This window comes from Micromonospora sp. DT53 (assembly GCF_049841535.1).
Classification (GTDB): domain Bacteria; phylum Actinomycetota; class Actinomycetes; order Mycobacteriales; family Micromonosporaceae; genus Micromonospora.
This window is the reverse complement of sequence record NZ_JBNCKM010000004.1, coordinates 156,878-213,072: the sequence shown is the minus strand read 5'-3', so window position 1 is coordinate 213,072 and position 56,195 is coordinate 156,878. Positions and strand designations below refer to the sequence as shown.

Here is a 56,195-nt window from a genome sequence, read left to right as displayed (position 1 = left end):
GAGTGGGGTGACGATCGACGGTGAGCCCTCGGCGTACGCCAGGCAGACCTCGGCGTCCGCGACCAGGCCGGCCACCAGGCGGTCGGCGAAGAGCCGGCTCACCGCGGAGAGCAGCCGGATCGACTCCAACAGGTTGCGACCCATCACGGGAAGCATCACGTTCAGCTCGAAGTCGCCCTGTGAGCCGGCGAACCCGACAGTCGCGTCGTTGCCGATCACCTGGGCGCAGACCTGCCGCATCGCCTCGGCGACCACCGGGTTGACCTTGCCCGGCATGATCGACGAGCCCGGCTGGAGGTCGGGGATGCGCAGCTCACGCAGACCGGCACGGGGGCCGGAACCCATCCAGCGGATGTCGTTGGCGATCTTGTAGAGGCCGACGGCCACGGTCCGCAACTGCCCCGAGGTCTCCACCAGCGCGTCCCGCGCGCCCTGCGCCTCGAAGTGGTTACGCGCCTCGCTCAGCGGCAACCCGGTCGACTCGCGCAGCTTGTCGATCACGGCGGCGGCGAAACCGAGCGGGGTGTTGATCCCGGTGCCGACGGCGGTGCCGCCCAACGGCAGTTCGGCCAGTCGGGGCAGCGCGCCCTCCAGCCGTTCGACGCCGTAGCGGACCTGGGCGGCATACCCGCCGAACTCCTGGCCGAGGGTGACCGGCGTGGCGTCCATCAGGTGGGTACGCCCGGCCTTGACCACCGTCTCGAACTCCGCGGCCTTCGCCTCCAGCGCGGCGGCCAGATGCGCCAGCGACGGCAGCAGGTCCTCCACGATGAACTGGGTGGCCGCCAGGTGGATGGAGGACGGGAAGACGTCGTTGCTCGACTGGGAGGCGTTGACGTGGTCGTTCGGGTGCACCGGTGAGCCCAGCTCACGGCTCGCCAGGGTGGCGATGACCTCGTTGGTGTTCATGTTCGACGACGTGCCCGAGCCGGTCTGGAACACGTCCACAGGGAACTGGTCGTCGTAACCGCCGTCGGCCACGTGCGCGGCGGCGGCGGCGATGGCGGCGGCCACGTTGGCGTCGATCACGCCCAGCTCGCCGTTGACCTCGGCGGCGGCGCCCTTGATCTGGGCGAGGGCCTTGATCTGGGCTGGTTCGAGGCCCCGGCCGGAAATCGGGAAATTCTGCACGGCACGCTGGGTCTGCGCCCGCCACAGCGCGTCGGCGGGCACTTCCACCTCGCCCATCGAGTCGCGTTCGATGCGGTAACCGGTCGCCTCTGGAGTCGTCACGCGTACCATCCTGCCGCGCCCGTGGCCGACTCGCAGATGATCCGTCAGCCCAACTCGGTGAGCAGCCGTTCCACCTCGTGCCGGTCCGGCGACTCGATCTGCCGGAACAGCGTCAGCGCCTGCTCCAGGTGCGCGCGGGCCGCCGTCGGATCCGTGGCCCGTACGCAGCGGGCGACGCCTTCCAACGCCCGAGCCCGTTCGTAGCGGGCGCCGAGCCGGCTGGCGTCGGCGAGCACCCGGCGGTGCAGGTCGAGTGCGCTTGCCACGTCCCCCTGCTCCAGGATCGCCCGGGCCAGCAGGTTGCGTGAGGCGCACTCCCCCATTCGGTCGCCGACCTCCATCATCGCTACCAGCGCGTCCCGGTGCAGGGCGGCGGCGCGTTCCGGATCTCCGGCGACGCGTTCCATCACGCCGATCTCGTTGAGCACCTCTCCCTCGCCGAAACGGTCGCCCAGCTGACGTTCGAGGGACAGCGCCACCCGCAGCATGCGGCGGGAAGGACCCGGGTGGCCCATCCGGTGCCGGATTATCCCGAGTTGCCCCAACGCCTTGTGGGTCTGCCGGAGGTCCTTCGCCTGGCGAGCCAGCAGAAGGTGTAACCGGGCGTGGCGCAGCGCCTCGTCGTACCGCCCCCACCGGATCAACGCGTAGCACAGGTTGTGCAACAGATTGGTGAGTTCATGCGCGTCGTCCAGGCTGCGGATCATGCTGAGCGCCTCGTCGAACTTCGCCTTGCCCTGCCGGAAGTCACCGTTCGCGGCATACGAGATTCCGAGGTTCCACAGCGTGCTGAGCACGTCTCCGCGCAGCCCGAGCTGGCGACGCAACCTGAGCGCCACCTCCATCGACCGGATCGCCTCCGGGAAGCGGGCCAGCCGGAAGTACGCCGACGAGAGGTAGTTCAGCATCACGGCGATGGCCGCCTCGTCGCCCAGCCGCTCGGCCACTCGAAGCCCGATCGTATGGGTCTCGATCAGCTCGTCGAGGTGCCCGCCGTCGAAGTTGAGCCGCCAGCAGGCCCGGGCCAGCTTCCAGCACTGAACCGGGAAGCTCTCCTCATCGGCCACCCGGACGAGGGCGGTGAGCCCGGCATGGTTCTCCTCGAACCACCCCCGCCCCTCGGCCACCGGCACAGCCATCAGATCCGGACGGCGGGGCGTGTCCGCGGGAATGTTGCGGCGACTGCCCGCCGCCTCGATCTTCCGGGCGATCGCCAACGTGATGGACAGATGGTGGTCCAGCAGGCGCTCCAGGGCGGCCCGGCGCTCGATCTGCCGCTCCGGCCCGGCGAGCAGCAGCCGGGCGTACTCACGGAGCAGGTCGTGTAAGCGGTACCAGCCCGGCTGCACCTCGTCCACCAGGTGCGCGTCGACCAACTCGTCCAGCAAGTCCTGGGTGTCGGTCAGGGGCAGCTCGGCGAGGGCGGCGGCCACCCGACTGTCCAGGCGTCCCCCCGGATACAGGCTGAGCAGAGGAAACAGGCGCTGCGCCGTCGGTGAAACCTGCTCGTACGACAGGGCGAACGCCTGCCCCACCGAGCGCTGCCCGGCGGTCAGCTCGGCCAGCGGACCCGCCCCGGCGACCAGCCGCTCGGCGAGGTCGGCGACCCGCCAGCGAGGCCGGTGCGCCAGCCGTGCGCCGGCCAACCGGATGGCGAGCGGCAGGTGACCGCAGCGACGCGCCACCTCGGCCGCCGCCTCCGGTTCGGCGGCGATCCGCTCCACGCCAGCAACCCGGCCGAGCAGTTCGATCGCCTCGTCGGCGTCCAGGACGGGCAGCGACGACGGCCGGCCCTCGTCGAGCCCGACCAGCCGACGACGACTGGTGATGAGGACCAGGCAGTGCGGGCCGTTGGGCAGCAGCGGGGCCACCTGGTCGGCGGTGCCGACGTTGTCCAGCACCACCAACGCCCGCCGACCGGCCAACTCGATCCGCCACAGCGCCAACCTGTCGTCCAGGTTCTCCGGCACCCGCTCCGCCGGCACGCCGAGCTGGCGCAGCAGGGCCGCCACCGCGGTTGCCGGCGTCAACGGTCGGCGTTCGCTGTGCCCGTGCAGGTCGATGAAGAGCTGGGCGTCGGGATAGCGGTCGGCGAGCGCGGTCGCAACGTGAACGGCGAGCGTGGTCTTGCCGCTGCCGGCCATGCCGTCGACCACCTGGATCCGGGTGCCGTCCTCCTCGATCTCCTTGACCAGGCGGGCCACCGTCTCCTGCCGACCGACGAAGTCCCCGATCGCCCGGGGCAGTGAACGGACCGGGCCGACGGGTTGGGCCGGTCGACCGGCCAGGGCGAGGTCACCGGCGAGTACCCGCTGGTGCAGCTCCTGCAACTCGACGCCCGGTTCGATGCCCAACTCGTCGGCGTACGTCCGCCGGCCCTCCCGATAGACGGCGAGGGCGTCCGCCTGCCGCCCGACCGACGACAGGGCCAGCATCAGTTGGCCGCGCAAGCGCTCCCGCAACGGATGCCTGTCGACGCTCTCTGCCAGTTCCTCGATCAGCTCGGCGGCCTGGCCGAGCCGCAGCTCGACGTCGACGCACTCCTCCAGCGCGGTGAGGCGTTGCTCGTCGAGCGCCTGCGCACGACGACGGACGCTGACGCTCGGGATGCCAGCGAGTGCCGGCCCTCGCCACAGCGCCAGGGCGGCGCGGAATTCGGCACGGGCGTCGACCAGGCGACCGGCCGTGCCGGCGGCGCGGGCCGCCTCCACGCCCCGGGCGAAGACCTCGGCGTCCAGGTCGTTCGGTGCGGTACGCACGCCGTACCCCGCCGGGTCGGTGACGATGAGTTCCGGTGCCAGCCCGAGTTCGGTCAACCGGCGACGCAAGCGCGACACGCAGGTCTGCAACTGTGCGCGGGCGGTGGCCGGCGGGCGTTCCTCCCACACCGCGTCGACCAGTTCCTCGACCGGCACGAGCCGGCCGGCCCGCAACAACAGCATGGCGAGCACGATCCGGTCACGTCCCGCGGTGACAGTGGACTCGCCACCGCCCACCCGCAGGGGCCCCAGGATCCCGAACCGCATCTGCTCTCCCGAGTCAATTGTGCAACTTCCAGCAGGGTAGCCCGGTGGTAACAGACCGCCTTCGTCAGGCGATAGCGATCCGATAGCGGATCGACAGCGGTGCGCAGCACACTCGCTGTGTGTTGTCGGTGACGGCATCCGACGGGGGCGGTACGCCCGTCCCACCCCCCAGCGGGGCTGGCGTACCGATGTCGGTGCATCGACGACAGAACGGGCGCCGGGCGAGTTCGCCCGGCGCCCGTTCCCATACCTGTCGGGTCAGCGGCGACCGACGGTGAGCACCGGCTTGGTGACCTCGGCGAAGAAGTCGTTGCCCTTGTCGTCGACCACGATGAAGGCGGGGAAGTCCTCGACCTCGATCTTCCAGACCGCCTCCATGCCCAGCTCCGCGTATTCGAGCACCTCGACGTGCTTGATGCAGTCCTGGGCGAGGCGGGCCGCGGGGCCGCCGATCGAGCCGAGGTAGAAGCCGCCGTGCTGCTGGCAGGAGCGGGTCACCTGACCGGACCGGTTGCCCTTGGCCAGCATCACCTGCGAACCGCCGGCGGCCTGGAACTTCTCCACGTAGGCGTCCATCCGGCCGGCCGTGGTCGGGCCGAACGAGCCGGACGCGTACCCCTCGGGGGTCTTCGCCGGGCCGGCGTAGTAGACCGCGTGGTCGCGCAGGTACTGCGGCATCGGCTCACCGGCGTCCAACCGCTCTGCGATCTTGGCGTGGGCGATGTCCCGGGCGACCACGAGCGGCCCGGAGAGCGAGAGGCGCGTCTTCACCGGGTACTTGGACAGCTCCGCACGGATCTCGTCCATCGGCCGGTTCAGGTCGACTCGGACGACCAGCTCGGCGTCGAGCGCATCGTCGGTGACGTCGGGCAGGAACCGCGCCGGGTCGGTTTCGAGGCGCTCCAGCCACACACCCGACGGGGTGATCTTGGCGACGGCCTGGCGGTCCGCCGAACAGGAGACGGCGATCGCCACCGGGCAGGACGCGCCGTGCCGGGGCAACCGGACCACCCGTACGTCGTGGCAGAAGTACCGCCCACCGAACTGCGCGCCGATGCCGAAGTTGCGGGTCAGCTCCAGCACCTCCGCCTCCAGCTCCAGGTCGCGGAAGCCGTGCGCGCTCATCGAACCCGAGGTCGGCAACGCGTCAAGGTACTTGGCGCTTGCGTACTTCGCGGTCTTCAGCGCGTACTCGGCGGAGGTGCCGCCGATGACGACGGCCAGGTGGTACGGCGGGCAGGCGGCGGTGCCGATCAGCCGCAGCTTCTCCTCCAGGAACTGCATCATCCGCGTCGGGTTGAGCAGCGCCTTCGTCTCCTGGTAGAGGTACGACTTGTTGGCCGAGCCACCGCCCTTGGCCATGAACAGGAACTTGTACGCGTCGGGGTGCCCGTCCGGGTCCTCGGCGTACAGGTCCACCTGGGCGGGCAGGTTGCTGCCGGTGTTCCGCTCGTCCCACATGGTCAGCGGGGCGAGCTGGGAGTAGCGCAGGTTGAGCTTGGTGTACGCCTGGTAGACGCCCCTGGAGATGGCCTCCGCGTCGGCGCCGTCGGTCAGCACGTGCCGACCGCGTTTACCCATCACGATGGCGGTGCCGGTGTCCTGGCACATGGGCAGGACACCGCCCGCGGCGATGTTGGCGTTGCGCAGCAGGTCCAGCGCGACGAACCTGTCGTTCGGCGAGGCGGCCGGGTCGTCGATGATCGACCGGAGCTGCGCCAGGTGCGCGGGGCGCAAAAAGTGCGCGATGTCGTGCATCGCCTCGGCGGTCAGCGCGGTGAGCGCGGCCGGCTCCACGGTGAGGAACCGGCGGCCTCCCGGGCCGTGTACGACGTCCACGCCCTCGTCGGTGACCAGGCGATAGTCCGTCTGGTCCGGGCCGGTCGGCAGCAGAGGGGAGTACGAGAATGCGGCGGCACTGCTCATGAGCGGCAAGCCTAGGGCAGACCGGTCGATCACTCCCACCCGCCGGGCGGGTCCTGGGACGCCGCTCTCATCCGTCAGGCGTGCCGGGCCCGGCCGCCGTCGGCGATCATCGGGCGAACCGCCCGCTCAGCCGTCCTTGCCGCCGCCCGGCTCGGGGCAGAGTTCACCCTTCGGCCCGCAGTCGTCGTTGTTCGGCCCGCCGGGGGTGGTGCCGCCCGGCCGGGGATTCCCACCGTCGCTGGGCGGTCGGGGGGGCGAGTTTCCGGACGCGCCGAAGCGGACGTACCCGATCTCCCGCCCCTCACCGATGATCATGCCCTGTGATCCGACGGCGAGGGCGTTCGCCGAGGTGCGCAGGGCGGCCAACTCCTTGCCGGTGCGCGGGTCCAGTGCCGCCAGCCGGGACGGCTTCTCGTCGGCCACCACCGCCGCGTACGGGGTGAGCGCGGCCCCGGCCTTGCCGCTGGCCGGTCGCGTCCAGAGCACCTTGTCGGTGCCCAGCTCACGGGCGACCACCGAGCGCTTGTCGGCGGCCCGGAACACCGCCAGACGGTCGTCCACCGCGATCAACCTGGTGCCCGACTCGCCGACCCAGAGCAGCCGTCCGTCGTACCCGTCGATGACCGCCTCGCGGCCGTCCGGAGCGACGCCGATCAGCACGTTCCGCGCACCCTGCGGGTCCTCGCGTTGCACACAGCCGGCGGAGTCGGCGGTGCGCAGGTTGACGCCGGCCCGCTGCCAGGCCTCCTGCCCGGTCGCCGAGTCCCGGGCGGAGATGGCGAAGTAACAGGTGCCGTCCTGGGAGCGGGCGGCGACCCGGAGCAGCCGGCCGCCCACCACGGACAGCCGCTCGTCCCGGCTGGGCTCGACGTTCTGCAGCACCCGGCCGGTGGCGGTGTCGACCACGTGGACCCGACCGTCGACCGGGAAGCCGAGCAGCGGCGGCGCGGCCTCCGCCCCGGCCACGCCGTCGTCGATCCGGGTGGCGGTGAGCCGGCGGGTGCCGCGCAGACCCGGGTTGTCGGCGAGCAGGCCGCTGTGCACCCCGGGCAGGAAGGCCGTCCAGAGCGGCGTGGTGCCGCGCGGGTCCCAGGCGCTCAGCGTGCAGTCGGTGGCGTCCGTGCACCGGGCGTCGAGGAGCAGGTTGCGGTACGTCCAGACGGCCACCGCGTCGTCGTCACGTCGCCGGGTCACCCCGGTCGTCGGGTCGAGCAGCTCGTACCCCTTGACCAGCAGCTTGCCCACGGCCACGACCGGGTCGCGGTCGCCGCCGGCGACGGCCGCCCAGTCCGCCTTGCGCTCCCAGAGCTGGGTGCCGGTGGCCAGGCTGCGAGCCTCGACCCGGGTGCGCTGCTCGACCACGACGGCGTCGCCGGCGATGGTCACGCTGCGCGGAGTGCCGCCGACCCGTTGCTGCCAGACCACGTCGGGCTCGGAGATGGGTTCGCTGCGGTCCACCCAGTCCCAGAGGCCGGGGAACGGGTTCCACACGCCGGTCGCGGCGAGCGCGACGACCACGGCGAGGCCGAGCAGCAGCCCACCGCGCACGCTCCCCTTCGCCACCCGCACACCGTAGCCACGATCACGGATCTTCTGTACGCCCGCGCCGCCGTGTCGCCGCGCTTTCTGGGCTTGGAGGTGTTACAGCGCCCTTCCCTCGGCCCGAACAGCGCTGCGCACCAACGGAAGCGTGCGGTAGGGAATCTGCTCGGCCAGCGCGATGATCGTCGAGGCCCGGGTGATACCGGCGGACGAGACGATCTGGTCGATGACCCGTTGCAGGTCGGTGTTGGAGCGGGCCACGATCCGGCAGAGCAGGTCGCTGGAGCCGGTGATGGTGTGCGCCTCCAGCACCTCGGGAATGGCGGCGAGGTGAGCGGTGACCGGGTCGTGGCCGTGCCGCTGGCTGATCTCCAGGGTGACGAAGCTGGTCACCCCGAAACCGATCGCGGCCGGCGCGATCTCGGGGCCGAAGCCCTCGATGACCCGCCGCTCGACCAGCTTGTCCAGCCTCGCCTGCACGGTGCCCCGCGCCACCCCGAGCCGCCGGGAGCACTCCAGCACCCCGATCCGCGGCTCCTCGGCGAGCAGTTCGATCAAGCGCACGTCGAGCGTGTCGAGCTGTACATTCTGCTCACCATTCATGAGTGATGACCATACCGAATGCGCAACCTGACCAGCATTTCCGGCAACAGTTGCCCACCCGATGCTCAGGCAGCGATCCTCGCCACAAGAACCGACCACGGCGGCCCACAAGGCCGGCCGGTACGCGAGGGAGCCCACCATGACCCAGGCGATCGACCGACCCAAGTCGACCGAGGACGTCGACGTCGACCGGCTCGTCGGTGCTGTCGACCACGACATCAGCCACGACCCGTTCCCGGTCCGGGGCCTCGACCACGTGCACTTCCTGGTCGGCAACGCCAAGCAGGCCGCCCACTACTACTCCACCGCCTTCGGCATGACCTGCGTGGCGTACCGCGGCCCCGAGCAGGGCTACCGGGACCACGCCCAGTACGTGCTGACCAGCGGCTCGGCCCGGTTCGTGCTGACCGGCGCGGTGCGCCCGGACGCCGACGGCGCCGAGCACGTGGCCCGGCACAGCGACGGCATCAGCGACATCGCGCTTGAGGTTCCCGACGTGGACGCCGCGTACGCGCACGCCATCGCGCAGGGCGCCGCCAGCATCGTCGAGCCGCACGAGGTGACCGACGAGCACGGCACCGTCCGGATGGCCGCCATCGCCGCGTACGGCGACACCCGGCACACCCTCGTCGACAGGTCCCGCTACACCGGGCCGTTCCTGCCCGGCTTCGTGGCCCGGGGCCCGATCGTGGACCGGCAGCCGATGATTGACGCCGGCATCCAGCCGAAGCGCTTCTTCCAGGCCGTCGACCACGTGGTCGGCAACGTGGAGCTGGGCCGGATGGACGAGTGGGTCGAGTTCTACAAGCGGGTCATGGGCTTCTCCAACATGGCGGAGTTCGTCGGCGACGACATCGCCACCGACTACTCGGCGCTGATGAGCAAGGTCGTGGCGAACGGCACCCGCAAGGTGAAGTTCCCGCTCAACGAGCCGGCGATCGCCCGCAAGAAGTCCCAGATCGACGAGTACCTGGAGTTCTACCAGGGCCCGGGCGCGCAGCACATCGCCGTCGCCACCAACGACATCCTGGCCAGCGTCGACGCGATGCGCGCGGCCGGTCTGGAGTTCCTGGACACCCCCGACTCGTACTACGACGACCCGGAGCTGCGCGAGCGGATCGGCAAGGTGCGGGTGCCGATCGAGGAGCTGAAGGCCCGCAAGATCCTCGTCGACCGGGACGAGGACGGCTACCTGCTCCAGATCTTCACCAAGCCGGTGCAGGACCGTCCCACGGTCTTCTTCGAGCTGATCGAGCGGCACGGCTCGCTGGGCTTCGGCAAGGGCAACTTCAAGGCGCTCTTCCAGGCGATCGAGCGGGAGCAGGAAGCCCGCGGCAACCTGTAACACTGTCGAGCGTGACGCAACCTCCGTCGTACCCGACGCCGCCGGTCGGTGGGCCTCCGCCCGCCGCCGGCGGCTTCGCGCCGCCGCCCGGCCCACATCCCCACGGGTACGCCGCGCCGCCGCAGTACGCCCCACCCGGGTACGCCGTGCCGCCGCAGTACGGCCCACCCGGGTACGCCGTGCCGCCGCAGTACGGCCCACCCGGGTACGCGGCGTCGCCGTGGTATCCCGGCCCGCCTCAGCCGATGGCCCCGCCGCCGACGGTGAGCCCGGGTGGCCAGCCACTCGCCAGCTTCACCGACCGGCTGCTGGCCTGGCTCATCGACACGGCACTGGCAACCGCCGTCTCGCTGGTGCTGTTCATGCCGGTCTTCCTGGTCCTGTGGTGGCGGATGTTCAGCGAGATGATCCGGACCAACCCGAACGGGACCCTCGCGGAACCCGACCCGGTCACCTTCTTCACCACCTTCTTCCTGCCGATGCTGCTGGCCGAGGCCGGGCTGCTGGTCGTGCTGCTCGGGCTCTACTGGCTCTACCACGTGGAGTACCTCAAGCGCGGCGGTCAGACGCTCGGCAAGAAGATGATGAAGCTCCGCGTGGTGCCCCTCGACCCGGCGCGCACGCTCGACCGGCGGATGGCCGGCCGGCGGTGGCTGGTGCAGTACCTGGCGTCCTCGCTCGTTCCGGGTCTGAGTTACGCGGACGGTTTCTGGCAGCTCTGGGACAAGCCGTGGCAGCAGTGCCTCCACGACAAGTTCGCCCAGACGGTCGTCGTTAAGGTGTCCCAGTGAGCGAGCGCAGTTACCGAACCAGCAGGCTCAGTAGCGTGGCGCCTCGCGCCGTGGCGAAGCGAAGCGGAGCGACGGCGTGAGCGTTCAGCCTGGTTGGTATGTCGACCCCGCCGACACCGAGACCCGGCGCTACTGGGACGGCGAGGGCTGGCTCGGTGCGCCCATTTCCGTCGACGCGATCCCGCCGGATGGCCCGCCGCCGCCCGAGCCACCGCCCGCGCCGGTCACTCCGGCTGCGCCCGCGACGTCGGCGATCCCCGCCTCGACGCCCCACGCGCCGGGCTGGTCACCGCAGCAGGGCCCACCTCCGGGGTACGGTCCGCCACCGGGACACGGCCCGGGCTGGGGACCACAGGCCGGCCCGCCCGGCTGGGGCCCGCAGGGCGCCCCGCCCGGCTGGGCGCCACCGGCCGGCCCTCCCGGCTGGGCGCCTGCCGCCGGTCACCAAGGCTGGCCCGGACGACCGCCGGAGCCGCGACCGCACGGCCTCCGGCTGGCCGGCTACGGCCGTAGGTTGGTCGCCCGGCTGATCGACTTCGGCCTCGTCCTCGCCCTGAACGTGGTCGTCAACGGCTGGTTCGTCTGGCGCTGGGCGCAGGAGTGGGCGCCGTACTGGCAGGAGGTCTTCCGGCGCGCCGCGCGCAGCGACACCTCCGCCGACGGCCTGCCGATGCCCGGTGAGCAGGCAGGTTCCCTGCTGGTGGCGATCCTGCTGATCGCCACCGCGCTCTGGCTGGCGTACGAGGTGCCGACCATGGCCTCCGGCGGGCAGACCATCGGCAAGCGGGTGATGCGGATCCGAGCGGTGCCGCTCGCCGCCGATCAGCCACTGGGCTTCCGCCGGGCGCTGAGCCGGTGGAGCACGCTGGGCCTGCCGACTCTGCTCTGGTACTGCGTCGGGCTCGGCCTGGTGCTGCAACTTGTCGATTCGCTCTCCCCTCTCTTCGATCACCCCCTGCGCCAAGCGCTGCACGACAAGCGCGCGCAGACGGTGGTCGTCGAAGTCCCCCTCCGCACCGAATCCGCCCCCTCGAACGACCGCGACCAGCCCTCGGGAGACACCCCATGACCGACTCCGGACGCCACCAGCCGGCGCTGCGGCTGACCCGCGCCGACCTGGACGCGCTGCCCAGCTACGTGCCGGGGCGCAGCCCCGCCGACCTGGCCCGGGAGTTGGGCCTGCCGGAGGCCATCAAGCTGGCCAGCAACGAGGTGCCGTACGGGCCACTGCCCGGCGTGGTGGAGGCGGTCACCGAGGCGATCACCACCTCGCACCGCTACCCCGACATGGGCGTGGTCGCGCTGCGCGACGCGCTGGCCCAGCAATACGGGGTGGATGCCGACCGGATCGCCACCGGCTGCGGTTCGGTGGCACTCGCCGAGCACCTGGTGCGGGCCACCTGCCTGCCCGGCGACGAGGTGCTCTACTCGTGGCGGTCCTTCGAGGCGTACCCGATCATCGTGGCGACCAGCGGCGCGACAAGCGTGCGGGTGCCCAACGACGCCGGGCACGGGCACGACCTGGCGGCGATGGCCGCGGCGGTGACCGACCGGACCCGGGTGATCTTCGTCTGCAACCCGAACAACCCCACCGGGACGGCGGTACGCCGGGCCGAGCTGGACCGGTTCCTCGACGCGGTGCCGGACGACGTGCTGGTGGTGATCGACGAGGCGTACCGGGAGTTCGTCACCGACCCGGAGGTGCCGGACGGTCTCGACTACCTGGACCGGCCGAACGTGGCGGTGCTGCGCACCCTGTCGAAGGCGTGGGGGCTCGCCGGCCTGCGAATGGGTTGGCTGGTTGCCCAGCCGGTGGTGGCCGCCGCCATCCGCAAGGTGGCGACCCCGTTCTCCAGCAGCACGGCGGCCCAGGCCGGGGCCCTCGCGGCGCTGACCCAGGTGACGGAGATGGAGCGCCGCTGCGCCCTGGTCGTCGCCGAGCGGGACCGGGTCACCGAGGCGCTGCGCAAGTTCGTGCCCGAGGTGCCGACGAGCCAGGCCAATTTCGTCTGGCTGCCGTTGGGCGAGCGGGCCGTGGCGTTCGGCAAGGCGTGCGAGGCGCGCGGGGTGATCGTGCGGCCGTTCGCCGGGGACGGGGTCCGGGTCACCATCGGCACCCCGGCCGAGAACGACGCGTTCCTGGCGGCGGCCGAGGCCGCCCTGGCCTGAGCGACGCTAGGGCGCTCCGTCGACCACCGCCAGTCGCCACCGCGCCTCACCCTCGACCCCGACGGCAAGGTCGGTCGAGACGCCCTTGTCGACGAAGACCTGCGACAGGTTGGACACCCCGTCGCAGGGATATCGCAGCGGAGCGGCGCTCTTCACGTTCAGCGCGATCCGGCCTCCCCCGGTGCAGACGAAGTACACGGTGAAGCTGGCCCCGCTGGGAACCACATCGGCGATGCTTGCTTCCTTCTGCTCGGCCAACGGGCCGGCCAGCAGCACCCGGCCGGCCGGAAACCATCCCGTCGGCACCTCCGGCGTGGGGGAAGGCCGGCTCGGCCCGGTGGGTGAGGGGGGTTCGGACGGCGCGGCCGATCGTCTCGCCGTGTCACCGGTGCAGCCGCCGACCATCAGCACGGGGACGACCATGCCGATGGCCAGGCATACGGCGGAACGACCAGCGCGCATCTCGCGTCTCCAATCCAGGCCGCACGAGCCTGCTGAACCTCACCTCGGCCACGTGCACCTGGGCCGCCTCGGAACAGAGGCGGCCCAGGTGACGTCAGGCGGCCGTTGCCGGGTGCCGTATTCGCCTCCGGTACACGTACAGCACGAGCAGGATCAGCACCAGTCCCGAGCCGACCAGACCTCCCACGCGGAGCTGGCCGGACCGGTCGCCGGTGTCGCTGACCGGGGCGGCGACAGGGCCGAAGGTGATCGTGCCGCTGGCGTCGCCCTTGGTCCAGCCGCTGGCCAGGTCGAGCTTCCCGGTCCACGGGCCGTCCGGGAGGCGACGGTCCAGGACGACCCGGACCGTTGTGGTGCCGCCCAGGGCGAGGGTCTGCGCCTCGGATCGAACCGGGCCGACCGACAGCCCGCCGGGGCCGTCGCGCAGCCGCAGCTCGCCCGCGAGGTCAAGCGCCCGCTTGCCGGTGTTGCGTACCTCCGCCGTGACGACGGGGGTGCCGTCCGGGGTCCGCGATCCGGCCAGCGGGCCGATCGTGAAACCGGAGACCGGTTCGCCGCCGGGGCCCACGGACAGGTAGACCCGGATGCCGACCCGACCGACGTTGCGGACGGTCTGCCCGCTGTCGCCGGCGGCCTCGGCCCAGATGACGGCGTACCGCTCCCGCTGTTCGGCCTTCGCCGGCACGACGATGGTCACCAGCAGTTCGGCCTCCTCGTCGGCGTCGAGCCGCAGTGCTCCCTTGTCGACGTGGATCCAACTGCTCAGCTCGTTCTCGGTCCGGTCCGGCGCGAGCACGAAACCTTCCTGCGCGACGTCGGCGGCGGCTGCGTAGACGGCGATCGCACGACGGACCTCGGACGTGTTCTGCACGATGATCCGTCGCTTGATCGTCGTGCCGGGATGCACGTGGTCGACGATGTACTTGCGCGCCCGACTGTCGGCGCGACGCTCGACCGGGGCGTCGAGGAGGCGGATCCCGACCGAGGTGGGTGGCCCGGAAGGGCCGGGGCTGGCGGCCGGGTCGGGCGAGGAGCTGCGCTCCCCGTCCGGGGCCTCCTGGTCGGCTCCGGGCAGGTCGGGTGCGTGGACGCCGGCCGGCGCGGCCGACGCGTACGGTGTGGCCAGCGCGGTCGCCCCGACCGTGACCAGGACGGTCACGGCCAGGGCGAGGGCGCGAGCCCGCTCATGCCACCGAATGGGTGACCACCGCGGTGTAGGTGCCGGAGACGGCGGCAGGCGGGATCTGGACGTTGATCGTCGGGTTCCACGTCGCCGTGTTGTTGCCGCTGCCGCTCGTCTTGCTGAAGGCCACGCGGGGAATGCTCAACGCCACCGCCTGGGCGGCGGTGAGCTGGCCGGGTACGAAGGTGCCGGTGCCGGTGGTGGCGGTCGCCGGGCCGGACCAGTAGTCGATCAGGCCGGGAATGATTGTCTCCTCCGCTCCTCCAGCACCTGTCGTGAAGGCGGTGCTGGTGACGGTGGCCGTCCAGGTGGCGGTCAGGGCCGCCCGCGCGTCGTTGACGATCACCGGGCCGATCTGGCCGGTCAGGGTGCCGCCGACGAAACCCGCGCCCAGGTTGATCGCCGGCGGAGCGGTGATGTCCAGGTTCGCGGTGCCGATGGTGAACGTCACGATGGTGTCGTCGGTGGGCGCGGCCGCAGCCGGCGCGGCGAGGGCGAGCACTGTGGCTGCCGACGCGGTCAGGGTAAGAAGTGTCTTCCGCATGAGTGAAACGCTAATCGGTCATAGGGTGTGTCAAGCCGCTTTCCGGACAAAGCACCCGCTAGGCGACAGAGTGCAACACGGTGGCCGTGTAGGTGCCGTTGACGAGGCCTGCCGGCAGGCTGATTCGCAGAGTGGGGCGCCAACTGACCGTGTTGTTGCCGTTGCCGGCGGTCTTGGTGAAGGCGACCCGACTCACGTTGAGCGGGACCGCCTGGGCGGCGGTGAGTTGGCCGGGAACGAGTGTTCCCCCGCCGGTGGCCTTGACGACCGGCCCGGACCAGTACGACACGAGCGAGTTGGCCACCGTCCGGTTGACCCCGCCCGCTCCGGTCACGAACGCGGTCGAGGTGACGGTGGCCACCCACGTTGTCGATTGGTTCCCCCGGAAGTCGGCCACCTCGACGGTTCCCAGGGCACCCGTCAGCAGACCGCCGGGGAAACCCGCGCCCAGGTTGACGGCCGGGGGCGCGGTGATGTCCAACCCCGCCGCCAGCGGAGCCGGCAGCTCCTCCACCCGGCCCGGTGAGCCGCTCGTGAGCGGTGTCGGAGCCGCGCCGGACGCCCGACCGAGATCCGGCGACGGAGACGAGGGCGGGGTGCTGCCACCTGGCGAGGGCGCGCTCGGCCGGGCGCTCAGCGAGGGCGTGCTGCTCGGCGTCAACGAGGGAGAGGCGGCGGGCGACGGTGACGCGACTGGCATCGCCGGGCCCGGACTCGGCGTGAGACCGACACTGACGCCGAGCACTGAGGACAGAAGGACGGCTAGCATGGGCATCTTACGACTATAAGTTCTAGTTGTCCTTATTGTCGGATCTCGTGGCAACTAACGGCAGCCTCGCGAACCCTCCGCGCGTCGTCAGCTCCGCCGGGACCGCCGGGCCACCAGCAGCCCGCCGATCAGCAGCAGGCCCGCACCCAGCCCGGCCAACCACCCCACGGTTCCACCGTCGTCGCCGGTGACCGGCAGGTGGCTCCTGGTGGGGTGCGGGGTGGGCTGCGTGGGGTCGGGGGTCGGTTCCGTGGGGTGCGGGGTGGGCTGCGCCGTCGGCGACGGGGTCGGAGAGGCGGTTGGCGAGGGCAGCACCTCGAAGATCACGTCGGTCCCCGCCGACGGTGCGGCCTGGGCCGCGGACACCGGGTTCAGCGCCGCGCCGTCCGGGAGGAGCACGGGCGACACCACGAGCAGCAGCCCGGCCGCCGCCGCGAGCAGTCCCCCGACGAGCCCCGACCTGCCGACGGCCTTTGCCATGACGACCCCTCTCTCCGGAGAACCTCAATCCCGAGAAAAGTACCGTTTTCGGTCATCCAGGGCGGGGGTTTGATCCCCTCGCCTGGCAACCTGACCCGATCAGGTGGCGGCCAGGATCACCGCTTCGCCCGTGTAGTAGTAGCGCCTGTCGTCGCCGGTGGGGTCGACCGGCCTTCGGAGCCGCTCGATCGCGACGAACCCGTCCTCGGCCGTCACCGCCCCGGGCGCCCAGCCGGTTCCGTCCGAGCCGACATTGAGCACGAAGCGCGACAGCTGCCTCCCGGTCACCGGATCCAACGTCACCAGATCGTTCCCCTCGGTCAGCAGGTGCACCCGGCCGGGCTGCCCGGCCAGCACCCGGGCCGCGCCCAGGCTCGCCGACCGCCACAGCTCGGTGCCCGTACGCGCCGATCGACCCACCACGACTCCGTCGAGCACGGCAACGGACTGCTCACCGACCAGCGCGGCGCCGGCCGGGTCCAACGCGGGGGCGGCGACCGGCGAACCGGCAGCGAGCAACCAACCCCGACCGCCTTCGTCACCCGGCCCGGCGGTCCGCAACCCCAGACAGTCCGATCCGCCGGTACGACAGCCGAGCGGCGTCACCACAAGCCCGTCCGGGCCGCCCGGCGGTCGCCAACGCTCCCGTACCTCGCCCGTCGCCGCGTCGCGGAACTCGACAGTGGCAGCCCCGGCGCAGGTGTCCAGACCGATCAGCAGCCCGGTGGCGCTGGTGCCGACGTCGCTGCGGCACCTGCCGGGCAGTTCGACCCGCCACAGCTCCCGACCGCCGCTCAGCTCGACCCCACGCGCCTGGTCATCCCCGGTCACCACCAGCACGACCCGCCCGTCAGGAAGGTCGCTGAGCTGGAGGCCGGGAGCGTCCCAGACGGTCGCCGCCCAGGTACGGCGCACCGGAGCCGTGCTTGCGACCGGCTTCGGGCCGTCGGCTCGCCAGAGCACCCCGCCGGTTCGGGCGTCGAGTGCGACAAGTTGCCCGTCGGACCACCGGCTGACCACCGTGCTGCCGCTGGCCACCACACCGGTCAGCTCCGCCGGCCACCGCCGGTACGACCAGTACGGGCTGGTCCGGTACCGCCCGTCGACCGGCCGGTCCGCGTAGACCTGGCGGTGTGCGGCGTACACCCGCAGTCTCCCGTCGACGATCAACGGGGCGACCGGCAACCGACCGATCACTCCGGGCGCAGGTCGGGCCGGGGCCGGGTAGTCGGCCCGCGCCACGGTGCTCACCTCTGCCGGTGCGAGGACCCGGTGGACGACCACCGCGACGGCTGCCGTCGCGAGCAGCGCCGCGACCGCGATCGCGAGCTGTCGTCGGCCTCTCGGGAACCTCATGCCGCACCTCCGCCCGGCACCCTACCCAGGGCAGCGGGACGGACCCCGTTCAGGTCACGGCGACGGCTGACCGTCTGGCGCTCAGGCGGCTTCGACGGAGCCGGCGGCACCGGCCGCGACCGCGAGGTCGGCGAGATCACGCCAGAGCGCCGCCTCGACCGCCCGCGCGGCCAGCCCACCGAGCAGCAGCGCCACCACCCGACCGTACGGAGCGGTAGGCACCGCCTCCTGGGTGACGGTGATCGCCGTGCAACCCCGACGGCGGCGGCGGACCGGCCGCAGGCTCCAGGTGATGCGGTAGTCGGCGCCGGCACCTGAGGAACAGAGCACCAGTCGCTGCGGCGCGACCGCCTCGACCACCAGGAACTCCTCGGTCAGCGTGCCGCCGCCCGGCTGGACGCGCTCCTCACGCCAGGAGGTGCCCGGCCCGAACGAACCCGGAGTGAGCACCTCGATCGGGCCGGCCGCGGTCAGCCGGGCCGCGCGGCCGGGCAGGTCGGTCAGCAGACGCCAGACGTCGACAGCGTGCGCCTCGATGATCCCGGTAATCGCCACCGTCGACATGCCACCCTCCCGTGTCCCCGACGGTACGCGGAGTGAGGGCCGGCCGTGGCCCCCGGGACGGAATTTCCACCACCCGGAGGCCACACTGTCCGATTGGGCGACCCCTCCGGCACCTGTCGTCGTCGACAGGCGCCGAAGCGCCGGTCAGCGCTCGAAGCGACCGGCCCGAATCGCGCCGATGAACGCCGTCCACCCCGGCGGGCTGACCGCGAGCGTGGGACCGGCCTGGTCCTTGGAGTCGCGGACCCCGACCAGACCATGGACATCGACCAGGTTGTCCGCCACCTCCACGCAGAGCCCCTGGTCGTTTGAGCGGCTGCTGGTACGCCAGACCGCGCCCGCAAGATCGTGCATCGTCGTTACCTCCGTGTGCGTCGGGATTGCCCCACCGCTTGCGGCCGGGCAGAGCCCGGCTCGGATTGCGCGGTGTGGCAACGGAATCCGGACGATCAACGGATCAACCAGAGCCGGCGATCGCACAGCCGGTGCGATCACAGGTCCCGTGCACGAGACGGATGGTGGGTGCCCGCTCAGCGGGCCGGACGAACCGTGCCGGAAACCTCACCGAGGGCGATGGTGGTGCCGCCCGGGCCGGGCGCGGTGGCGGTGATGATCACCGTGTCACCGTCGTCGAGGAAGGTACGACTCTCGCCGCCCACCTCCACCGGCTCGGCCCCGCCCCAGGTCAGTTCCAGGAAGGACCCGACCTGTCCTCGGTCCGGGCCGGAGACGGTCCCGGAGGCGTACAGGTCACCGGTGCGCAGCGAAGCCCCGTTGACTGTGAGGTGTGCCAACTGCTGCGCGGGGGTCCAGTACATGGTGGCGAACGGAGGCTCGCTGACCTGCTCTCCGTTCCACTCGACCGCCATACGCAGGTCCAGGCCCAGGTGCGGCACGTCCCGCAGGTAGTCCACCACCGGCGGGTCCTGGTCGGGGGCTGGCACGAAGGCGTCGGCGAGGGCGTCCAGCGGCGTCACCCAGGCCGAGACCGAGGTGGCGAACGACTTGCCGAGGAACGGGCCGAGCGGTTGGTACTCCCAGGCCTGGATGTCCCGGGCCGACCAGTCGTTGACCAGCACCACACCGAAGACGTGTTCGGCGAAGTCGTCAACGGAAACCCGATCGCCCAACGCGCTGGGTACGCCCACCACGAAGCCCACCTCGGCTTCGATGTCGAGGCGTACCGATGGGCCGGTGACCGGGCCCTCGGCGGTGGCCCGCTGCCCGGTCGGCCGGGTCACCGGCGTGCCGGAGACGACCACGGTGCCGGCCCGCCCGTGGTAGCCGATCGGCAGGTGTTTCCAGTTGGGCAGCAGCGGCGGCTGGCCGGGGCGGAAGATCTGCCCGACGTTCGACGCGTGGTGAACGGATGAGTAGAAGTCGACGTAGTCGGCCACCTCGACGGGGAGCAGCAGCTCCACGTCGTCGAGGGGCACCAGCAGCGGTTCCACAGCGGCCCGGTGCGCCGGGTCGGTCAGCAGCTCGGTGATCCGCTGCCGCACCGCCGTCCACTGCGGACGGCCCAGGGCCATGAAGTCGTTGAGCACGGGCCGGCACAGCGTGCCGGCGGCCAGCACCAGCTCGGCGGCCTCGGCCGCCGCGAGGTCGAAGACCCAGGACCCGATCCGTACGCCGATCCGCGACGGACCCCCGTTCTGCCGGAACACCCCGTACGGCAGGTTCGTCACCCCGTACGACGAACCGTCGGCGCCGGTCACCCAGGTCATGCGTCGTAGCCCCCGTTCACCAGCCCAAGCCGGATCAGATCGGTAAGTGGTTCCAGGATGCTGCACGAGCCGAAGCCCACCCACAGGGGCCGGGGCCCGTCCAGCCGTGCCGTGGTGCGCTCCACCAGGGGGCGCGGGTCGACAACTGTCAGCAGCTCGGCGACCGAGCGCACCCCGTCACCGTCGGCGGCGGCCACTGTCGCGGCCAGCACGTTGGCGTAGCCGTGGTGGGTGAACCCGGTCTCCGGGTCCAGGTGTCGGATCGCCTGGTGCAGCCCGGCGGTGAGCTTGAACGGCAGGCCCCGGTCCCGGCAGGCGCAGATCACCGTGGCCAGCTCGGTCGGGGTGGGGAAGAGTTCGGCGGCCAGGCCGCCGGTGCGGAACTTGGCCGCGATCGGCACCCCGTCGGCCCGCGCGGCGACGAGCGCGTCCAGCGCGCCCATCAGCCCAAAGGTCAGCGGCAGCTCGGCGTAGACGGTTTCCACGCCCGGTAGCGCGTCGGTCAGCCGCAGCAGCGCGGCGATGCCGGGCAGCGGGTCCTCGCCGCGCTTGGCGACCGCCACCTCGACCTGACGGGCGGTGAGGCCGTCGGGGGCGAGCAACGACAGCGCGAACGGCAGGTTCCCGATCCCGGTGTCGCCGATGACGCCGACCACCAGCCCCTCGCCCGGGTCGACGAGACCACCCAGCTCACCGGCCGCCACGTCCGAGGCGGGGATCAGCAGCGGGCCGACCAGGTCGGCGTACCAGGCGACGCGGTGCTGGCGGTGGGCGGCCAGGGCGTCGTGCAGCGCGGCGCTGCCCGGAGGGAAGACGGCGGCGTCGTCCACCAGGCCGTTCAGGAGTGCGGGCACCTGCGTTGACACGGAACAAGAATGTACGGGACGCTACGAGGAACGGACAACAGCGTCCGATTATCGGACGCCTTCGGCCGGTGAACGGGTCGTATCGGGAGGCGAGATGCCGTATTACCGCAGCGTCGGCGAGGTGCCGCGCAAGCGCCACACCCAGTTCCGGCAGCCCGACGGCAGCCTCTACGCCGAGGAGCTGATGGGCCAGGAGGGCTTCTCCTCCGACTCGTCACTGCTCTACCACCGGTACGCGCCCACCGCGATCCTGGCCGCCGACGAGTTCACCCCGCCCGCGTTCACCCGGGCGCCGAACCTGCCGCTCAAGCCCCGCCACCTGCGCACCCACAAACTGGACACCGGCGGCTCCGACCCGATCCTCGGCCGGCAGTACCTGCTCGCCAACGACGACGTACGAATCGGGTACGTCCTCGCCGACCGGCCCTCACCGCTGTTCCGCGACGCCACCGGCGACCACTGCCTCTACGTCGAGTCGGGCACCCTGCGGGTCGAGTCCCCGTTCGGAGCGCTGGACGCCGTCGCCGGCGACTACGTCGTGATCCCCACCTCGACCATCCACCGGCTGGTGCCCACCGGCGACCAGCCCGTCCGGATGCTCGCCGTCGAGGCGTCCGGGCACATCGGCCCACCCAAGCGCTACCTCTCCGTACGCGGCCAGTTCCTGGAGCACTCGCCGTACTGCGAACGGGACGTCCGCGGCCCCGACGCCCCGCTGCTCGTCGACGGCGAGGAGGTCGAGGTGCTGGTCCGGCACAGGTCCCGGGCCGCCGGCCCCGGTGGCAGCGGCACTGCTTGGACTCGTCACACATATGCGCACCATCCGTTCGATGTGGTCGGCTGGGACGGGCACCTCTACCCGTGGACGTTCTCCATCCACGACTTCGAGCCGATCACCGGCCGCATCCACCAGCCCCCACCTGTGCACCAGACCTTCCAGGGGCCCAACTTCGTCATCTGCTCGTTCGTGCCCCGCAAGGTCGACTACCACCCGCAGTCGATCCCGGTGCCGTACAACCACCACAACGTCGACTCCGACGAGATGCTCTTCTACACCGGGGGCAACTACGAGGCGCGACGCGGCTCCGGCATCGAGCAGGGGTCGATCTCCCTGCACCCGTCCGGCTTCACCCACGGCCCCCAGCCGGGCGCCGCCGAGCGTTCCATCGGCGCGGACTACTTCGACGAACTGGCCGTCATGGTCGACACCTTCCGCCCACTGGATCTCTGCGACGCCGCCAGCGCCTGCGAAGACGAGGGATACGCCTGGACCTGGGCGCGCTAGCGGATGGCGGTTCTGGTGAAGACCGCGAACTCCGCCACCGCCGTGACGGCGATGGCCAGCACCAGGGGCCACGGGGAGCCGACCACGGCGTATACCAGCAGCAGCAGCGGCGCGGCGGCCACGGCGTAGATCGCCAGGGCCATCGCGCGGTCCGCGTGCAGCAGGACGGGCAGGACGGTCCGGGTCAGTCCCGGCAGCCGGGCGGCGAGCTGCCAGACGACGATCCCGCCGGTGAGCGCGGCGAGCACGGCGAGGATGCGGGAGAACCCGTCGCTCGCCGACGCCGCGAACGCGACGAGCACCGCCGCCACCAGCGACCAGCCCGCGCCGTAGAGCACCAGGCGGTGCAGCCCGTACGCGAGGGTCCGCGGCGAGTCGATCCGGCTCGGGCTGACCGTCACCGCCTCCGCGACGTGCTCCAACGCCTCCGACCAGCGGCGCTGCTCCAGCCGCATGACACCCACGTCGTGGCCGGCCTCGGCGATCCGTGGGTCGAGCCGCAGCGCCTCCCGGTAGGCCCGCTCGGCCAGGTCGAACAGGTCCAGGCGGGCGGCGACCAGGCTGAGCACCAGGTGCGCCTGCGGCTCCTGCGGGGCCAACTCGACACCACGCCAGGCCGCGTTCAGCGCCGGCTGACCGTTGCGGGCGCCGGCCAGGATCGCCGCCGCGCTCCGCTGGGCGTACGCGTCGGTCGGGCCGAGGGTGAGGATCCGGTCGGCGGTGGCCGCCGACTCGCTGTAGCGCTCCAGGTCGGCCAGGGCCATTCCCCTCGCGACCAGGGGTGGCAGGGCCTCCGGTGCGGCGGCCACTGCCGTGTCGGCGGCGGTGAGCGCCTCGGCCGGGCGGTCGGCGGCAAGGTGCACCCGGGCCAGCGTGATGAGCGCGTCGACGTCGCCCGGCTGGAGGGCCAACCCGTACGCCAGTTCCCCGGCCGCCTCGTCGTAGCGGCCGAGCTCGGCGAGGAGTTGGGCCCGCTGGACGTAGCCGTCGGCGGCGGACTGGTCGGGGGTGGGATCGCTGGACATCGCGGCGAGCTTAGGCGGCCGGCGCGTCGTACACCAGGGCCACCGCGACCCCGGCCAACCCTTCCTCACGGCCGGCGAAGCCGAGCCCGTCGGTGGTCGCCGCCGAGACGGTGACCGGGGCGCCGACCGCGGCCGAGAGGACCTCCTGCGCCTCCGCACGACGCCGGCCGATCTTGGGGCGGTTGCCGATGACCTGCACGGACACGTTGCCGATCTCCAGGCCGGCGGCCCGCACCCGGCGGGCCGTCTCGGTCAGCAACGCCACCCCGGACGCGCCGGCCCACTCCGGCTGGCCCACCCCGAAGGCGGAACCCAGATCACCGAGACCGGCGGCGGAGAGCAGCGCGTTGCAGGCGGCGTGCGCGGCCACATCGGCGTCCGAGTGCCCGGCGAGGCCGTCCTGGTCGGGCCACAGCAACCCGGCCACCCAGCAGGGCCGGCCAGGCTCGAACGCGTGCACGTCGGTGCCGATGGCCACCCGGGGAACGATCATGATCAGAGGGTACGCGTATCGCCTATGGGGTTTCGTCCACTCCGAGTTGGACGGCCTTGTGGTCCAAGGACAGGTTCGGTAAGATCGCACCGAACGCCCCAGGTCCGCCTCTGCCTTTTGCATGCGCCTGGGGCTCTATCTTTTCCCCGAAAAGACTGTAAGACACCTCCTGTTCGTGCCAGATGCCGTCATGTTCGCGGTCTATTCTGTGCCGATGGTGCAGCACCCCTACCTGCAAACCATGCCCCGATGGATCTCCCCTGGCCGCTTCGACTCCTACCTCGCCGCCGCTGGCGGTGATCACAGCAAGGCATGCGAACTCTACGAGTGGAACGCCGCGTTGTCTGCCGCCTCCTTTGAGGCGTTTCACTACGTCGAGGTCGTCGTTCGAAATGCCATCGACGTGGCGATGCAGCGACACCTCCGCGAAGCCGATCGGGGAATCCCCTGGTTTCTGCTGCCGATCAGCAGCAACAAGACCGTCCAGGACAGCATCGACCGTAGCGTTCTCCAAGTCCGCACCCGGCTGCGCAACGAGAACAGCAGCAAGGAGAAGCGCGACCAGGTCATCGCCGGCTTGAGCTTCGGATTCTGGGTCAACCTGTTGGGGCCCAAGCATGAGCAGCTCTGGCGGGAAGCCATCCACAAGGCCTTCCCGCATTCCTCCGGAAAACGGCACGACGTCGTCACCGCCTTAGAAAGACTGCGCGTCTTCCGCAATCGGCTGGCTCATCACGACTCTCTTCTCGCCGCGGACGTGCCGTTTCGCCTGTCTCAGATGATCGACGTACTGGGTTGGGCCGACCCAGACGCCGCGAATTGGCTCGCGGACAACGAGCGGGTAACTCGGGTTCATGCGGACCGACCCTCGCCTCGACATGACACGGTCGTAGTACCGGCACGGGACGCCTGGAGCCTCTACGAGTCGGTCAGCGCCTATGTTTGCCAGGCCGGTCGCTCCTTCCAGCCAGTGGAATACCTGGCCTTCTATTCACAGCAGCAGATCCACGCCGAGGTGCCCAAGATTCTCTTCCGACTAGACAACGTCGATTGGACCGTCGGGGAGGTCAACCGACTACGCGCTACCGGCCAAGCACGGGACGCACGAGTCGCGGACATCATCGAGGCCAGCCGAAAACTTGGGTGGACTGATGGGCGATACCAGGTCTTCGGACTGACCGCGCCCGGAGCAGAGGGTCACCTCACGCTCCGACGGCCGGTTCCACACCTGGCACGGGGCAGAGGAAGCGCCTTCACGCAGGGTCAGCGTTACATCGTGCGGGACAGACTCAGACGCGCGGCCACGACGGCGGACGTCTGAGGGGTCGGCTGACGCGTCAGGCGGACGCGGCAAGCAGATGCTCCGCCAGCGCCAGGTCGAACGGACGGGTGATTTTCAGGGCGTACTCCGAGCCGGGCACGCAGCTCACCGCGACGCCCTGCTTCTCGACCAGCCCGGCGTCGTCGGTGAGGGCGTCACCGGCGGCGGCGTGTGCGGCGCTGAGCACGGAGCGCCGGAAGCCCTGCGGGGTCTGCACCGCGCGCAGGGCGGAACGGTCGACGGTGCCGAGCACCACCTCGTCGGCGCCGACTTCCTTGATCGTGTCGACGACCGGCAGGACCGGGATCACCGCGTCACGCCCGCCACGGACCGCCGCCGCTACGGATTCGATCAACTCAGGCGGGGCGAGCGCCCGGGCGGCATCGTGCACCAGGATGATTGTCGGGCCGGTGGGCACGGCGACCAGCGCGGCCGCTACCGATGCCTGTCGCTCCGCGCCGCCGGGCACCACGATCACCGGTGCGACCGGGGCCAACAGGTCGCGGACGGCCTGCACCTCGGCGGCCGGCGCGGCCACCACGATGGTGTGCACGGAGGGCGCTGCGGCCAGTCGACGCACGGCGTGCACCAACAGCGGCTCACCGGCGAGCAGGCGCAGCGCCTTCGGTCGGCCGGGGCCGAGCCGCACGCCGGCACCTGCCGCAGGCACGAGGACCGCGACGTCACCGCGCGGATTGAGCTGCGCGGTCACGTCGCGGTCCTCGGTGGTTTCTTCACTACGAAGTGGGTACGACGATGCTGTGCGGACTAGGCCTCGGTGAGGACCTTGTCGAGCAGCGTCTCCGCCTCGTCCTTGGTGCTCTTCTCGGCCAGCGCGACCTCGCCGACGAGAATGTCGCGGGCCTTGGCGAGCATCCGCTTCTCGCCCGCAGAGAGGCCCCGCTCCCGCTCCCGGCGCCACAGGTCACGCACGACCTCGGCGACCTTCAGCGGGTTGCCGGAAGCCAGCTTTTCCAGATTGGCCTTGTAACGCCGCGACCAGTTGGTCGGCTCCTCGGTGTGCGGAGCCCGCAGAACGTCGAAGACCTTACCGAGGCCCTCTTCGCCAACCACCTCGCGTACGCCCACGATCTCGGCGTTCTCGGCCGGCACCCGGACCGTCAGGTCACCCTGCGCGACCCTCAGGACGAGGTATTGCTTAGGCTCGCCCTTGATGACCCGAGTCTCGATTGCCTCGATGAGTGCGGCCCCGTGGTGGGGGTAAACAACGGTCTCGCCGACACTGAAAACCATAGGTTCGAAACCCCTTTCGCTGTGTCTAGGGTAACACGCTCAGGCACCGATGTCTCACCGATGTCCTGACCGTTGGCGCAGCTCAGGGGCCCTGTGAGAGGTCTTGCTTCAGCTTGACAGGCGGTCAAACCGATGGTTCGAACACGCTCCGTAACGCAGAAATGACTGCCCGGTACGGGTGAACAGAACGTCGAGATCAAGGGCTATGCGCTCCTCCCATGGTAGCCCGGCCAGCAGGACCGCGCCCAGATGTAGCGGGAGGAGCCCCTGGTGCGCGACCCTGGAGAGACGAGCCGCACTCCGCTCTCGAGACGCTTCCAGGGGGTCCGATGGGCAAGCCGGACGCAGAGGGTCACGGGCCAGCCGACGGTCTGCCCGGCCTGCCGCCCGAATGGGGCCGCGTGGTGATTCCCGACGACGCCTCCGCGCTGGCCGCCGAGGCCGCTCAGATCCGCCGTGAGCTGCGCCGGGCCAGCGGCCTCCCGAGCGGCTACCGGGCCCTGGGCCTGCCACTGCTGGTCCTGCTGGTGGCCGTCCTCACCACGCTGGCCGGCCTGCTGGCGGTCACCTGGCCCCGCACCAACCGCGACGCCGACCGGCCGACCCCGGCCCCCTACTCGCCCCCCGCGACCCTCACCGGTCGGGCGCTGCCCGCACTGGACCTGGTCGACGCGGACGACGCACCCGTGCCCCTGCGCGGCCTGCTACCCGCCATGATCATTCTGTTGGACGGCTGCCCCTGCCCGGACCGGGTCGCTGACGCCCTGGCAGCCGCACCCGCCGGCGTCTCCGTGGTCACCGTCACCGGCGGGCGGACGCCAGCAGCCCGGCCCACCATCGAGCGGCAGGCTCGCGCCCTGGCCGACCCCGCCGGAGGCCTGCGGTCGTTCCTGGGCCAGCCGGCCCGCCCCGGCGCCGCGACCGCCCTGCTGGTCGACCGGGCCGGCATCGTGACCCGGGTCCTGCCCGACCTGGGCACCCCCGAGTCGTACCGGAACGACCTGACCGCTCTCGCCGCCTGAGTGGCCCTGCTAGCGAGGGGGCAGCGCGACGAGCTGTGCCTGAATGTCGATGGGCCGGTCGACGGCCGACAGCGACACCCGGAACGGCCCGCTACCGGGCAGCACCTCGGCATGGGCGATCGTGCCGTCGCAGTCGATGCGCGCCGGGCCGTTGATCTTGGCTTCGGTGCTCGTCACCACAAGCGTGCCGGGGCGGGTACACCGGAACTGGAGTAGGTAGCGGGCGCCGTCGTTGCCGGCCCGTCGGGTCACTTCCTGGCCAGGGGCCAGGTCCCGCTGCTCCCGCCAGATCGTCTCCTGGAACACAGGCAGGTCATCCGCGGCGAAGAGCGCCCCGGGATCGCCCTCGATGTCGGTGATCGAGCCCGTTTCCGGGTCGATCACCACCTGCGGCCCGGTGCGCACCCGGAGAACCTCGCCGGTGTTGGGATCGATCCGCACCGTCACCCGCTCATCGGGCTCCGCGGCCGCGAGATCCTGTGCGAGGAGACGTTCCACCGGGGTGCTGACACTCGGCCCGACCGATGGCACCGCCGCCGAAGGGACAGCCGTCCCGGCCGTCGACGCGGGCGCGGCGGACTGCCACCACCAGCCACCGACGGCCAGGACCGCCGCGGCAGCGCCGAACAGCACCACCGAGCGCAGCCGGTCGTCCGAGGTCGCATCCATCCGTCGAGCCTACCGGCCGGAGGTTCAGTCCTGTCGATCGAGCAGGGCGGCGTAGAGGGTGAGCCCGGGGCCGAAGGCCAGCATGACTATGCGTCGAGCCGCCGGTGTCGCACGGGCCAACCGGTCCAGGATCAGCAGCACCGTCGGGGACGAGCAGTTGCCGTGCTCGTCGAGCGTCGCGCGGGACGCCGCCAGCCCCTCCGGGGGCAGCGCCAGCTCCCGCTCGACCACGTTGAGGATCCTCGGCCCACCCGGGTGCACCGCCCAACCGTCCACCTCGGAGTTGGCGATGCCGTGCCGGGCCAACAGGTCGTCGACCAGCTTGCGGACGTGCCTCGACAACACCTGCGGAACCTTCGGCGACAGCCCCATCCGGAACCCCGCGTCGGTGACGTCCCAGGTCATGTGGTCGGCGGTCGAGGTGTCGGTGACGGCGGTGACCTCGCGCACCGCGTACCCCGGGCCGCCCGGCATGACCACGGCGGCGACCGCGGCGTCCGAGAAGAGCGCGTGGGAGACGATCTGCTGGGTGTCCACCCGGGCGCTGGACGGCTGGATGTGCAGGCTTGTCAACTCCGCGCAGAGCAGTAGCGCCGGACGCCCCCGGGCGGTCACGAAGTCACTCGCCGCGCCGAGCCCCGGCAACGCCGCGTAACAGCCCATGTGGCCGATGAACATCCGCTGGGTGTCCGCGGCCATGCCCAGGTCCCGGGCGAGCAGGATGTCCAGCCCCGGGGTGGCGTACCCGGTGCAGGAGCAGACGATGAACAGCCCGATGTCGCCGGCGCTCAGCCCGGCGGCGGTCAAGGCGCGACCCACCGCCTCCTTGCCCAGCGGCAGCGCCTCCACCTGGTAGCGGCGCATCCGACGCTCGGTCGGCCAGTCCGAGACGTCCTCCAGCAGCGGGTTGACCGCGGCCTGCCGTCGCGTCACCCCCGAGTTGGCGAAGATCCGCTCGGCCAACGCCCGGGTGGTGCCGGTGAAGTGCCGGGAGAAGAAGCCCTCCCACAACTCGTCCTGCGAAGCGGACGGCGGCTGCGCTGTCCCGAGCCCCGCGATCACTGGTACGGACACGATCCCCACCTCTCGTCAGATGCTGTCCTCCCCCTGGCCGTCCCACCAGCCACCTCGGCCGGTCCTTCTTCCGTGCGAGCCCGGTGCGGCGGGCTCACCAACGTGGTGCCGATCCGTCACGATCCGGGTCGCCGCCCAACGCGGCGATGCCCAGCCAGTCGGCGCAGACATCCGACGTGGCCGGGTGCAGTGAACCGCAGCGGGCGTCGCGGTAGAGCCGCTCCAACGGATGACCACGGCGGGTCGCCGAGGTGCCCGCCGCCTCCAGCACCGACGCCGCCACCTCGGCGGCCGTGGTGCCGGCGAGCAGCTTCGCCCGCCACACCCAGCGGTTGGTCTCCTCGTCACCGGGAGCCTCGTCCACCCGGCGGGCTGCCTCCGCAACCACCAGCTGCGCGGCGGCCGTCGCCGCGTCCGCCCGCCCCAGTCGAGCCCGCACCGCGGGCAGACCGGCCAGGTTACGGGCGTTGAGGTGCTCGGCCGCCGCGTCGATCGCCGCGCGGGCGACCCCCACGTAGACGGCCGCGTAGCTGGCCACCAGCCAGTGCGGCATCAGCTGGGCGACCACCAGTGCCAGCCCCTCCACCCCACCGAGCAGCCGGTCGGCGGGCACGCTGACGTCCAGGTGCAGGTCGTGGGAGGAGGTGGCGCGCATGCCGAGCGAGTCCCAGGTCGGCTCCACGGTCACCCCGTCGCCGGCGGCCACCAGGAACTGTGAGACCACCGACTGGTCGACCGCGCTACGTGCCGCCACCAGGTAGCCGTCCGCGTGCCCGGCGCCGGAGCAGAAGGTCTTGCTGCCCTTGAGGTGCCAACCCCCGTCGGTCGGCTCGTACGCCGTGGTCAGCTGGGACAACCGCGCGCCCGAGCCACGCTCGCTCATCGCGACCGAATACCAGGCGCCCAGCGCCGCCGCGCTGAGCAGCCGGTCGCGGGCGGCCAGCGCCTCGTCCGACACGCCCAGCGCCTCGGCCAACTCCTCGGTGACCGCGCCCAGCGCGCCGGTCACCGAGGCGTGCATGTTGAACACCAGGGCGGTCGCGCCGTTACCCCGGGCAAGCTCGGTGGCCACCGCGGTGTACTCGGCGAAGGTGGCTCCCAGGCCGCCGAGCGCCCGGGGCACCATCAGCCCGAACAGGCCGGCCTCTCGCAGGTCGGCGAAGTCGTCCACGGGGAAGGAACCGTCCCGGTCGTGCTTCGCCGCCCGCGCGGCGAATCGTGGCGCCAACCGGCGTGCTGCCTCAAGCGCGTGCACAGTCATCTCGCCCCCTCCTCGGCGTTCCCATACCCCGCCACGGCCCGACTATCCTTTGCGGACCCCCCGGCCCTGGTAGAGCACGGCCGTGGATCCGGTCGGCACGATGCGTGGCGCGCGGCCGGCGGGCACCACACCTGCCGTTCGGCTCGCCCGGGAACGGCGCAGCAGCCAGGCGATCATGCCGCCGACCTGTGGACGGATGCCCCGCAGCCGCAGGTCGACACCGTGCCGGGCGCACTCGGCCACCAGGGCCCGCGAGTCCACGAACAACCGTGGATCGTGGATGCCGCGCGGCACCGTCGGCAGCCGCTCGGCGATCCGGACCGCGACGAGCCGGGCCAGCGCCGTGTCGTTCAGAGTGTCCAGCACCAGCACGCCGCCCGGGCGCAGCAACCGACACGCCTCGGCCACCGCGCGCGGCCAGGCCGGCACGTGCTCCAGCAACTCGCCCGCGGAGACCACGTCGGCGCAACCGTCGGGCAGCGGGACCGCGGTGGCGTCGCCCTGGACCACGCGCACCCCGTGCTCGGCCGCCTGGACGAGTGCCGAGCGTGTCAGGTCCACCCCGACGTGGCGGTAGCCCTTGCCGGCGAGGTGCGGCGCGAGCAGGCCGGCGCCGCAGCCCAGGTCGACGAGCAACGCGTCCGGCCGGGTGGCCGGCGGCACCAGCGCCGCACGGGCCTCCGCCAGCCAGTGCAGCATCGCGAACGCCCCGTCCGGCCGCCACCACTCACCGGCCAGATCGTCGTACTGACGCGGATCGTTTCGCGGCAGCACCCTCGGACCGGTGGCCGCCCCGGCCGCAGCCACGTCTCGCATGGAACCGAGCGTGGCACGACTGCTCGGTAACGACCAGACTTCCCTTATGTCGTCGAGGGTGTTAGGGCTGGTCAGAGCAAGCCATCCGGAACCGGCCGCGGCGGTGACCACGGTGGCCGGTCTGCTGGCGTGGGGAGTGGGCCACCGGCCGGCCGGAATCGTCTCGGTGGTGCTCGCCGTGCTGGCCAGTCAGCTCGCCGTCGGCTGGACCAACGACGCGCTCGACGCCGAGCGGGACGCCACTGTGGGGCGTACCGACAAACCGGTCGCCAGTGGCGCGGTCGGTCGACGCGCCACCGCCTGGGCCGCCGCGGCGGCCGCGGCGGCCTGCCCCCTGCTGGCACTGACCACGAACCCGGCGGCGGCGTTCTGGCTGACGCTCGCCCTGGTCTCCGCCCTGCTCTACGACTGGCCGCTCAAGGCCACCGTGTTCTCGGTGCTCCCCTACGCCGTGTCGTTCGGCGCGCTGCCCGCCTTCGTGGTGCTGGCACTGCCCGGTCAGCCGGCCCCGCCGGTCTGGCTGGTGGCGGCGGCGGCCTGCCTCGGCGCCGGCGCGCACTTCGCCAACGTGCTGCCCGACCTGGCCGACGACGCCCGCACCGGCGTGCGCGGCCTGCCCCACCGGCTGGGCGCCGCCGGCAGCCGGGTGGCCGCGGCGGGTCTCCTCCTCGCGGCGACCGCGGCCCTGGTCCTCGGGCCACCCGGGCCGCCGTCGGCGATCGGCTGGGCGGCCGTCGGCACGGCCGCCGTGGTGCCGCCGCTGAGCTGGTACGCCGGGCGCTCGGCGATCCGGGCCGGCCGGCGGCCGGTGGCGGCCTTCCGGGCGGTGATGCTGGTGGCGCTCATCGACGTGGTTCTGCTGGTGGCGAGCGGTCGGGTGGTGTGACCGCCACCCGGGCAGGTGGCATTGCCGGGTCCGCGTGCGGACCTCGATCAGCCCCAACTACCCTGGAGCGCGGTCTGCGCGGGTATGGCCACCGTGCCCGGCGTACGGCCCGGGTGGGGATTGTGACGAGGAGGACCGACGTGACGCGCTCGATCAGGGGATCCCGGCGGGCGGCCCTGTTGCTGTCCGGGATTGCGGCGGCGAGCCTGCTGGCTTCCGGATGCGGCACCGGTCAGATCGCCGAGACCGCGTTGAAGGAGCCGTCGGTCCAGGGCGTCAACCTCACGACCAACAACGGTTCTTTCTCGGTGCGGGGCCTGCTCGTGGACTTCCCGGGCACCGAGGGTTACAAGGCCGGCCAGGACGCCGGGCTCGGCGCGGTGATCTACAACGACTCCAAGGAGACGGTGACGGTCACCGTCACCACGGAGAGCGCCCGCGAGGTGGTGATCAGCGGCGGCTCGGCGAGCCCGTCGCCGTCCGCCTCGGAGTCCGCCTCCGAGAGCCCGTCGCCGTCCGGTTCGGGCAGCCCGTCGAACTCGACGTCCGGATCACCGACCCCGTCGGTGACGCCCTCCGAGACCGGCTCGTCCTCGGCCACCCCGTCCGCCCCGGAGTCGGCGCGGGCGTCCGGTTCGGCCAGCCCCTCCGCCCCGGGCCAGCCGGCGCGGATCGAGCTGGCACCGTTGAGCTACGTCCAGTTCAACTCCGAGGCCACCACGCAGCTCCGGCTGATCGGCCTGACCGAGGCGCTGCGCTCCGGCCAGAACGTCGTCGTGACCTTCGACTTCGGCAACGGCAACACGGTCACCGGGCAGGCCCCCGTCGCGGTGCCGCTCACCCCGGCGGCCCCTCCGTCGCCGATCATCGAGCGCGAGGGCGGCTACGAGGGCAACGAGGGCGGCACGACCCACGAGTGACCCGATCCGCACATCGACGGACGCCCCGGCGTGGTGACCACCACGCCGGGGTGTTTTCGTCGTACGCGAGGGCTAGCGTCCTGATGTGACCACCTCCCGATCGACCCCTCCGCGTGGCGGCACGGCCGGTGCCGCCCGTGGTCGGTCCGCCGCCCGCGAGCCGCGTCCGGCCTACCAGTGCGACGCCTGCGGGCACCAGCCGCCCAAGTGGGTGGGCCGTTGCCCAGAGTGCGGCGAGTGGGGAGCGGTGGTCGAGCACACCGTCACCGGTCCGACCGTGTCCGGTCGGGTGGTCAGTTCCCGGATGCCGTCCGAGCCGGCCCGACCGATCGCCACCATCAGCGCCGCTCCGGCCCGCGCCGTGCCCACCGGGGTGAGCGAGCTCGACCGGGTGCTCGGCGGCGGCCTGGTCCCCGGTGCCGTGGTGCTGCTCGCCGGCGAGCCCGGTGTCGGCAAGTCGACCCTCCTGCTCGATGTGGCGCAGCATTGGGCTGTCGGTGCCGGCAGCCCCTCGCTGGTGGTCAGTGGCGAAGAGTCGGTCAGCCAGGTGCGCCTGCGCGCCGAACGGATGGGCACCTTGCACGAGCAGCTCTACCTCGCCGCGGAGAGCGACCTGGCCTCGGTGCTCGGTCACCTCGACGCGGTCAAGCCGGGTCTGTTGGTGCTCGACTCGGTGCAGACCATCTCGACCACCGGCACCGAGGGGGTGCCCGGTGGGGTGACCCAGGTCCGCGCGGTCACCGCGGCGCTGGTCTCGGTCGCCAAGGAGCGGGGCATCGCGACCGTGCTGGTCGGGCACGTCACCAAGGACGGCCAGGTGGCCGGGCCTCGGGTGCTGGAGCACCTGGTCGACGTGGTGCTGCACTTCGAGGGCGACAAGCACTCGTCGCTGCGCCTGGTGCGCGGCGTGAAGAACAGGTTCGGCGCGGCCGACGAGGTCGGCTGCTTCGAGATGCACGAGGGCGGCATCAGCAGCCTGGCCGACCCGTCCGGGCTGTTCCTGACCCGCTACGCGGAGCCGGTCCCGGGCACCTGCGTGACAGTGGCCATGGAGGGGCGGCGGGCCCTGGTCACCGAGGTGCAGGCTCTGATCGGCGCAACCGTGGCGGGGTCTCCCCGACGCACCGTCTCCGGCCTCGACTCGGCGCGCCTGGCGATGGTGCTCGCGGTGCTGCAACGGCGCACCGAGCGGCTGACCCTGCACGACCGGGAGGTCTTCGCCGCCACCGTGGGCGGGATCCGGGTGGTGGAGCCGGCCGCCGACCTGGCGGTCGCCCTGGCGGTCGCCTCCGGCGGGCTCAACCTGGCGATCGCGCCGCACCTGGTGGCGATCGGTGAGGTGGGGCTGACCGGCGAGGTGCGTCGGGTCGGGGCGGTGCCGCGCCGGCTGGCCGAGGCGGCCCGACTCGGGTTCAAAATGGCCCTGGTGCCGCCCGGCTGCGGCCCGGCCAGCACCGGCGCCGGCCCCGAGCAGATGCGGGTGACCGAGGTCACCGACGTCCGTGCGGCGCTGCACCACGCGGCCCGTGCGTCCGCCGAATGACCCACCGTGCCGACGAGGGCGGCGAAACCGGACAGCGCGCCGCAAGCGGGAAACCGGGAAGAGGTCGGCATCGTGACACATCACAGTAACCACGACAGCACCCACCGCACGGCAGTCCGTAGACTGTGCCCGTGCCGATCGACCGCGATACCACCAAGCCAGCCGGCGCGCCGCCCCAGGCCCGCACCGGCGCCGTGGGCTCGCCCGCCCGCCCGATCAGCGTGAGCGTGACTGCGGGAGCCACCGGGAGTGCCGGAGATCCGCTGCGGGCGAATCTCGCCCTGATGGCCCCGGGCACCGCCCTGCGCGACGGTCTGGAGCGCATCCTGCGGGGTCGCACGGGTGCGCTCATCGTGCTCGGCTACGACAAGGTGGTCGAGGGATTGTGCACCGGCGGTTTCCCGCTGGATGTGGAGTTCTCCGCGACCCGGGTGCGCGAGCTGTGCAAGATGGACGGCGCTGTGGTGCTCTCCAGCGACGGCACCAGGATCGTCCGGGCGGCCGTGCACCTGATGCCCGACCCGTCCATCCCGACCGAAGAGTCCGGCACCCGGCACCGCACCGCCGAGCGGGTGGCCCGCCAGACCGGCTACCCGGTCATCTCGGTCAGCCAGTCCATGCGGATCATCAGCCTCTACGTCAACGGCCAACGGCACGTGCTCGACGACTCCGCGGCAATCCTCTCCCGGGCCAACCAGGCGCTGGCCACCCTGGAGCGCTACAAGCTCCGGCTGGACGAGGTCTCCGGCACGCTCTCCGCCCTGGAGATCGAGGATCTGGTCACCGTGCGGGACGCGGTGGCCGTGGTGCAGCGACTGGAGATGGTTCGCCGGATCGCCGACGAGATCGCCGGTTACGTGGTGGAGCTGGGCACCGACGGCCGACTGCTCGCCCTGCAACTCGACGAGCTGATGGCCGGGGTGGACGCCGACCGGACCCTTGTCATCCGGGACTACCTCCCCGTCGGTCGCAAGTCGCGCACCCTCGACGAGGCTCTCGTCGAACTGGACCTGCTCGGTGCCACCGAGCTGATCGACCTGGTGTCGGTGGCCAAGGCGATCGGCTACCCGGCGGCGTCCGACGCCCTCGACGCCGCGGTCAGTCCGCGCGGCTTCCGACTGCTGGCCAAGGTGCCCCGGCTACCGGTGGCGGTGGTCGACCGCCTGGTGCTGCACTTCGGCAGCCTCCAGCGCCTGCTCGGCGCGACCGTGGAGGACCTGCAGGCCGTCGAAGGGGTCGGCGACGCCCGGGCCCGCGGCGTCCGTGAGGGGCTGTCCCGGCTCGCCGAGGCATCCATCCTGGAACGCTACGTCTGACCCGGCTCAGCCGGTGACGGTCAGCTTCACCGGGTCGCTGAGCTTTGTGCCGACCCGAGCGAACACCTGGTACGACCCGACCGGCGGGAACGGCCCGCCGGCCAACGCACCGTCGCAGCGGCTGGTGTCGCGCCCGTTCCACGGCACTTCGTAGGAGCGCTCGAAGTTCGGCGTGAAGGTCTGCACGTCCGAGCCCGTGACCTTGCCGCAGGTGTCCGACGACCAGACCTTCTCGGCACCGGACTTGATGAAGATCTCCTGAAGGTCGGCGCCGACGTTGCGGCTGCACGTCCGATCGGACGTGTTCTTGATCTTCAGTTGCAGCTGCGCCACCGTGCCTCGCTGGACCGAGGTCGGAGCCGCCGACGAGACCACGCTGATCTCCTCGTTGGTGCAGGTGCCGTCGTCCTCCGAACCGGCCGCCGCACCCAGCGGCGGTGTGTTGCTGGTGATCGCCGGGCTCGGAGTCGACGCACCCGCACCCGCATCAGCGGACGATGACGGGCCCCCGGTCTCCGGTGTCAGCACCGGCCCGCCGGGCCCGGACGTCCCGGAGGACGTGGCCGACGGCGAACTTCCCGCCTTCGGCTCCTGACCGCCGGAACGATCCGAACCGGTGCAGGAGTAGAGCAGGACAATCAGGAACAGAAACCCCGCTCCGAGTACGACGACGCGACGCCGCCAGTACACGGCGGGTGGCAGGGGGCCGACCGTCAGACGCATGATGCCCTCCACCGTAGCCGCGCCGTACCCGGCAGTGCGGCGCGACGCGCCGGAGCCACTCCGGGGCACTCGCCACAACCTCCACTGAGGACGGACGGCACGCCGGCCGGGCAGCCGATCACAGGTAGACCTTGCGCTGATAGACCGCGTGCGCGCCGGCCACCCGGTCCAGGAAGAGTAGCCCCGCGCAGTGGTCGATCTCGTGCTGCAACGCCCGGGCCTCGAAGCCGTCGCTCACCAGCCGGACCGGCGCGCCGCTGCCTGGCAGGTCACCCTCCACCACTAACCGGCTGGCCCGCTTCACGTCGCCGGTCAGGTCCGGCACCGACATGCAGCCCTCCCGGCCCGGCTTCCACCGCGTCGCCTCGACCACGCGCGCATTGCACAGCACGAAGGTGCCGTGCACCGTCACCGCCTTCGGATGCCCGGTCACGTCAACGGCGAAGACCCGAGCGCCCACCCCGATCTGCGGCGCGGCCAGCCCGACGCAGCCCGGCGAGACCCTCATCGTGGCGATCAGGTCGGCCGCGAGTTGGACCGTCTCCTTCGCCGTGGGATCGACATCGGCAGCGGCCCGACTCAGCACCGGATGCGGGGCGGACACCACCGCCCGCACCTCGCCCGACACGTCCAGCGACTCCGGTGTCCAGTCCCCCAGACCGACGTCCGGGCCACGCTCCTCGCCGGCCGGGCCACGCTCCTCACCGGCCGGGCCACGCTCCTCGCCGGTCACAACAGGTCCAGGTCCGCCGGCCGGAGGGTGACCTCCACGCCCAGCTCGGCAGCCGTCCGGTGCAGCCGGTCGATCACAGTGTCCGCCACACCGGCCGGCAACTCGACCTCCGCCAAGACCACGTAGAGCGCACCGGTCAACCGGGTACTCAGGTCGGTGACATTCCCACCGGCATCCACAAGCACCCGCGTCATCGCCGCGACGATCCCCATCCGGTCCGAACCGTGCACCGCCATCACGTACGGCTCACCCACCGGAGGCACATCGCCGTCCGGGGTGACCGCGCGTACCGTCGCCAGCAGCTGGCCCCCGGCGGCCAGCGGCGCCAGTGCGGCCTCGACCTCGGCGGCGGCCGGACCGGTGCAGATGAGGGTCATCGCGAAGTGCCCCCGCAGCCGCGTCATCGTGCTGTCGGTGAGGTTCGCGCCCAGTCCGGCCAGCACCTCCGCGACGTCGGCCACGATGCCCGGCCGGTCCCGACCGATGACGGTGATCGCGAGCTCGTTCATCCGCGCATTCTCCCCCGTCCGCCGAACGACGACGTGGCACCCCGCCCGAGCCGCCCACCCAACGGGAACGCCGGGCGTGACATCATCGACGACGCCATGACTCAACCCGACTTCGCCACCCTGGTCAGCCGGTGGTTCCAGCAGCACGCTCGTGACCTGCCGTGGCGCGAGCCCGGGGTCACCCCGTGGGCCATCCTGGTCAGTGAGGTCATGCTCCAGCAGACACCAGTGGTCCGGGTGGTGCCGGCCTGGCAGGCATGGCTGGCCCGCTGGCCGGAGCCGGCCGCGTTGGCGGCGGACACCCCCGCCGAGGCGATCCGGATGTGGGGACGCCTCGGCTACCCCCGTCGGGCCGTCCGGCTACGCGAATGCGCGGTCGCGATCGTCGAACGGCACGGCGGCCAGGTGCCTGACCGGCTGGAGCAACTGCTGGCACTGCCCGGCGTCGGCACCTACACGGCGCGGGCGGTGGCCGCCTTCGCGTACGGGCAGCGGCACCCGGTGGTCGACACCAACGTACGCCGGGTCGTGTGCCGGGCGGTGGCCGGCGAACCGGACGCCGGGCCCGTCACCCGACCAGCCGACCTGGTCGCCACCGAAGAGCTACTTCCGACTGAACCGGCCGCGGCGGCGCTGGCCAGCGCGGCGTTCATGGAACTGGGCGCGGTGATCTGCACAGCTCGGTCACCGCGCTGCACGGCCTGCCCCGTCGAGTCGGTCTGCGCGTGGCGGGCGTCCGGCCAGGAGGCACCCGCCGGGCCCACCCGCCGGCCCCAGCGGTACGCGGGCACCGACCGACAGGTACGCGGCCTGCTGCTCGGAGTGCTCCGGGACAGCACCGGGCCGGTCCCGCACCAGCGACTGGACCAGGTCTGGACCGACGACGTGCAACGCGCCCGCGCCCTCGCCGGCCTCGTGCAGGACGGGCTTGTCGAACCCGCCGGCGCCGACGCCTTCCGCCTGGTCGGTGACGGCCCGTCCCTCCCCACCGCCGACCTCACCACCTGACCCGCCGCCCCACACCGCCGTACGCGCCGCGCACCCGTACGCGCCCGCCGTGCACCCGTACGCGCCGTGCACCCGTGCGCGCACGGGTGCACGTCACCCCAAGATCGTGCTCGATCCTGGATGTAGTGGTGTCGGGCGCACCGGATGCCACTACATCCAGGATGCTGCGCGATGTTGCCGACGGAGGCCCCCACCGGGAGCAAGGCCAGCGCCGAACTCGCTCCTACGCCAGACAACATCGGGGAAAGTGCTGCCTCCGGACGCCGCGAGGCAGCACTTTCCCCGATGTTGGGCGGATCTTGCCGGGTGTGGCGGCGGCTGTGAGCTGTGGGGGTGCAAGAAGGCGGGGCCCCGACGGCTTGCGCCACCGGGACCCCGCCCCTTGCTGGTTGTGTTACTCGTCCACGCCTGCGGCGGCGGTGCCAGCGGCGGTGCCCCCGAGGTCGGCCGGGACGGCGTCCGGAACTTCGACCGGCTTGTCCGAGCCCCGGAAGACGAGCTTGGACTTGTCGATGTCGTCCGGGTCGCCCTCGCAGTCGACCACAACGATCTGACCCGGGGTCAGCTCGTTGAACAGGATTCGCTCGGAGAGGTTGTCCTCGATGTCGCGCTGGATCGTGCGACGAAGCGGACGGGCACCGAGCACCGGGTCGAAGCCCTTCGCGGCCAGGTACTTCTTGGCGTTGTCGGTCAGCTCCAGACCCATGTCCTTGTTGCGCAGCTGGCCCTCGATCCGCTGGATCATGATGTCCACGATCGAGAGGATCTCGGTCTGGCGCAGCTGGTGGAAGACGATGGTGTCGTCGATCCGGTTGAGGAACTCAGGCCGGAAGTGCTGCTTGAGCTCGTCGTTGACCTTCTGCTTCATCCGGTCGTAGTTGGACTCGGAGTCCTCCGACTGCTGGAAGCCCAGCGACACCGCCTTGGCGACGTCACGGGTGCCCAGGTTGGTGGTCAGGATGATGACCGTGTTCTTGAAGTCCACGATTCGACCCTGACCGTCGGTGAGCCGACCGTCTTCGAGGATCTGCAGGAGCGTGTTGAACACGTCCGGGTGGGCCTTCTCGATCTCGTCGAAGAGGACCACCGAGAACGGCCGACGCCGCACCTTCTCGGTCAGCTGCCCACCCTCGTCGTAGCCGACGTAGCCGGGAGGGGCACCCACGAGCCGGGAGACCGTGTAACGGTCGTGGAACTCGGACATGTCCAGCTGGATGAGGGAGTCCTCGCTGCCGAAGAGGAACTCGGCGAGCGCCTTGGACAGCTCGGTCTTACCCACACCGGACGGGCCGGCGAAGATGAACGAGCCCGACGGGCGCTTCGGGTCCTTCAGGCCGGCCCGGGTACGCCGGATCGCCTTCGAGACCGCCTTGACCGCGTCCTCCTGGCCGATGACGCGCTTGTGCAGCTCGTCCTCCATGCGCAGCAGGCGCGAGGTCTCCTCCTCGGTCAGCTTGTAGACCGGGATGCCGGTCCAGTTGCCGAGCACCTCGGCGATCTGCTCGTCGTCAACCTCGCTGACGACGTCCAGGTCACCGGCCTTCCACTCCTTCTCCCGCTGAGCCTTCTGGCCGAGGAGCTGCTTCTCCTTGTCGCGCAGCTGGGCGGCACGCTCGAAGTCCTGAGCGTCGATCGCGGACTCCTTGTCGCGACGCACCTGGGCGATGCGCTCGTCGAAGTCACGCAGGTCTGGCGGCGCGGTCATCCGACGGATCCGCATCCGGGCACCGGCCTCGTCGATCAGGTCGATCGCCTTGTCCGGCAGGAAGCGGTCGGAGATGTACCTATCGGCCAGAGTTGCGGCAGCCACCAGGGCTGCGTCCGTGATCGAGACGCGGTGGTGAGCCTCGTAGCGGTCGCGCAGGCCCTTGAGGATCTCGATGGTGTGGGCCAGCGACGGCTCACCCACCTGGATCGGCTGGAAGCGGCGCTCGAGAGCGGCGTCCTTCTCCAGGTGCTTGCGGTACTCGTCGAGCGTGGTGGCACCGATGGTCTGCAGCTCACCACGGGCCAGCATCGGCTTGAGGATGCTCGCGGCGTCGATCGCGCCCTCGGCGGCACCCGCACCCACCAGGGTGTGGATCTCGTCGATGAACAGGATGATGTCGCCGCGGGTGCGGATCTCCTTGAGCACCTTCTTGAGGCGCTCCTCGAAGTCACCGCGGTAGCGGGAACCGGCGACGAGCGCGCCCAGGTCGAGCGTGTAGAGCTGCTTGTCCTTGAGGGTCTCGGGCACCTCGCCCTTGATGATCTTCTGGGACAGGCCCTCGACCACGGCGGTCTTGCCGACGCCGGGCTCACCGATCAGGACCGGGTTGTTCTTGGTACGGCGGGAGAGCACCTGCATGACCCGCTCGATTTCCTTCTCGCGCCCGATGACCGGGTCGAGCTTGCCCTCGCGGGCGGCCTGAGTCAGGTTGCGGCCGAACTGGTCCAGCACCAGGCTGGTCGACGGCGCGGCCTCACCCGGCGCGGCGCCCGCCGCGGCAGGCTCCTTGCCCTGGTAGCCGGAGAGCAGCTGGATCACCTGCTGGCGGACCCGGTTGAGGTCGGCGCCGAGCTTGACCAGCACCTGGGCGGCGACGCCCTCGCCCTCACGGATCAGCCCGAGCAGGATGTGCTCCGTGCCGATGTAGTTGTGGCCGAGCTGCAGCGCCTCGCGCAGCGACAGCTCCAGCACCTTCTTGGCCCGCGGCGTGAACGGGATGTGCCCGCTCGGCGCCTGCTGGCCCTGGCCGATGATCTCCTCGACCTGCTGACGGACGCCCTCCAGGGAGATGCCGAGGCTCTCCAGGGCCTTTGCCGCGACGCCTTCACCTTCGTGGATCAGGCCCAGCAGGATGTGTTCCGTACCGATGTAGTTGTGGTTGAGCATCCGGGCCTCTTCTTGGGCCAGGACGACAACCCGTCGCGCTCGGTCGGTGAACCGCTCGAACATGCCCTCGTGCTCCTCACGTGCCGTGCGCCTTGATGGTCAAGATCTTGGCGGGGCCGGTGCACGAACGTCCAGGACGGGCGTCCGTGCCTCCTTACTCTATCGTCGCTGACCGACTCAGCTGAGGTCGTGTGTCTCTGCTCTGGGTCGGTTGCACGTCGTTTTGAACAACCGTCCGCGCTCAGGAGCTGTTCCGGTAGCCCTGTCGCTACGCGCAGAGCGAAATCCGACTGGCTCGACGGAAGCCCGATCCGGGGTCCGGAAGCGCTCCGGGAGGCCCCGGGGGGCCGGATCGGCCGTCGCGACGAGCGCCGCGCGCGGCCCTGGGGGAGGTTGTCCACAGGCTGTGGATAGTTGTTCCACTGGTTGTGGACAACGTCGGTCGGCCCGGAATGCTTCCCGGCCCGCAACGGACCCAACGACGCCCCCGCGAACGGGCACGGCGCCGCCGACCCGAACCGGGCCACGCCGACCCTCAGCGGATACGGCGACGCCGGCCCGGAGGAGTCCTCCGGCCCGGCGTCGGTGTCGCCCGCGGTGGCAGCTGGCCACCAAACAGCTGACGGATCAGCGCTTCGCGTGGAACTCGTCCACGATCTCCTGGGGGATTCGACCCCGGTCCGAGATGTCCTTGCCGGCCTTCTTGGCCCACTCCCGGATCGCCTTGTTCTGTTCCCGATCGGCAGTCGCGCCACCCCGACCGCGGGCAGCCCGCCCGCCGATCACCACGCCACCCCGGCCGACCTTCGTGCCGGCACCGACGTACGAGGCAAATGCATCGCGCAATTTCGCGGCGTTGGCGCTCGACAGGTCGATCTCGTACTGAACGCCGTCGAGGGCGAACTTGACGGTCTCGTCCGCGTCCCCGCCGTCCAGGTCATCGACCAGCTTGTGAATGATCTGCTTGGCCACGTCCCACATTCCTTTCGAGCAGGGTGCTCCTGCTAACAGGAGCACAATAACCCGCGCGCCGCTCGCCGCGTCAATAGGACCCGGTTACGACTCGGCGTGCACCTGGGCGGGACTACTCCGGGCGGACCAACGGGAAGAGGATCGTTTCCCGAATTCCGAGCCCGGTCAGGGCCATCAACAGCCTGTCGATTCCCATTCCCATACCGCCGGCCGGCGGCATTCCATACTCCATCGCCCGGAGGAAGTCCTCGTCGAGACGCATCGCCTCGTCGTCGCCACGGGCGGCCAACTGCGCCTGGGCGACCAGCCGTTCCCGCTGCACGATCGGGTCGACCAGCTCGGAGTACCCGGTGCCCAGCTCGAAACCGAGCACGTAGAGGTCCCACTTCTCGGCCAGCCCCGGCTCAGTGCGGTGGCCCCGGGTGAGCGGGCTCGTCTCCTCCGGGTAGTCCCGTACGAAGGTGGGCGCCTCCAGGCCGGGAACGACCAGTTCCTCGAACAACTCCTCGGCCAGCTTGCCCGGGCCCCACTTCGGGTCCACGTCCAATCCCACCTTGTCCGCGTACTCCACCAGGCGGGAGCGTTCGGTGCGGACCGTGACCTCCTCACCGAGCGCTTCGGAAAGCACACCGAAGAGTGTCACCGACCGCCACTCACCACCCAGGTCGAACTCCCGTCCGTCGGCGTGGGTCACCACCATCGAACCGCTGACCGCGATCGCCGCCTGTTGCACGAGATTACGGGTCAGCTCGCCGATCGTGTCGTAGTCGCCGTACGCCTGGTACGTCTCCAGCATCGCGAACTCCGGCGAGTGCGAAGAGTCGACACCCTCATTACGGAAGTTGCGGTTGATCTCGAAGACGCGGTCGACGCCGCCGACGACCGCGCGCTTGAGAAACAGTTCCGGAGCGATTCGCAGATACAGATCGGTGTTCAACGCATTGCTGTGGGTCACGAACGGTCGGGCTGTCGCGCCTCCATGCAGCAGTTGCAACATCGGCGTTTCCACCTCGATGAAGCCCTGCCCGTGCAGTGAATCGCGCAGACTGCGTACCGCGGCGGCCCGGGTACGAACCATCTCCCGCGCCTGCGGCCGGACAATCAGGTCGACGTAACGCTGCCGGACGCGCGCCTCCTCGGAGAGGGGCTTGTGGGCCACCGGCAACGGTCGCAGCGCCTTGGCGGTCATCTCCCACTGCTGGGCCAACACCGACAACTCTCCCCGACGGCTGGTGATCACCTCACCGGTGACGCCGACGTGGTCGCCGAGGTCGACGAGACGCTTCCACGCCTCCAGCCGCTCCGGCCCGACCCGGTCCAGGGAGAGCATCGCCTGCAACTCGGTGCCGTCGCCGTCGCGCAGGGTCGCGAAGCAGAGCTTGCCCGTGTTGCGTACGAAGATCACCCGGCCGGTGACCGCGACCTGGTCGCCTGTCGCGGTGTCGGTCGGCAGGTCGGCGTAGCCCGCCCGGACCTGCGCCAGGGTGGCGGTGCGGGGGAAGCCGACCGGGTAGGGCTCGACGCCCTCGGCGAGCATCCGGTCCCGCTTCTCCCGGCGGACCTTCATCTGCTCGGGAAGGTCGTCGGCGGGGTCCACTGGCACGGGGTTCTGCTCGCTCACGGCACGCTTCCTCGTCACGGAGATACAGGGGGTCAGGCCCGAGCGTACTCAAGCGGCCCGGAGGCTGTTACCGGATAACCTGCCCGTCATGGTCGATCACACTCATGCCCTGTCGTTCGGTGCCGCCGCGAGTGATTACGACCGTTTTCGACCACGTTATCCCGAGGTCGCCGTTCGTTGGGCGCTCGACGGGCTGAGCGAGGCCCGGGTGGTCGATCTCGCGGCGGGCACCGGCATCCTGAGCCGCGCCGTGCTGGCCCTGGGCCACGAGGTCGTACCGGTGGAGCCCGATCCGGGGATGCGGGCGCAGCTCGCCGTCAGCACCCCGGGCACGACGGCGCTGGCGGGCAGCGCCGAGGCCGTGCCCCTGCCCGACTCGACGGCGGACGCGGTGCTGGCGGGCACGGCGTACCACTGGTTCGACCGGGAGCCCGCGCACGCCGAGATCGCCCGGGTGCTCCGCCCCGGTGGCACCTTCGCCCCGGTCTGGAACATCCGGGACGACAGCGTCGACTGGGTGGCCGAACTGAGCCGTATCGCCCACCTCGGGGACAAGTCGAGCAAGGTGGTCGTCGGCGAGTACCCCGGCTTCGGCCCCGCGTTCGACGCCATCGAGCAGCGGGAGTTCAGGCACCGCACCACGCTCACGCCGGACGAGCTGCTCGGCATGGTCCGCACCCGCTCGTACTGGCTGACCGCCTCCAGCGACGATCAGCGGCGGGTCGAGCGGGAACTGACCGACCTGCTGAACACCCACCCGGCCCTGGTCGGCCGGGACAGCATCGAGCTGCCGTACCGGACGCTGGTGCTGCGCGCCCGGCGACGGCACTGAGGCCGACCCGCACCGAGGCGTCACAGGTTGCGGTCGTAGACCATCCGCAGGCCGATCAGCGTGATCATCGGCTCGTGGTGGGTGATGCTGCGACACTCGTTGATCACCAGCGAGGCGAGGCCGCCGGTGGCGATCACCGCCCGCACCTCGCCCAACTCCTCGGTCATCCGCTCGACGATCCGGTCCACCTGCCCGGCGAAGCCGAAGTACAGGCCGGCCTGGAGGCACTCCACGGTGTTCTTGCCGATCACCGAGCGGGGCTTGGTGGCCTCGACCTTGCGCAGCTGCGCGGCCCGGGCGGCCAGCGCGTCGAAGGAGATCTCGATGCCCGGGGCGAACGCCCCGCCCAGGAACTCGCCGCGCTCGCTGATCACGTCGAAGTTGGTGGTGGTGCCGAAGTCCACAACGATCGACGGGCCGCCGTAGAGGGTGTACGCGGCCAGGGTGTTCACCACCCGGTCGGCGCCGACCTCCTTCGGGTTGTCGATCGCCAACTGCACCCCGGTCCGCACTCCCGGCTCGACCACGACGCTCGGCAGGTCGGCGTAGTAACGGCTCAGCATGGTGCGCAGCGACCGCAGAGCGGCCGGCACCGTGGAGCAGGCGGCCACACCGGTGATCTCGACGTTGTCCCCGGCGAGTAGACCCCGGAACATCAGGCCCAGCTCGTCGGCCGTCGAGCGGGCGTCGGTCTTGATCCGCCAGGAGTGCACCAGCTTGTCGCCGTCGAAGGTCGCCAGCACGGTGTTTGTGTTTCCGATGTCGATGCAGAGCAGCACGCACGCAGCCTAGACAACTAGTCGGTGCGCAGGTCCAGCGCGATGTCCAGGATCGGCGACGAGTGCGTCAACGCGCCCACCGAGAGGAAGTCCACGCCGGTGGCCGCGTACCGGCCGGCGACCTCCAGGGTCAGCCCACCGGTCGCCTCCAACTCCGCCCGGTCACCCACCGCGGCCACCGCCTCGGCCAGCACCTCCGGCGTCATGTTGTCGCAGAGCAGGAAGTCCGCCCCGGCCTCCACCGCCTCCACCGCCTCGTCGACAGTGGTCACCTCGACCTGAACAGGCACGTCCGGGAACGTCTCCCGGACCCTCCGGTAGGCCGCCGTGATCCCCCCGGCCGCCAACTTGTGGTTGTCCTTGATCATGGCCACGTCGTAGAGGCCCATCCGCTTGTTGGTGCCCCCGCCGGCCCGCACCGCGTACTTCTCCAGCGCCCGCAGGCCCGGCGTCGTCTTGCGGGTGTCCAGCACCATCGCCTTCGTGCCGGCCAGCGCGTCCGCCCAGGCGCGGGTGTGGGTGGCCACACCGGACATCCGGCAGAGCAGGTTGAGCGCCGTCCGCTCGGCCGTCAGCAGCAGCCGGGTCGGGCCGGTCACCGTCGCCAACACCTCACCGCGGGCCACCCGCTCGCCGTCGCGGGCCAGCACCGACACCTCGACGGTACGACCGAAGCCCGTCACCTCGCCCACCAGCTCGAACACGGCGGCGGCCACCGCCATGCCGGCCAACACCCCGTCCGCGCGGGCCACCAGGTCGGCGGTGTCGGTCTGCTCCGCCGGGATGGTGGCCACGCTCGTGACGTCCAGGAATTCCGGGCCCAGATCCTCGACGAGCGCGCCCTCGATGACCTGCCGTACGTGCGCCGGATCCAACCCGGCCGCCCGCAACGCCATCTCCGTCGACTCCGCCATCGTCGCCTCCTTCGTTCCCGACTCCGGGGCTCGCAAGATCGGCTCACTCCTCGCGCTCACTGGGCCATCTCCCACTGTTGCGTCACCCGGCCCTGCGCCCCAACCGCCCCGACCAGATGGCCCAGCCACCGCTCGTCGACCGTCGGGAAGTCCTCCCGCCAGTGGCAGCCCCGGGTCTCACCACGGGCGTACGCGGCCGCGACAAGCGTCGACGCCACGGTGAGCAGGTTCGTCGCCTCCCAGTCGGCGGTCCGCGGCCGGCCCCGGGAACCGCCCAGCTCGGTCAACGTCCCGGCCGCCTCGGCCAGCGTTGCCGCGGATCGGAGCACCCCGGCCCCCCGGGTCATCGCCCGTTGCAGGGTCGGCGTCACCTCCGCCGGCAGCACCCAACCGGTACCCCCACGCCAGGCGCCGGTGTCCGCCGGCTGGGCCTGCTCGGGCAGGCCGGCCGCGATGTCCTCGGCGATCCGCCGGGAGAAGACCAGACCCTCCAGCAACGAGTTGCTGGCCAGCCGGTTCGCGCCGTGCACGCCCGTGCAGGCCACCTCACCGCAGGCGTACAGGCCGGGGATGGAGGTGCGGCCGCGCAGATCGGTCCGGACCCCGCCGGAGGCGTAGTGGGCGGCCGGCGCCACCGGAATCAGATCGGTCGCCGGGTCCACGCCGATCGCCAGGCAGGACGCCACGATGGTGGGGAACCGACCGGCCAGGAAGTCGCCGCCCAGGTGCCGTGCGTCGAGGAAGACGTGGTCCGCGCCGGTGGTCAGCAGCACCCGGTGGATGCCCTTGGCCACCACGTCCCGGGGTGCCAGCTCGGCCAACTCGTGCTGGCCCACCATGAACCTCTTGCCGTCCGCGTCCACCAGGTACGCGCCCTCGCCGCGCAAAGCCTCCGAGACCAGCGGCTGCTGCGCGTGCCCCGCCCCGGGCACTCCCGCGCCGGACGGGGTGAGCAGGGCGGTCGGGTGGAACTGGACGAACTCCACGTCGGTCACCGCCGCGCCGGCCCGCAGCGCCAGCGCCACCCCGTCCCCGGTGGAGACCGCCGGGTTGGTGGTGGCCGAGAAGATCTGCCCCATGCCGCCGGTGGCGAGCACCACGGCACGGGCCAGCAGCGCGCCGACGCCGTCCTCGCTGCCCTCGCCCAACACGTGCAGGGTGATCCCGCAGGCCGGGCCGAGGCCATCCGGGCCGTCACCGGGCGCGCGCAGCAGATCCAGTACGAGAGCGTGCTCGACCAGCCGGATCCACGGGTCGCGCTGCACGGCGGCGTGCAGGGCCCGCTGCACCTCCGCGCCGGTGGCGTCCCCGCCAGCGTGCACGATCCGGTCCGCCCGGTGCCCGCCCTCGCGGGTCAGCATCAGCGAGCCGTCCAGGTGACGATCGAACTCGGCGCCGATCCGGATCAGCTCACGGAGCCGGGCCGGGCCCTCCTCGACAAGCACCCGGACCGCCGCCGGGTCGCACAGCCCGACCCCGGCGACCTCGGTGTCCCGGGCATGCGCCGCCGGGGTGTCGGCCGGGTCGAGCACGGCGGCGATGCCGCCCTGCGCCCACCGGGTCGAGCCGTCGTCGATGTTGACCTTGGTGACCACCGTGACGTGCAGACCCGCCTCACGCAGGTGCAGCGCCGCGGTCAACCCGGCCACACCGGAACCCACCACGATCACGTCAGTGGTCTCCACCCAGCCGGGCGCGGGCGCGGCCAGCAGCGCGGGCAGGGCAGGCAGGTCGACGGTCGGTAGGTCCATCCCCCCAGTCAACCCGAACCATCCTCGCCCCGGGCGGCGGGGGCGGGACGAGTGTTTTGGGCGACCCCGTCCGGCGCGCGCCGCGCCGAGGCGAACCGTCCGGCCGTGGTCACTTCGTCCGGACCGGGAGACCAGCCGGGCCCGCGCCCCTCAGCGAGGCGGTCACCGTACGCTCGCTGAGCCACAGATAGCAGCGGACGCCCCGATCACCGACCTTCCACCGCCCCGCCCCCGGCGGCCGGACCACCACACCGCTGCGGAAGCGCAGCCTGGCGTCGTCCGGCACACCCGTGTACCGGGCGAGGGCGCTGCGACAGCCCGCGTAGAGCGGCGCCCAGTCCGCGTCCCGGGTGGGGTACGCCACGTCCGGCGCGCGCCACACCCCGACGAACTCGGCGTCGTGCTGTTTGCCGCACTCCACCGGAAGCAGCGTCTGCACACCCCGGCCGGCGCCACCGCGGGTCTGCTGGCAACCGAGGCGCAGCCCGGTGGGCCCCTTCAACGCGTCCCGCAGACTGCCCGAACGGACCACCACGGTGGCCGCCGCCTCGACAGTGGTCAGCTCGGTGAGGTCGCAGCGGAACCATCGGGAACCCGCCGCCCAGCCCGGCCCGTTGGGCAGCGCCACCGACAGCCGCAGCCGGCCGGACCGCCAGTCGTCACCCACGTAGCCGGTCGCCCGGGTGTCGCACTCGGCGAACGCCCCCCGCAACTCGACCGAACCGCCCGCCGGAGCTGTCGCCCGCTCGACCGGGAACGCACCTACATGGACGGTCTCCAGTCGGTGCGGGCCGGCGCAGTCCACCGGCTCATAGCCGGCCAGGCTGACCAGATCGGTGAAGTCGGCGGCGTGACACACACCGGCGGCCGGGGTGAACGCCGACGGCGTCGGCAACGCCGCCCAGTCGTCGGTCAGATCACCGTCCAGACCGCCGGACCCGGCACAGCCCACCAGCAGCACTGCCGTGGCAACAGCGGCGAACAGCGTCGTCATCGCACTGCGCATAGCGGCCTCCCCCAGCCACCGGCCAGCTTCCGCCAGCGCGCACAGGGTAACCGGAAATGACCTTCCGGTGACAGACCGGAATCGCGGTACGCGGGATCAGACTCCGGACACGGCCAACGGACTGGGCACCGGGTTTCCAGCCGTGCCGGGCGCCGCCGCAGCCGGATCCGCGCCCAACTCGATCACCCGGTTGTCGGCGTCGACGTGCACGACCCGTGGCCGGTAGGACCGCGCCTCGGCGTCGTCCATCTGGCCGTACGAGATGAGGATGACCAGGTCACCGGGGTGCACCAGGTGCGCGGCGGCACCGTTGATGCCGATCACGCCGCTGCCCCGCTCGCCCGGGATCACGTACGTCTCCAGCCGGGCGCCATTGGTGATGTCCACGATCGCCACCTGCTCGCCGGGGAGCAGGTCGGCGGCGTCGAGCAGGTCCTCGTCCACAGTCACCGAACCGACGTAGTGCAGGTCGGCCTGGGTCACCGTGGCTCGGTGGATCTTCGACTTGAGCATGGTCCGCAACATCGGGGTGGCCTTTCGCGGGAATGGTGGAGGGTGGCGTACGGCCAGGTCAGGCGCGCGGGGCGAGGTGGATCGCCGCGTTGTCGATCAACCGGGTGGCGCCCACCCACGCGGCGATCACCAGCCGGCCCGGCCCGGACACCGGCCCCGGTTCCAACTCGGGATCGGTGAGCACCAGGTAGTCGAGGCGGGCACCGGGCGCACCGGCGCCGAACGCGGCGTGCGCGGCGGTCAGCACCGCCCCCGCGTCCAGACCGTCGTCGGCGGCCCGCGCACCGGCCCGCAGCGCCGCGGACAGACTCAGCGCGGCGGCCCGCTCCGGCTCGCTCAGGTAACGGTTACGGCTGGACAGCGCCAGCCCGTCCGACTCCCGGACGGTCGGCACGCCGACCACCTCGACCGGCACGTCCAGGTCGCGGGCCATCCGCCGGACCAGGGTGAGCTGCTGGTAGTCCTTCTCGCCGAAGAACGCCAGGTCCGGTTGGGTGAGCTGGAGCAGCTTCAGCACCACGGTGAGCACGCCGTGGAAGAAGCCGGGGCGGCTCGCCCCCTCCAGCTCGGCGCCGAGCGGGCCCGGATCGAGGCGTACGCGGGGCTGCCCGTCCGGGTACATGTCCGCCACCGACGGGGCGAAGACCAGATCGGCGCCCGCCCGCCGGCACACCTCCAGGTCGGTGTCGAGGGTGCGCGGGTAGCGGTCGAAGTCCTCGTTCGGCCCGAACTGCAACGGGTTCACGAAGATCGTCACGAGCACGTGGTCGGCCTGTTCCCGGGCCGCGCGCAGCAACGTCTCGTGCCCGGAGTGCAGCGCGCCCATGGTCATCACCACCCCGACCGTGCCCTTCAGCCCCGCCCGGGCCTCAGCCAACTCGGCCCGCGTGTGCACCACCTGGGTCATGGCGACACCTCGGTTCGCGACTGCGGGGCTCGCAGAATCGGCTCACTCCTCACGCTCACGCGGCCACCTCCCGACCGCTGTCGGCCAACACGCCGAGCAGCGACTGTGCGTCCACCGGTCGCAGCCGGCCGGCGGCGATCGCCCGGTCGGCGGTACGACGGGCCAGCGCCAGGTACGCGGGGACGGACTCCGGTGCGGTGGCCGCCAACCGGGCCAGGTGCCGCTGCACGGTGCCCGCGTCACCGCGGGAGACCGGGCCGGTCAACGCGTCGTCGCCGAGCCGCAGGGCGTTCTCCAGGGCGGCCCGCAGCAGCGGGGCGAGCACCTTCTCCGGCCGGGACACCCCGGCGTCCCGCAACCGGTCGGTCGCCTCGTTGACCAGGGTCACCAGGTGGTTGGCGCCGTGCGCCAGCGCGGCATGGTAGAGCGGGCGATCCGCCTCGGCCACCCACTCGGGCACGCCACCAAGGTCGGCGACCAGTCGCGCAGCCGGTGGGCGCAACTCCGCCGGGGCCGTCACCCCGTACGAGATTCCGTCCAGCCGGGCGAGGTCGTCAGGCGTACCGGTGAAGGTCATCGCCGGGTGCAGGGCGAGTGGCCGGGCACCGGCCGCGACGGCCGGCCCCAGCACGGCCAGGCCGTGCGCTCCCGAGGTGTGCGCGACGATCTGACCCGGGCGCAACGCGCCCCGCTCCGCGAGGTCGGCCACCACACCGGCCAGCCTGTCGTCCGGTACCGCGATCAGCAGCAGGTCGTCGGCGGCGTCGGCCACGGCGGCGACCGGACGACGGGGAACCTCGGGCAACAACAGGGCGAGGCGGGCGCGGCTGGCTCCGGAACTGCCGGAAACGGCGACCACCCGGTGCCCGGCGGCGGCGAGCGCGGCGCCGAGCACGGTGCCGACCCGACCGGCGCCAACGACACCGACGGTGAGCAGACGGGAGGTGGCGCGGGCGCCGGGAACGGCGCGATCCCACGAAACGGCAGGCCCCTGTGGGGCGGCCGGACGCGGGCGCAACGGTGCGCTCATGACGACGATCCAGTCCTCGAGAAGGGGTACCGGTCGATCGCAAGTATGCGCCCGGCCCACCGAACCCGGACAAGCATGTGTGAAAACCTTCACCACCGAAGGAGAGGCCCCTGTCAACGCCTTCCGTGGGACGACGTGATGGCGCTCAGCTCGGTGGCCACCTCGGCGATCAGGTCGGCGAGGGAGGCCTCGCTGTCGGTCGCGACCCAGCGGGCGTACGCCACGCGGAAGACCGTGCCACCCGACTCGGTGGCCAGCGTGGCCGTGGTCTCGTCGAGGCCCTTGGCACGGAGGGCGGCGGTGACGGCGGCCGACAGTGCGCGTGATTTGCGCAGCTCACGCTCCTGCAGCTCCGGGCTGCTCTCAATGATCGACTGGCGCATCCGGACCTGCTCGCGGCGGTCGGCGAAGATTTCCACGGCCATCTGACGGAAGGCCGCGATGACCGCCTCGAAGGGGGAGGCGTCCGTCTCGGCCACCACCTTGACCAGGGCCTCCTCCACGCGCTCGCTGCCGCTGAAGAGAGCCTCGCGCTTGTCGCCGAAGAGCCGGTAGAAGGTGCGTTTGTCGAGGCCGGCACGGGCGGCGATGTCCGCGACCGTGGTCTGCTCGAAGCCGCGCTCACGGAACAACTCGAAAGCGGCCGCCTCCAAGCGGCCGCGCGCGTCTGGTTGCCAGCGAGCCATGCCGCGATGGTATCCGATGTCACGCTGCGACATTATTTTCCCCTGAGCCATGTCACGTGGCGACATCACGAGGTACGGTCATGTCGCAAGGTGACATGCCCCTACCCACGAAGGACTGCCATGCGCGTATTCGTCACAGGTGCCTCCGGCCATCTCGGCTCCGCAGTCGTGCCGGCACTGCTCTCCGCCGGCCACGAGGTCGTCGGCCTGGCCCGTTCCGACACGTCCGCCGCCGCGATCGAGAAGCTTGGCGCCGAGGCACGCCGCGGCGATCTGTCGGACCTCGACATGCTCTCTGCGGAAGCAGCCAAGTCCGACGGGATCATCCACCTGGCGTTCCGCCACGACCTCATGCTCGACGGCGACCTGGCCGGCGCAGCCAAGGCCGACCTGGACGCCCTCAGGGCAATCGCCGACGGCCTGGACGGCTCCGGCAAACCCCTGGTCGGCACGAGCGGCACAGGCATGCTCGCGATGGGCGGCATCGTCGGCCGCCCCGGCACCGAACACGACACCTTCCCGAGCGGCTACCGGATCGACGCGGAGAACCTCGTGGCCGGCTTTGCCTCTCGCGGCGTGCGCTCCTCCATCGTCCGGCTCGCGCCCACGGTGCACAGCTCGCTCGACCGCTACGGCTTCATCCCCGCCATCATCGCTGCCGCCCGGCAGAAGGGGTACGCCGCGTACGTCGGCGAGGGCAGCAACAGGTGGCCGGCCGTGCACACCCTCGACGCGGCCGAGCTCTACCGGCTGGCCCTCGAAAAGGCCCCGGCCGGTGCGCGCCTGCACGGAGCCGCCGACGAAGGAGTTTCCTTCCAACACATCGCCGCTGCCATCGGCCGCAACCTCGACATCCCGGTCCGAAGCATCGGCCCCGACGAGGCAGACGACTACTTCGGCTTCCTCGGCGCGTTCGCGCAGATGGACAACCCGACGTCGTCCGCGATCACGCGGGACCTGCTGGGTTGGGCCCCTTCCCACCCCGGCCTGATCGCCGACCTGGACGAAGGGCACTACTTCCGGGCGTGAACCACGAAGGACCGCCCGGACCGTAGGGTCGGCACGGTGACGCACCCCGAAGTCGGAGTCAGCTGATGTCGATCCTGTGGCGGGACGCCATGAGCCGGGCCCTCTACGGGCCGGACGGTTTCTTCGTGAGCGGTGCGGGGCCGGCCGACCACTTCCGCACCAGCGTGCACGCGTCGCCGGCCTTCGCCACCGCCCTGCTGCGCCTCGTCACGGAGGTGGACGCCGCCCTCGGCCACCCCGACCGGCTCGACGTGGTGGACGTCGGGGCCGGGCGTGGGGAACTCCTGCAAAGCCTGCTGGGGCTCGTCGCGTCTGGGGGCGGCGTCGGGGTTGCGGTGGGGATTTCCGGGGAGCCCACCCGCTCCGGGCGGTCAGGCTTGATCCCTCCGCGGGCGGGCTCCCCGGAAACCCTGACTCCCACAGCCTCCGTGCGTCGGTCGCCCGACGAGCCGTCGGCGGTCACCGCCCGTCCGCCACTCGCGGACCGAATCCGCTTCACAGCAGTCGAGTACGCCCACCGCCCCGAAAACCTGCCCGAAGAGATCAACTGGACAGCCGAGATCCCCACCGGGATCACCGGAGTGCTACTGGCCACCGAGTGGCTGGACAACGTCCCACTGGACGTGGCGGTACACACCGAAGACGGCTGGCGATATGTGCTGGTCGACCCCAACAGCGGTGCCGAATCAATCGGTGAGCCGGTCAGCCCTGATGATCATGATTGGCTCACGAAGTGGTGGCCCAGCCCCACGAGCCAGCCCAGTACGGACGGTGACCCGAACCCGGGGGCGACCTGGTCAGGCGCGACAAGCGAAACCCCCCACAACAACCACCGCGCAGAGATCGGACGGGCGCGGGACGAAGCGTGGGCGGCAGCGGTGCGGAAGATCGAGCGGGGCATGGCGGTCGCGATCGACTACGGGCACCTGCGCGACGACCGGCCCGGGGGCGGGACATTGACCGGGTACCAGGCTGGGCGGCAGGTGCCTCCGGTGCCGGACGGGTCGAGTGACGTGACCGCGCACGTCGCCATGGACTCGGTCGCCTCCGCCGGCGCGGCGGTCGCCCGGTGCGCGTACTCCCTTGTCTTGCAGCGGGAGGCGCTGCGGGCGCTCGGGGCCGACGGCGGGCGACCGCCGCTCAGCCTGGCCGGCACCGACCCGGTCGGCTACGTGCGGGCACTGGCCGCCGCGTCGGCGGTGGCCGAGCTGACCGACCCGGCCGGGCTCGGCGGGCACCTGTGGTTGCGCCAGCCGGTCGGCATCCCGCTCGGGCCGGCCGTGGCACGATGACTGGCATGACCACCGACGCCGGGGACCTCCGTGAACTGACCGTCGGCACCGGGGCCGGCCTGGTAGCCGGCACCGGTGATCAGCAGCTCGGCACCGACATGGTGCTGAACATCGGCCCGCAGCACCCCTCCACCCATGGCGTGCTGCGGTTGAAGCTGGTGCTCGACGGCGAGCGGGTGGTCGCCTGCGAACCGATCGTCGGTTACATGCACCGGGGCGCCGAGAAGCTCTTCGAGGTGCGTGACTACCGGCAGATCATCGTGCTGGCCAACCGGCACGACTGGCTCTCGGCGTTCTCCAACGAGCTGGGTGTGGTGCTCGCGGTGGAACGCCTGATGGGCATGGAGGTGCCGGAGCGGGCCACCTGGCTGCGGATGGCCCTCGCGGAGCTGAACCGGGTGCTCAACCACCTGATGTTCCTCGGCTCGTACCCGTTGGAGATCGGGGCCATCACGCCGATCTTCTACGCGTTCCGGGAACGGGAGACCATCCAGGCGGTGATGGAGGAGGTCTCCGGCGGCCGGATCCACTACATGTTCAACCGGGTGGGTGGCCTCAAGGAGGAGGTGCCGTACGGGTGGACCGGGCGAGCCCGCGCGGCCATCGGTGAGGTCCGCCGCCGACTGCCCGACCTGGACCACCTGATCCGGCGTAACGAGATCTTCCTGGCCCGTACCGTCGGCGTGGGCGTGCTGTCCGCAGCGGACGCCGCCGCGTTCGGCGCGTCCGGGCCGGTGGCCCGGGCCTCCGGGCTCGACCTGGACCTGCGCCGCGACGACCCCTACCTGGCGTACGACGAGCTGGACGTGCCGGTGGTCACCAAGACCGCCGGGGACTGCCACGCCCGTTTCGAGGTGCTGCTCGACCAGGTGTACGCGTCGCTGGACCTTGCCGAGCAGTGCCTCGACCGGGTGGACCAGCTGACCGGGCCGATCAACACCCGGCTACCGAAGGTGCTCAAGGCGCCGGAGGGGCACACGTACGCCTGGACGGAGAACCCGCTCGGCATCAACGGCTACTACCTGGTGTCCCGGGGTGAGAAGACGCCGTGGCGGTTGAAGCTGCGCACCGCCTCGTACGCGAACGTGCAGGCGCTGGCCACCCTGCTCCCCGGCTGCCTGGTCCCGGATCTGATCGCGATCCTCGGCTCGATGTTCTTCGTGGTCGGCGACATCGACAAGTGACCCGAGCCGCCTGACCGGTCACCGCCAGCGGTCGGTGGGTGGCGTCCCGCCGGCACGCGGTACGTCGTCCTGGGGCGGGTAGCCGTAGCGCTCGTCGACCCGCCGCCGGCCGGTCCGCTCCGGAGCGGGTTCCGCCTGGTCGCCGCGTTGGCGCGGCGGACGCCACTCGTCCGGCACCGGCACACCCCCCACCGGCAGCGCGGGTCTTCCCGGCTCGGCCCGCCGGCCATCGTCGCGGCGACGTGGTTCCTCATAACGGCCGGCGTCCTCGTGACGACGCGGCTCCTCGTGACGACGCGGCTCCTCGTGACGACGCGGCTCCTCGTGACGACGCGGCTCCTCGTGACGACGCGGCTCCTC

General features: G+C 71.5%; 53 protein-coding genes and 1 pseudogene (1 of these 54 cut by a window edge). 16 read left to right on the top strand and 38 right to left on the bottom strand.

Annotated features, from left to right (window positions below; all coding sequences use genetic code 11):
• From ACLQ3B_RS15170 to ACLQ3B_RS15150, 5 genes are all read right to left on the bottom strand, one after another.
• On the bottom strand, nt 1-1,242 hold the 5' portion of the coding sequence (locus ACLQ3B_RS15170; protein WP_425781198.1) for a class II fumarate hydratase. 168 nt of this gene lie to the left of the window's left edge; 1,242 of the gene's 1,410 nt are visible here — the first part of the coding sequence; the start codon lies at nt 1,240-1,242; its stop codon lies beyond the left edge, outside the window.
• A 35-nt stretch (nt 1,243-1,277) separates the two neighbouring features.
• The gene (locus ACLQ3B_RS15165; protein ID WP_425781196.1) at nt 1,278-4,259 is read right to left on the bottom strand and encodes a BTAD domain-containing putative transcriptional regulator; all 2,982 of its coding nucleotides are present in this window, start codon (nt 4,257-4,259) and stop codon (nt 1,278-1,280) included.
• Between the two features lie 258 nt (nt 4,260-4,517).
• On the bottom strand, nt 4,518-6,185 hold the full coding sequence (locus ACLQ3B_RS15160; RefSeq protein WP_425781194.1) for a fumarate hydratase: 1,668 nt from the start codon (nt 6,183-6,185) through the stop codon (nt 4,518-4,520).
• Nucleotides 6,186-6,311: 126 nt separating this feature from the next.
• A complete protein-coding gene (locus tag ACLQ3B_RS15155; protein ID WP_425781192.1) occupies nt 6,312-7,754 on the bottom strand; it encodes a PQQ-binding-like beta-propeller repeat protein in 1,443 nt (480 codons plus the stop codon).
• A gap of 72 nt (nt 7,755-7,826) precedes the next feature.
• A complete protein-coding gene (locus ACLQ3B_RS15150) occupies nt 7,827-8,330 on the bottom strand; it encodes an Lrp/AsnC family transcriptional regulator (protein ID WP_425781190.1) in 504 nt (167 codons plus the stop codon).
• Between the two features lie 139 nt (nt 8,331-8,469).
• Between ACLQ3B_RS15150 and hppD the strand changes: the two genes are divergently transcribed.
• The 4 genes from hppD to hisC all read left to right on the top strand — a co-directional run bounded on the left by hppD (nt 8,470) and on the right by hisC (nt 12,635).
• The gene (gene hppD, locus ACLQ3B_RS15145) at nt 8,470-9,675 is read left to right on the top strand and encodes a 4-hydroxyphenylpyruvate dioxygenase (RefSeq protein ID WP_425781188.1); all 1,206 of its coding nucleotides are present in this window, start codon (nt 8,470-8,472) and stop codon (nt 9,673-9,675) included.
• A gap of 11 nt (nt 9,676-9,686) precedes the next feature.
• On the top strand, nt 9,687-10,466 hold the full coding sequence (locus ACLQ3B_RS15140; protein ID WP_425781186.1) for an RDD family protein: 780 nt from the start codon (nt 9,687-9,689) through the stop codon (nt 10,464-10,466).
• 76 nt (nt 10,467-10,542) lie between these two features.
• A complete protein-coding gene (locus ACLQ3B_RS15135; protein ID WP_425781184.1) occupies nt 10,543-11,535 on the top strand; it encodes an RDD family protein in 993 nt (330 codons plus the stop codon).
• Entirely contained in the window at nt 11,532-12,635 is a 1,104-nt protein-coding gene (gene hisC, locus ACLQ3B_RS15130; protein WP_425781182.1) for a histidinol-phosphate transaminase, read from the top strand. Before ACLQ3B_RS15135 ends, hisC begins: the two co-directional genes overlap by 4 nt.
• Nucleotides 12,636-12,641: 6 nt before the next feature.
• Here hisC and ACLQ3B_RS15125 read toward each other — a convergent pair whose 3' ends face one another.
• From ACLQ3B_RS15125 to ACLQ3B_RS15080, 10 genes are all read right to left on the bottom strand, one after another.
• Entirely contained in the window at nt 12,642-13,097 is a 456-nt protein-coding gene (locus ACLQ3B_RS15125; protein WP_425781180.1) for a hypothetical protein, read from the bottom strand.
• A gap of 94 nt (nt 13,098-13,191) precedes the next feature.
• Nucleotides 13,192-14,256: a hypothetical protein gene (locus ACLQ3B_RS15120; RefSeq protein ID WP_425781179.1), complete on the bottom strand. Its 1,065-nt coding sequence runs from the start codon at nt 14,254-14,256 to the stop codon at nt 13,192-13,194.
• Nucleotides 14,257-14,281: 25 nt separating this feature from the next.
• Nucleotides 14,282-14,824, bottom strand: a complete 543-nt coding sequence (locus ACLQ3B_RS15115; RefSeq protein WP_425781178.1) for a hypothetical protein — start codon at nt 14,822-14,824, stop codon at nt 14,282-14,284.
• Nucleotides 14,825-14,882: 58 nt separating this feature from the next.
• Nucleotides 14,883-15,338 (bottom strand): hypothetical protein, encoded by a 456-nt coding sequence (locus ACLQ3B_RS15110; RefSeq protein WP_425781176.1) that lies wholly within the window; start codon nt 15,336-15,338, stop codon nt 14,883-14,885.
• A gap of 342 nt (nt 15,339-15,680) precedes the next feature.
• Nucleotides 15,681-16,073, bottom strand: a complete 393-nt coding sequence (locus tag ACLQ3B_RS15105; RefSeq protein WP_425781174.1) for an LPXTG cell wall anchor domain-containing protein — start codon at nt 16,071-16,073, stop codon at nt 15,681-15,683.
• A 99-nt stretch (nt 16,074-16,172) separates the two neighbouring features.
• Nucleotides 16,173-17,429, bottom strand: coding sequence for a PQQ-binding-like beta-propeller repeat protein (locus ACLQ3B_RS15100; protein ID WP_425781172.1), 1,257 nt, complete (start codon nt 17,427-17,429; stop codon nt 16,173-16,175).
• An 81-nt stretch (nt 17,430-17,510) separates the two neighbouring features.
• Entirely contained in the window at nt 17,511-17,993 is a 483-nt protein-coding gene (locus ACLQ3B_RS15095; RefSeq protein WP_425781170.1) for an SRPBCC family protein, read from the bottom strand.
• A gap of 144 nt (nt 17,994-18,137) precedes the next feature.
• Complete coding sequence (locus tag ACLQ3B_RS15090; protein ID WP_030327888.1) at nt 18,138-18,347, bottom strand: DUF397 domain-containing protein; 210 nt, start codon at nt 18,345-18,347, stop codon at nt 18,138-18,140.
• Between the two features lie 176 nt (nt 18,348-18,523).
• Nucleotides 18,524-19,720 carry a fumarylacetoacetase gene (gene fahA / locus ACLQ3B_RS15085; protein ID WP_425781168.1) on the bottom strand — a complete coding sequence of 399 codons (1,197 nt, stop codon included), beginning with the start codon at nt 19,718-19,720 and terminating at the stop codon, nt 18,524-18,526.
• Entirely contained in the window at nt 19,717-20,586 is an 870-nt protein-coding gene (locus ACLQ3B_RS15080; protein ID WP_425781166.1) for a hypothetical protein, read from the bottom strand. Before ACLQ3B_RS15080 ends, fahA begins: the two co-directional genes overlap by 4 nt.
• Nucleotides 20,587-20,680: 94 nt before the next feature.
• On the opposite strand from ACLQ3B_RS15080, the gene ACLQ3B_RS15075 reads away from it, so the two are divergent.
• Entirely contained in the window at nt 20,681-21,871 is a 1,191-nt protein-coding gene (locus ACLQ3B_RS15075; protein ID WP_425781164.1) for a homogentisate 1,2-dioxygenase, read from the top strand.
• Here ACLQ3B_RS15075 and ACLQ3B_RS15070 read toward each other — a convergent pair.
• Together ACLQ3B_RS15070 and ispF are read right to left on the bottom strand one after the other, a co-directional pair.
• Complete coding sequence (locus ACLQ3B_RS15070) at nt 21,868-22,896, bottom strand: tetratricopeptide repeat protein (protein WP_425781162.1); 1,029 nt, start codon at nt 22,894-22,896, stop codon at nt 21,868-21,870. The two genes, ACLQ3B_RS15075 and ACLQ3B_RS15070, sit on opposite strands and share 4 nt — an antisense overlap.
• A 10-nt stretch (nt 22,897-22,906) precedes the next feature.
• Nucleotides 22,907-23,392 carry a 2-C-methyl-D-erythritol 2,4-cyclodiphosphate synthase gene (ispF, locus tag ACLQ3B_RS15065; protein ID WP_196924679.1) on the bottom strand — a complete coding sequence of 162 codons (486 nt, stop codon included), beginning with the start codon at nt 23,390-23,392 and terminating at the stop codon, nt 22,907-22,909.
• Between the two features lie 187 nt (nt 23,393-23,579).
• On the opposite strand from ispF, the gene ACLQ3B_RS15060 reads away from it, so the two are divergent.
• Entirely contained in the window at nt 23,580-24,710 is a 1,131-nt protein-coding gene (locus ACLQ3B_RS15060; protein ID WP_425781160.1) for a hypothetical protein, read from the top strand.
• Nucleotides 24,711-24,726: 16 nt separating this feature from the next.
• On the opposite strand, the gene ispD is transcribed toward ACLQ3B_RS15060, so the two are convergent.
• Nucleotides 24,727-25,422, bottom strand: a complete 696-nt coding sequence (gene ispD, locus ACLQ3B_RS15055) for a 2-C-methyl-D-erythritol 4-phosphate cytidylyltransferase (RefSeq protein ID WP_425781158.1) — start codon at nt 25,420-25,422, stop codon at nt 24,727-24,729.
• A 56-nt stretch (nt 25,423-25,478) separates the two neighbouring features.
• Nucleotides 25,479-25,964, bottom strand: a complete 486-nt coding sequence (locus tag ACLQ3B_RS15050; protein ID WP_007073334.1) for a CarD family transcriptional regulator — start codon at nt 25,962-25,964, stop codon at nt 25,479-25,481.
• Between the two features lie 329 nt (nt 25,965-26,293).
• Between ACLQ3B_RS15050 and ACLQ3B_RS15045 the strand changes: the two genes are divergently transcribed.
• Nucleotides 26,294-26,986: a hypothetical protein gene (locus tag ACLQ3B_RS15045; RefSeq protein WP_425781156.1), complete on the top strand. Its 693-nt coding sequence runs from the start codon at nt 26,294-26,296 to the stop codon at nt 26,984-26,986.
• 9 nt (nt 26,987-26,995) lie between these two features.
• On the opposite strand, the gene ACLQ3B_RS15040 is transcribed toward ACLQ3B_RS15045, so the two are convergent.
• The 4 genes from ACLQ3B_RS15040 to ACLQ3B_RS15025 all read right to left on the bottom strand — a co-directional run bounded on the left by ACLQ3B_RS15040 (nt 26,996) and on the right by ACLQ3B_RS15025 (nt 30,806).
• Nucleotides 26,996-27,655: a hypothetical protein gene (locus tag ACLQ3B_RS15040; RefSeq protein WP_425781154.1), complete on the bottom strand. Its 660-nt coding sequence runs from the start codon at nt 27,653-27,655 to the stop codon at nt 26,996-26,998.
• A 24-nt stretch (nt 27,656-27,679) separates the two neighbouring features.
• Complete coding sequence (locus ACLQ3B_RS15035; protein ID WP_425781152.1) at nt 27,680-28,729, bottom strand: type III polyketide synthase; 1,050 nt, start codon at nt 28,727-28,729, stop codon at nt 27,680-27,682.
• A gap of 94 nt (nt 28,730-28,823) precedes the next feature.
• Nucleotides 28,824-29,990 (bottom strand): acyl-CoA dehydrogenase family protein, encoded by a 1,167-nt coding sequence (locus ACLQ3B_RS15030; RefSeq protein ID WP_425781150.1) that lies wholly within the window; start codon nt 29,988-29,990, stop codon nt 28,824-28,826.
• Between the two features lie 42 nt (nt 29,991-30,032).
• The gene (locus ACLQ3B_RS15025) at nt 30,033-30,806 is read right to left on the bottom strand and encodes a class I SAM-dependent methyltransferase (RefSeq protein WP_425781148.1); all 774 of its coding nucleotides are present in this window, start codon (nt 30,804-30,806) and stop codon (nt 30,033-30,035) included.
• 46 nt (nt 30,807-30,852) lie between these two features.
• Between ACLQ3B_RS15025 and ACLQ3B_RS15020 the strand changes: the two genes are divergently transcribed.
• From ACLQ3B_RS15020 to disA, 4 genes are all read left to right on the top strand, one after another.
• A complete protein-coding gene (locus tag ACLQ3B_RS15020; RefSeq protein WP_425781146.1) occupies nt 30,853-31,692 on the top strand; it encodes a UbiA family prenyltransferase in 840 nt (279 codons plus the stop codon).
• A gap of 140 nt (nt 31,693-31,832) precedes the next feature.
• Nucleotides 31,833-32,612 carry a hypothetical protein gene (locus ACLQ3B_RS15015; RefSeq protein WP_425781144.1) on the top strand — a complete coding sequence of 260 codons (780 nt, stop codon included), beginning with the start codon at nt 31,833-31,835 and terminating at the stop codon, nt 32,610-32,612.
• Between the two features lie 85 nt (nt 32,613-32,697).
• The gene (radA, locus tag ACLQ3B_RS15010) at nt 32,698-34,155 is read left to right on the top strand and encodes a DNA repair protein RadA (protein ID WP_425781142.1); all 1,458 of its coding nucleotides are present in this window, start codon (nt 32,698-32,700) and stop codon (nt 34,153-34,155) included.
• Between the two features lie 131 nt (nt 34,156-34,286).
• A complete protein-coding gene (disA, locus tag ACLQ3B_RS15005; protein WP_124818993.1) occupies nt 34,287-35,471 on the top strand; it encodes a DNA integrity scanning diadenylate cyclase DisA in 1,185 nt (394 codons plus the stop codon).
• A gap of 6 nt (nt 35,472-35,477) precedes the next feature.
• Here disA and ACLQ3B_RS15000 read toward each other — a convergent pair whose 3' ends face one another.
• The 3 genes from ACLQ3B_RS15000 to ACLQ3B_RS14990 form a co-directional block, all read right to left on the bottom strand.
• Complete coding sequence (locus ACLQ3B_RS15000) at nt 35,478-36,194, bottom strand: hypothetical protein (protein WP_425781140.1); 717 nt, start codon at nt 36,192-36,194, stop codon at nt 35,478-35,480.
• 118 nt (nt 36,195-36,312) lie between these two features.
• A complete protein-coding gene (locus ACLQ3B_RS14995) occupies nt 36,313-36,852 on the bottom strand; it encodes a peptide deformylase (protein ID WP_425781690.1) in 540 nt (179 codons plus the stop codon).
• A gap of 71 nt (nt 36,853-36,923) precedes the next feature.
• A complete protein-coding gene (locus ACLQ3B_RS14990; protein ID WP_425781138.1) occupies nt 36,924-37,436 on the bottom strand; it encodes a glycine cleavage system protein R in 513 nt (170 codons plus the stop codon).
• Between the two features lie 96 nt (nt 37,437-37,532).
• On the opposite strand from ACLQ3B_RS14990, the gene ACLQ3B_RS14985 reads away from it, so the two are divergent.
• A complete protein-coding gene (locus tag ACLQ3B_RS14985; protein ID WP_425781137.1) occupies nt 37,533-38,444 on the top strand; it encodes an A/G-specific adenine glycosylase in 912 nt (303 codons plus the stop codon).
• Between the two features lie 394 nt (nt 38,445-38,838).
• On the opposite strand, the gene ACLQ3B_RS14980 is transcribed toward ACLQ3B_RS14985, so the two are convergent.
• The 3 genes from ACLQ3B_RS14980 to lysS all read right to left on the bottom strand — a co-directional run bounded on the left by ACLQ3B_RS14980 (nt 38,839) and on the right by lysS (nt 43,912).
• Nucleotides 38,839-41,382, bottom strand: coding sequence for an ATP-dependent Clp protease ATP-binding subunit (locus ACLQ3B_RS14980; protein ID WP_203125971.1), 2,544 nt, complete (start codon nt 41,380-41,382; stop codon nt 38,839-38,841).
• Nucleotides 41,383-41,946: 564 nt separating this feature from the next.
• The gene (locus tag ACLQ3B_RS14975) at nt 41,947-42,291 is read right to left on the bottom strand and encodes a histone-like nucleoid-structuring protein Lsr2 (protein WP_036392792.1); all 345 of its coding nucleotides are present in this window, start codon (nt 42,289-42,291) and stop codon (nt 41,947-41,949) included.
• Nucleotides 42,292-42,403: 112 nt separating this feature from the next.
• Nucleotides 42,404-43,912: a lysine--tRNA ligase gene (gene lysS, locus ACLQ3B_RS14970; RefSeq protein ID WP_425781134.1), complete on the bottom strand. Its 1,509-nt coding sequence runs from the start codon at nt 43,910-43,912 to the stop codon at nt 42,404-42,406.
• A gap of 88 nt (nt 43,913-44,000) precedes the next feature.
• Here lysS and ACLQ3B_RS14965 point away from each other — a divergent pair, with 88 nt between their 5' ends.
• The gene (locus ACLQ3B_RS14965) at nt 44,001-44,744 is read left to right on the top strand and encodes a class I SAM-dependent methyltransferase (protein ID WP_425781132.1); all 744 of its coding nucleotides are present in this window, start codon (nt 44,001-44,003) and stop codon (nt 44,742-44,744) included.
• 20 nt (nt 44,745-44,764) lie between these two features.
• Here the strand turns inward: ACLQ3B_RS14965 and ACLQ3B_RS14960 are convergent, their stop codons facing one another.
• From ACLQ3B_RS14960 to ACLQ3B_RS14925, 8 genes are all read right to left on the bottom strand, one after another.
• Nucleotides 44,765-45,523, bottom strand: a complete 759-nt coding sequence (locus tag ACLQ3B_RS14960) for a type III pantothenate kinase (protein WP_091403191.1) — start codon at nt 45,521-45,523, stop codon at nt 44,765-44,767.
• Nucleotides 45,524-45,540: 17 nt separating this feature from the next.
• Complete coding sequence (nadC, locus tag ACLQ3B_RS14955) at nt 45,541-46,437, bottom strand: carboxylating nicotinate-nucleotide diphosphorylase (protein ID WP_425781130.1); 897 nt, start codon at nt 46,435-46,437, stop codon at nt 45,541-45,543.
• Nucleotides 46,438-46,493: 56 nt separating this feature from the next.
• Nucleotides 46,494-48,188 carry an L-aspartate oxidase gene (locus ACLQ3B_RS14950; protein WP_425781128.1) on the bottom strand — a complete coding sequence of 565 codons (1,695 nt, stop codon included), beginning with the start codon at nt 48,186-48,188 and terminating at the stop codon, nt 46,494-46,496.
• Between the two features lie 109 nt (nt 48,189-48,297).
• Nucleotides 48,298-49,194, bottom strand: a complete 897-nt coding sequence (locus ACLQ3B_RS14945; RefSeq protein WP_425781126.1) for a septum formation family protein — start codon at nt 49,192-49,194, stop codon at nt 48,298-48,300.
• Between the two features lie 96 nt (nt 49,195-49,290).
• Complete coding sequence (panD, locus tag ACLQ3B_RS14940) at nt 49,291-49,719, bottom strand: aspartate 1-decarboxylase (protein WP_030327945.1); 429 nt, start codon at nt 49,717-49,719, stop codon at nt 49,291-49,293.
• Between the two features lie 46 nt (nt 49,720-49,765).
• Nucleotides 49,766-50,614 carry a pantoate--beta-alanine ligase gene (gene panC, locus ACLQ3B_RS14935; protein WP_425781124.1) on the bottom strand — a complete coding sequence of 283 codons (849 nt, stop codon included), beginning with the start codon at nt 50,612-50,614 and terminating at the stop codon, nt 49,766-49,768.
• Between the two features lie 55 nt (nt 50,615-50,669).
• Complete coding sequence (locus ACLQ3B_RS14930; protein ID WP_425781122.1) at nt 50,670-51,644, bottom strand: Rossmann-like and DUF2520 domain-containing protein; 975 nt, start codon at nt 51,642-51,644, stop codon at nt 50,670-50,672.
• A gap of 113 nt (nt 51,645-51,757) precedes the next feature.
• Nucleotides 51,758-52,330 (bottom strand): TetR family transcriptional regulator, encoded by a 573-nt coding sequence (locus ACLQ3B_RS14925; protein ID WP_425781120.1) that lies wholly within the window; start codon nt 52,328-52,330, stop codon nt 51,758-51,760.
• Between the two features lie 120 nt (nt 52,331-52,450).
• Here ACLQ3B_RS14925 and ACLQ3B_RS14920 point away from each other — a divergent pair, with 120 nt between their 5' ends.
• The 3 genes from ACLQ3B_RS14920 (at nt 52,451) to ACLQ3B_RS14910 (ending at nt 55,835) form a co-directional block, all read left to right on the top strand.
• Nucleotides 52,451-53,359 carry an SDR family oxidoreductase gene (locus ACLQ3B_RS14920; RefSeq protein WP_425781118.1) on the top strand — a complete coding sequence of 303 codons (909 nt, stop codon included), beginning with the start codon at nt 52,451-52,453 and terminating at the stop codon, nt 53,357-53,359.
• A gap of 65 nt (nt 53,360-53,424) precedes the next feature.
• The gene (locus tag ACLQ3B_RS14915) at nt 53,425-54,651 is read left to right on the top strand and encodes an SAM-dependent methyltransferase (RefSeq protein WP_425781117.1); all 1,227 of its coding nucleotides are present in this window, start codon (nt 53,425-53,427) and stop codon (nt 54,649-54,651) included.
• Nucleotides 54,648-55,835 carry an NADH-quinone oxidoreductase subunit D gene (locus ACLQ3B_RS14910; protein WP_354882539.1) on the top strand — a complete coding sequence of 396 codons (1,188 nt, stop codon included), beginning with the start codon at nt 54,648-54,650 and terminating at the stop codon, nt 55,833-55,835. The genes ACLQ3B_RS14915 and ACLQ3B_RS14910 overlap by 4 nt, the downstream gene beginning before the upstream one ends.
• Before the next feature lie 18 nt (nt 55,836-55,853).
• Here the strand turns inward: ACLQ3B_RS14910 and ACLQ3B_RS14905 are convergent.
• Nucleotides 55,854-56,195 (bottom strand): annotated as a pseudogene (locus ACLQ3B_RS14905) (hypothetical protein); the annotation flags it as partial.

Excerpts from the sequence above, each read along its gene's own strand:
- ACLQ3B_RS14965 (WP_425781132.1), top strand. The coding sequence starts at position 44,001 with ATGGTCGATCACACTCATGCCCTGTCGTTCGGTGCCGCCGCGAGTGAT.
- ACLQ3B_RS15090 (WP_030327888.1), bottom strand. The coding sequence starts at position 18,347 with ATGCACGATCTTGCGGGCGCGGTCTGGCGTACCAGCAGCCGCTCAAAC.
- ACLQ3B_RS15165 (WP_425781196.1), bottom strand. The coding sequence starts at position 4,259 with ATGCGGTTCGGGATCCTGGGGCCCCTGCGGGTGGGCGGTGGCGAGTCC.
- ACLQ3B_RS15075 (WP_425781164.1), top strand. The coding sequence starts at position 20,681 with ATGCCGTATTACCGCAGCGTCGGCGAGGTGCCGCGCAAGCGCCACACC.
- ACLQ3B_RS15100 (WP_425781172.1), bottom strand. The coding sequence starts at position 17,429 with ATGAGGTTCCCGAGAGGCCGACGACAGCTCGCGATCGCGGTCGCGGCG.
- ACLQ3B_RS14910 (WP_354882539.1), top strand. The coding sequence starts at position 54,648 with ATGACTGGCATGACCACCGACGCCGGGGACCTCCGTGAACTGACCGTC.
- ACLQ3B_RS14925 (WP_425781120.1), bottom strand. The coding sequence starts at position 52,330 with ATGGCTCGCTGGCAACCAGACGCGCGCGGCCGCTTGGAGGCGGCCGCT.
- ACLQ3B_RS15030 (WP_425781150.1), bottom strand. The coding sequence starts at position 29,990 with ATGACTGTGCACGCGCTTGAGGCAGCACGCCGGTTGGCGCCACGATTC.
- ACLQ3B_RS15020 (WP_425781146.1), top strand. The coding sequence starts at position 30,853 with ATGTCGTCGAGGGTGTTAGGGCTGGTCAGAGCAAGCCATCCGGAACCG.
- ACLQ3B_RS14980 (WP_203125971.1), bottom strand. The coding sequence starts at position 41,382 with ATGTTCGAGCGGTTCACCGACCGAGCGCGACGGGTTGTCGTCCTGGCC.
- panD (WP_030327945.1), bottom strand. The coding sequence starts at position 49,719 with ATGTTGCGGACCATGCTCAAGTCGAAGATCCACCGAGCCACGGTGACC.
- ACLQ3B_RS15050 (WP_007073334.1), bottom strand. The coding sequence starts at position 25,964 with ATGGTTTTCAGTGTCGGCGAGACCGTTGTTTACCCCCACCACGGGGCC.
- ACLQ3B_RS15095 (WP_425781170.1), bottom strand. The coding sequence starts at position 17,993 with ATGTCGACGGTGGCGATTACCGGGATCATCGAGGCGCACGCTGTCGAC.
- fahA (WP_425781168.1), bottom strand. The coding sequence starts at position 19,720 with ATGACCTGGGTGACCGGCGCCGACGGTTCGTCGTACGGGGTGACGAAC.
- ACLQ3B_RS14915 (WP_425781117.1), top strand. The coding sequence starts at position 53,425 with ATGTCGATCCTGTGGCGGGACGCCATGAGCCGGGCCCTCTACGGGCCG.
- ACLQ3B_RS14950 (WP_425781128.1), bottom strand. The coding sequence starts at position 48,188 with ATGGACCTACCGACCGTCGACCTGCCTGCCCTGCCCGCGCTGCTGGCC.
- ACLQ3B_RS14920 (WP_425781118.1), top strand. The coding sequence starts at position 52,451 with ATGCGCGTATTCGTCACAGGTGCCTCCGGCCATCTCGGCTCCGCAGTC.
- ACLQ3B_RS15045 (WP_425781156.1), top strand. The coding sequence starts at position 26,294 with ATGGGCAAGCCGGACGCAGAGGGTCACGGGCCAGCCGACGGTCTGCCC.
- ACLQ3B_RS15105 (WP_425781174.1), bottom strand. The coding sequence starts at position 16,073 with ATGGCAAAGGCCGTCGGCAGGTCGGGGCTCGTCGGGGGACTGCTCGCG.
- ACLQ3B_RS15040 (WP_425781154.1), bottom strand. The coding sequence starts at position 27,655 with ATGGATGCGACCTCGGACGACCGGCTGCGCTCGGTGGTGCTGTTCGGC.
- ACLQ3B_RS15160 (WP_425781194.1), bottom strand. The coding sequence starts at position 6,185 with ATGAGCAGTGCCGCCGCATTCTCGTACTCCCCTCTGCTGCCGACCGGC.
- ACLQ3B_RS15125 (WP_425781180.1), bottom strand. The coding sequence starts at position 13,097 with ATGCGCGCTGGTCGTTCCGCCGTATGCCTGGCCATCGGCATGGTCGTC.
- ACLQ3B_RS14945 (WP_425781126.1), bottom strand. The coding sequence starts at position 49,194 with ATGCGCAGTGCGATGACGACGCTGTTCGCCGCTGTTGCCACGGCAGTG.
- ACLQ3B_RS14985 (WP_425781137.1), top strand. The coding sequence starts at position 37,533 with ATGACTCAACCCGACTTCGCCACCCTGGTCAGCCGGTGGTTCCAGCAG.
- ACLQ3B_RS15115 (WP_425781178.1), bottom strand. The coding sequence starts at position 14,824 with ATGCGGAAGACACTTCTTACCCTGACCGCGTCGGCAGCCACAGTGCTC.
- hisC (WP_425781182.1), top strand. The coding sequence starts at position 11,532 with ATGACCGACTCCGGACGCCACCAGCCGGCGCTGCGGCTGACCCGCGCC.
- ACLQ3B_RS15025 (WP_425781148.1), bottom strand. The coding sequence starts at position 30,806 with ATGCGAGACGTGGCTGCGGCCGGGGCGGCCACCGGTCCGAGGGTGCTG.
- ACLQ3B_RS15060 (WP_425781160.1), top strand. The coding sequence starts at position 23,580 with ATGTTCGCGGTCTATTCTGTGCCGATGGTGCAGCACCCCTACCTGCAA.
- ACLQ3B_RS14930 (WP_425781122.1), bottom strand. The coding sequence starts at position 51,644 with ATGAGCGCACCGTTGCGCCCGCGTCCGGCCGCCCCACAGGGGCCTGCC.
- ACLQ3B_RS15150 (WP_425781190.1), bottom strand. The coding sequence starts at position 8,330 with ATGAATGGTGAGCAGAATGTACAGCTCGACACGCTCGACGTGCGCTTG.
- hppD (WP_425781188.1), top strand. The coding sequence starts at position 8,470 with ATGACCCAGGCGATCGACCGACCCAAGTCGACCGAGGACGTCGACGTC.
- ACLQ3B_RS15000 (WP_425781140.1), bottom strand. The coding sequence starts at position 36,194 with ATGCGTCTGACGGTCGGCCCCCTGCCACCCGCCGTGTACTGGCGGCGT.
- panC (WP_425781124.1), bottom strand. The coding sequence starts at position 50,614 with ATGACCCAGGTGGTGCACACGCGGGCCGAGTTGGCTGAGGCCCGGGCG.
- nadC (WP_425781130.1), bottom strand. The coding sequence starts at position 46,437 with ATGGCGGAGTCGACGGAGATGGCGTTGCGGGCGGCCGGGTTGGATCCG.
- ACLQ3B_RS15070 (WP_425781162.1), bottom strand. The coding sequence starts at position 22,896 with ATGTCCAGCGATCCCACCCCCGACCAGTCCGCCGCCGACGGCTACGTC.
- ACLQ3B_RS14990 (WP_425781138.1), bottom strand. The coding sequence starts at position 37,436 with ATGAACGAGCTCGCGATCACCGTCATCGGTCGGGACCGGCCGGGCATC.